The sequence below is a fragment of the Roseovarius sp. MBR-78 genome, assembly GCF_040547535.1.
Classification (GTDB): domain Bacteria; phylum Pseudomonadota; class Alphaproteobacteria; order Rhodobacterales; family Rhodobacteraceae; genus Roseovarius.
In genome coordinates this window covers 1-54597 of record NZ_JBEPPX010000020.1, presented here as the reverse complement: position 1 = coordinate 54597, position 54597 = coordinate 1, and the positions used below count along the sequence as shown (strand labels likewise).

The following is a 54597-nucleotide window of genomic DNA, read 5'->3' as shown; positions in this document are numbered from 1 at the left end:
CGTGCTGGCCAACTTTCTGGGTCTCACCACCTCGATCTTCATCATGGTGGTCTATGACCGCGTGCTGCCCAACGAGGCGACCGAATCGCTTATCGCGCTGACCATCGGCGTGGGCATCGCGCTGCTCTTTGATTTCCTGATCAAGAACCTGCGCGCCGGTTTCATCGACCGCGCCGGGCAGCGCGCCGACATGGTGATGGGGCGGCGCATTTTCGACCAGCTCCTTGATATGCAGATGCGCGCGCAAGGGGTCAACCGGCGCGCTGGCCAGCACCCTGCGCGAGTTTGAAACATTGCGCGATTTCTTCACCTCGGCGACGCTGGTGGCGTTGGTCGATCTGCCCTTCATCGTGCTGTTCATCGGGGTGATCTGGCTGATCGGCGGCCCGCTTGCGCTTGTGCCCGCCATCGCCGTGCCGCTGGTCCTGATCGTGGGCATTGCGGTGCAGCCGGTGCTGGCAAAGCTGGCCGAGCAGAGCTTCAAGGATGGGCAATCCAAACAGGGCGTGCTGGTGGAAACGGTCTCCGGGCTTGAGACCATCAAGGCCACCGGAGCCGCCCGCCGGATGCGCGCCCGCTGGGAAGACGCGATTTCGCGCCAATCCGAACATGGCACACGCGCGCGCGGTGTTACGCAACTGGCGATGAACGCCACCGCCTTTACCCAGCAGGTGGCACAGGTGATGATCGTGTTTTACGGCGTGTTCCTGATCACGGCGGGCGAGGCCAGCATGGGCGCGCTGATTGCCAGCGTGATCCTGACCGGTCGCGCGCTGGCCCCGCTGGCGCAACTGGCGCAGACGCTGACCCGGCTCAACCAGGCGCGCAGTTCCTACCGCAATCTGGATGCGCTGATGCGCGCCGACAGCGAACGCCCCGAGGGGCGGCACTGGATCAGCCGCCCGCGCCTTGACGGGCGCATCCGCTTTGACGATGTGCATTTCACCTATCCCGACCAGATGACCGCCGCCCTGAAAGGCGTGAGCTTCACCATCCAGCCCGGCGAAAAGGTGGCGATCCTTGGCCGGATCGGATCGGGCAAAAGCACGGTCGCGCGGCTTCTTCTGGGGCTTTATGCGCCCGACAAGGGCGCGGTTCTGGTCGATGATACGGATATCCGCCAGATTGATCCCGGCGATCTGCGGCGCAATATCGGGTCGGTCCTGCAGGATGTGTGGCTCTTTTCCGGCACGGTGCGCGAGAATATCGCCATCGGCGCGCGCCGCCCGCGCGATGCCGATATCCTCGAGGCCGCGCGTATCGCGGGGGTTGAGGAGTTCGTGGCCAAGCACCCATCGGGCTATGACCTGATGCTCGCGGAACGCGGCGATGGGCTTTCGGGCGGTCAGAAACAGGCGATCACGCTGGCCCGCGCGCTGGTGGGGCAACCGCCCGTTCTGTTGCTGGACGAGCCGACCAGCGCGATGGATGTGCAGAACGAGCGCGACGTGATCGCCCGCCTCAAGACCGAGGCGCAGGGGCGCACCCTCATCGTCATTACCCACCGCACCAGCCTGCTGGATCTGGTCGACCGGGTCATCGTGATCGAGGACGGGCGCGTTGGCATGGATGGCGACAAGTCGATCCTTGCGCGCGCGACAAGGCAGGCCGGAGGGGGCAAGGATGGCGCGTGACCACGATCTTGACCGGCTGGCACGCGAGATGCGCGGACGCTCGGCGCTGCGCGGCTCGATCCTGCTGTTCACCATTCTCGCCTTTATGCTCATCGCCGTGATCTGGGCCGCCAATACCGAGATCGATGACGTGACCCGCGCCGAGGGGCGCATCGTGCCCTCGGCCTCGGTACAGGTGATCGAGGCGGCGGAGCCCGGCGTGTTGCAATCGCTACATGTCAAGGAGGGGCAGGTTGTCGAGAAGGGCGATCTGCTGATGGAACTCGATGGCACCATGCTCGACAGCCAGCTCGATCAGGAACAGCAGCGCGCCTATGGCCTGATGGCCCGGATCGAGCGGTTGCAGGCGGAAATCGACGGCACCGATCTGGCGTTCAGCCCCGACCTGGTGGCGCGCGCCGCAGATGTGGTGAAATCCGAAACCGCGCTTTATCGCGGGCGGCAGGCGGAATTGCAGGCCGAGATCGACATTCTCGAACGCCAGCGCCTGCAACGGCGGCAGGAATACGAGGAGGGGCTGGTGGATCGCCAGACGGCGCAGGAAACCCTCGCCGTTCTGACCGAGGAACGCGACATGATGGAGCCGCTGGTCGAGCGCGGGATGGAGCCTGCGACCACGCTTCTGACGCTGCGCCGGTCCGAGGCCGAATGGCGCGGTCGCGAGGTGCGCGCGCGCGCCTCGCTCACCCGGCTGAAATCGGCGCTCGACGAGATCGACGACCGCATCGCCGCGCAACGCAGCCGCTTTCGCAGCGCCGCGCTGACCGATCTGGCCACCGCCACGGCGGAACTGGCCGCGCTGAAACCGGCCCTGCCCGCGCTTCAGAACCGCGCCGCGCGCTCGCGGCTTTACGCGCCGGTGCGCGGCATCGTCAACCGCATCCACAAGCCCACGCTGGGCGCGATGGCGCGCCCCGGCGAAGAGCTGATAGAGATCGTGCCGCTGGATGATACCCTGCTGGTCGAGGCTTATGTCCGCCCCGATGACATCGCCTTTCTCTATCCCGGCCAGCCCGCCAAGGTAACGATCACCGCCTATGATTCGTCGCGCTACGGCAACCTGTCGGGCGAGATCGTGCGCATCGGCGCAGACACGATCACCCGCACCGAGCGCAGCGAAGAGGAGGTCTTCGTCGTGGAAATCCGCACCACGGAAACCTTTCTCGATGCCGATGGCGTCAAGGTCGAGATCATGCCCGGCATGGTCGCGCAGGCCGATATCCTCGCCGGGCGCAAAACCGTGCTCGATTACATCCTGCGCCCCGTCATCCGCGTCAAGGACCGCGCCCTGCGCGACTGACCGGCGCGCGGCCTAGGCTCAGGCCAGCGATTCGGGGTCGGATGCCTGCGCGCTGGTCTTGCGCGGCAGCACCCAATCGGGCCGGGGAAAATGGCAGGTATAGCCACCGGGAAAGCGCGCGAGGTAGTCCTGATGCTCGGGTTCGGCCTCCCAGAAATCGCCCACAGGCTCGACCTCGGTCACCACGCGACCGGGCCAGAGGCCCGACGCCTCGACATCGGCAATGGTGTGCAGCGCCTCTTCGCGTTGCGCGTCAGAGCAATAAAAGATCGCCGAGCGATAGCTCAGGCCGACATCGTTGCCCTGCCGGTTGGGCGTCGTGGGATCGTGGATCTGAAAGAACAGCTCCAGTACTTCCCGAAAGCTGATGCGCGCGGGATCGAATATGATCTCGATCGCCTCGGCATGGGTGCCGTGGTTGCGATAGGTGGCATTGGGCACGTCACCGCCGCTATAGCCCACCCGCGTCGAGATCACCCCGGCGCGTTTGCGGATCAGATCCTGCATCCCCCAGAAACAGCCGCCTGCCAGAACCGCACGTTCGCTCATGTCACATCCTCCACCTGGTCGAGATAGTCGCCATAGCCCTCGGCCTCCATGTCATCGCGATGGATGAATCGCAGGCTGGCCGAGTTGATGCAATAGCGCAGGCCCCCCCGGTCGCGCGGCCCGTCGGGAAAGACGTGGCCAAGATGGCTGTCGCCGTGGGTGCTGCGCACCTCGGTGCGGATCATGCCAAGCGAGGCGTCGCGCAATTCGGTGACATGGGCGGGCACGATGGGCTTGGTAAAGCTGGGCCAGCCGCAGCCTGCATCGAACTTGTCGGCGCTGGCGAAAAGCGGCTCGCCCGAGACAATATCGACGTAGATCCCCGGCTCTGTATTGTGCAGATACGCGCCGGTGCCGGGCCGTTCGGTGCCGTTCTGCTGGGTGACGCGGTATTGCTCGGGATCGAGTGCTGCGATGCGGTCGGGGTCCTTGCGGTAGGGGGTCATGGCACGTTCCATCCTGTTTCGCGCCATTAAATGGGGCAGGCGCGGCGAAAAGCAAAGGGGGCGGTCACGCCACTTGCCGCAATGCACGGGCGGTCATATGATCTTACCACCTTATCAAAGGCCCCCGCCATGCCATTCGAGAAAGTGACCCCGGAAAAGCTGTCTTGCGCTGTGACTCGGCAGATAGAAAAGCTGATCCTGCGCGGCATCCTGCGCCCCGGAGAGCGCCTGCCCGCCGAGCGCGAGCTTGCCGACAAGCTTGGCGTGTCGCGCCCGTCGCTGCGCGAGGCGGTGGCGGACCTTCAGGACAAGGGGCTTTTGACCGCGCGGGCCGGGGCGGGCATTTATGTCGCCGATGTGCTGGGCAGCGCGTTCTCGCCCGGTCTGATCCGGCTTTTCGCGGAACATGACGAGGCGGTGTTCGACTATATCAGGTTCCGCCGCGATCTCGAGGGGCTGGCGGCGTGCCGGGCGGCGCGGCTGGCCTCGGATACCGATCTGCGCGTCATCCAGACGGTGATGGACAAGATGGAAGCCGCCCATAAAAAGACCAACCCGGCAGACGAGGCGCGCCTTGATGCCGAGTTTCACATGGCGATCATCGAGGCGAGCCATAATGTCATCATGCTGCACATGATGCGCTCGATGTTCCAGCTCTTGCGCGAGGGCGTGTTCTACAACCGTCAGGTCATGTTCAAGCAGCGCACCACGCGCGGCGCCCTGCTCGACCAGCACCGCCGAATCAACGCAGCCATCCAGGCCCGCGATGCGCAGGCCGCGCGCGCCGCCATTGAGGCGCATCTCGACTATGTTGGGAAATCGCTCTCGGACCAACAAAAGGCCGAGCGCAACGAGATGATCGCACGCCAGCGTTTCGAGCACGAGCAATCGCGGTAGAGCGCGCGCGCACGACATCGTGACAGGCGCGCCGTGATGCGGTTCGGCCCGCCTATCCCTTCATCTTGGGACGCGGGCAACGCCTGCCTACCACATGTTGCCGAAAAGCACCCTCAAAACCAAAATTCTCCAATTAAATTCGTGCTTTATGAGGTATAATTAATGTGGTATGATTTAATTAATATGAGCGGCACCAACCGTCGCCACGAGGCAGAAACAGACAAGAAAAAGAGCGGGACCATGAAAACATGGGGCAGGCAGCCCTTGCTATGGGGCCTCATTGCGCTGGCGACGGTGTGGATGCTGGTGATCGTGCCGCTGAGCGCGGCGGCGGCCCCCTATGCGGGCTATGTCATCGACGCGCGCAACGGCAAGGTGATCTATTCCGAGAATGCCAACACGCGGCTTCACCCGGCCTCGCTTACCAAGATGATGACGCTCTATATCGTCTTCGAGGCGGTGGAGAACGGCGAAATCGGGCTTGACGACATGGTGACGATCTCACGCCATGCCGCCGCCGAGCCGCCAAGCAAGCTTGGCCTGCGCCCCGGCCAGAAAATCCGCCTGCGCTATCTCATCCGCGCTGCGGCCGTGCGCTCTGCCAATGATGCGGCCACGGCCCTTGCCGAGGCGATCGAAGGGTCAGTGCCGCGCTTTGCCCGCCGCATGAACCGCACCGCCAAGGCGATGGGGATGACGCGCACCACCTTCAAAAACGCGCATGGCCTGACCGAGAGCGGGCACCTCTCGACCGCGCATGACATGACCATTCTCGGGCGGCACGTGTTCTACGACTATCCCGATTATTACAACCTCTTCTCGCGCATTTCCGCCGATGCAGGCATGAAGACGGTGTATCACACCAACCGCAAGATGCTGAGCCGCTATCGCGGGGCCGATGGGATCAAGACCGGCTATACCCGCGCGGCGGGCTTCAACCTCGTCGCCAGCGCCGAACGGGGCGGCGTGCGGATCATCGCCACGGTCTTTGGCGGCAAATCCACCGCCTCGCGAAATGCACAAGTGGCCAAGCTGCTCGATCTCGGCTTTCGCAAGGCAGATCGCCGGGTTGCCGTGGCCCGGCCGCAGCGCCCGCCCTATCTCGGCAAGCTCGATCATGCGCCGGTGGCCATCGCCGCAGGCGAGGCGCGCCCGACCTATGCCGCGAAAACCGTCCGGCTTGCCACCGCCGCCGCCGTGCGCAAGAGCCTGCGCCCCAAGCCCCGGCCCGGCACTGCCCTCGATCCGGCGGCCCCCTTGCGCCTCGCAGCCACGGATGATGCGCCAAAAACCGCGCCGGAGGAGGACATTGCCGCGCTCCGCCCCGAGGCCCGCCCCGAGGATGCCGCAGGCTCTGTTGCCGGGGTGCAAATGGCCGAGGCAGAGGAGGGGACACTGCCCGAGGTGGTCAGCCGCGTATCCACCTCGGACGGGCGTCACTGGGGGGTGAACGTGGGCCGATACCCCAGCCAATACAAGGCACGGCAAGTGCTGTTGCAGACCGCGCTCTCGGAAATGTCCACCCTCGACGGCAGCCTGCGCAAGGTGGTGCGCCGCCCCACCGGGTTTGACGCGAATTTCATGGGCATGACGCGCGAGACCGCCGATACCGCCTGCCGCCGCCTTCAGGCGCGCAAGATCACCTGTTTCATGATCGGGCCAAGCTGACGCGCGTCAATCGCCGCGCAAGCAGGCCCATGCATAGGGCGGCCACATCATCGCCCGCCGAAACCGTCCCAGCGGCCAGCGCCGGGGCGGCTTTTGCATGATCTGCGGATAGCGGGGGCGGGGCGTGCGATCCATCGCCAGATCGGCAAGGATCGCGCCTGAATGGCTCGCCATCGCCACGCCATTGCCGTGATAGCTCAGCGCCGCAAAGGCCCCCGGCATCTCGGGGATCGGACCGGCATATGGGGTGAGGTCGGGTGCGAGCGACAGAAGCCCATTCCAGCTATGCGGCGTCTCGACATCGGCCCATGCCGGGAACATCGCCGCGAAATGCCGCTTTATCGTGCGGTGCATCCGTGCATCGAACCGCGCCGAGGAAAACAGCCCCCCGCGCATCCCGAACAGCATCCGGTTATCGGGCATGAGCCGGAAATAATGCAGGAAAAACCGGTCGTCATAGCACATCTGCCGCGTGGTCCAGCCTTGGGAAGCCAATTCATCCCCGGTCATCGGGCGGGTGACGATGACGTTGGATTGCGTCGGCAGATAGCGCGCGCGCAGCCAGTCCGGCAGATCGTCCGAGGAATAGCCGTTGGTCGCCACGATCAGGCGGCGCGCGGTGATGTGGGCCTTGGGCGTGCTGAGGTGAAACGCCCCGCCCCGCCGGATCGCGGTCACGGGGGACTGCGCATAGAGCCGTGCGCCCGCCCGCCTTGCCGCACCGGCCAGCCCGAGCGCGTATTTCAACGGGTTGAGGGCAAAGCCGATGGGCGTGGTGAGCGCGGCATGGAACGGGCCGCGCATCCCCGCCTGCGCCAGCCCCTCGCGCGCGACAAGCGTCGGCGTGACGCCATAATCGGCCTCGATCCGGGCCGCCCGCGCGGCAAAACCGGCGGCGGCACGGGCGCTATGCGCGAGCAGGGTTTCGCCCTCCGAATGGGTATCGGCCTCGATACCGTGGCGCGCGATCAGATCGCGAACGGTCTCGACCGCCGCTTTTTCCGTGGCATGCCAGTCGCGACGCGCCGCCTCGCCATGAGACCGCCGCAGCATCGCATCCGAGGCCGCCGAGCCACCCAGACAGCAAAACCCGCCATTACGCCCCGACGCCCCCAGCCGGGGCTTTCCGCCTCGAACACGCACACATCCTGCCCCGCCTCCGCAAGATGCAGCGCCGCCGACAGCCCGGTAAATCCTGCCCCGATTACCGCCACATCGCAGGTGATCGCCCCTTGGGCCACCGGATCATCACCGGCGGCCACGGTCGCGGCCCAGAAACAGGCGGCGCGCGGCCCCGGCCCATAGGCATGGGCGGGAAAGACGCGGCTCATGTCTGTTGCGCCGCAGCCCGCTCATCGGCCTGTTGGCGCAGGCTGGCGCGCTTGGTGATCAGCGAGGCGGTGATGACCCCTGCCGCCACGATCCCGATCATGATGGTCGAGAGTGCGTTGATCTCGGGCGAGACGCCAAGCCGGATCGACGACCATATCTTGATCGGCAGCGTGGTGGCCGATGGCCCGGCGGTAAACGACGCAATCACCAGATCATCAAGCGACAGCGTGAACGCCAGAAGCCAGCCGGAAATCACCGCAGGCGCGATGATCGGCAGGGTGACAAGGCGGAACGCATCGAAAGCCGAACACCCCAGATCAAGCGCCGCCTCTTCCAGCGATTGATCGAATGTCATTAGCCGCGACGACACCACCACGGCGACAAAGGCCATCGAAAACGTAGTATGCGCGAGGATGATCGTGAGAATGCCCCGATCCAGCCCGATCCCGATGAAAAGCAACAGGAGCGACAGGCCGGTTATGACCTCGGGCATGACCAGCGGCGCGTAGATCATGCCGGAAAATAGCGTGCGCCCCGGAAACCGCCCCACCCGCACCAGAACCAGCGCCGCCATCGTGCCCAGCACCGTGGCGATGGTCGAGGACACTACCGCCACCTTGAGCGTGACCAGTGCCGCCCCCAGAAACGCCTCGTTCTGGAGGAGCGTGCCATACCATTTCGTCGAGAACCCGGCCCAGACCGTCACCAGCTTGGACTCGTTGAAGCTGTAGACGATGAGGATCAGCATCGGCAGGTAGAGAAAGGCAAAGCCAAGCGTGAGCGAGGTGGCGTTGAACCATGTCAGCCGTCTCATCCCTCGGTCTCCCGCTGCTTTTGCTGGTTCATCTGGAAAAGCACGATGGGCACGATCAAAATGAGCAGCAGCACCACCGCCACGGCGCTTGCCACCGGCCAGTCGCGGTTGTTGAAGAACTCCTCCCACAGCACCTTGCCGATCATCAGTGTTTGCGAGCCGCCCAGGAGCGAGGGGATGACGAATTCGCCGATCACCGGGATGAAGACCAGAAAACACCCCGCGATGATGCCGTTTTTCGACAAGGGCACCGTCACCAGCCAGAAGGCCGAGAGGCGCGAGCAACCCAGATCCTCGGCCGCCTCCAGTAGCGAGCCATCCATCCGCTCCAGCGCCGAATAGATCGGCAGGATCATGAAGGGCAGGTAGGTGTAGACGATGCCGATATAGACCGCCGTGGGCGTGTTCAGGATGTCGAGCGGCGTGGAAATCGCCCCTAACCAGAGCAGAAGCTGGTTGAGATAGCCCTCGGTGGAGAGGATGCCCATCCACGAATAGACCCGGATCAGGAACGAGGTCCAGAACGGCAGGATCACCAGCATCATCAGCGTGGGCCGCCAGTGATCGGGCGCGTTGGCCATGCCATAGGCGATGGGATAGCCCACCAGAAGCGTTATCACCGTCGAGATGAGCGCGATCTGAAGCGAGGAGAGATAGGCCTTCCAGTAAAGATCATCGGTGGTCAGAAAGGCGAAATTCTCGAAATCGAGCGCGGCGAAGAACGCCCTCAGCCCCGCCCAGCCGGCAGCGGGATCGAGCGTCGGGATATAGGGCGGGATCGCCATTGTCGGGTCCGACAGCGATATCTTGAGCACGATGCCGAAGGGGATGAGAAACAGCGCCAGAAGCCAAGCATAGGGCAGCGCGATAAGGGCGAAACGGCGCATCCCCCTACCCTTTCAGCATCACGGCGGCGGTGTCGGACCACGACAGCCACACGGTGTCTTCCCAGGTGAAATCGCGGCGCGACAGGCGGCGGGTATTGGCGGTCTGCGCCTTGACCATCCGACCGCCCGCGATCTCGACATGATAGGTCGAGAGATTGCCGAGATAGGCGATGTCGATGATCTTTCCCTGAACCGCGTTGCGCCTGTCCGAGGGCTTTTCGGCGCTGATCGCCACCTTTTCAGGGCGCAGCGCGATGTGGCAGGCCTCGCCATTGTCGAAATGCGTCTCTGATTCGGCATGGAGCGGGGCCACGCCTTCGGCATAGGCGATCTCATAGCCCGCGCCGGATTTGCGCGCCGTGCCGCTGATGATCGTCACCTCACCGATGAAATCGGCGACATAGACGGAATTCGGTTCCTCGTAGATGCGCGCGGGCGTGTCGGCCTGGATGATGCGGCCATTGTCCATCACCGCGACGCGGCTGGCCACGGTCATCGCCTCTTCCTGATCGTGGGTGACGATGACAAATGTGGTGCCGGTGGTTTCCTGAATATCCATAAGCTCGAACTGCGTGGCGGTGCGCAGCTTGGCATCAAGCGCGCCCAGCGGCTCATCCAGCAACAAGAGTTTCGGCGCCTTGGCAAGGCTGCGCGCAAGCGCCACGCGCTGCCGCTGGCCGCCGGAAATCTGGTGCGGCTTGCGGCGGGCGAATTGTGTGAGCCTTGTGAGCTTGAGCATCTCCTCGACGCGCGCGGCGATCTCGTCGCGGGATTTGCCGTCACGCCTGAGGCCAAAGGCGATATTGTCCCACACCGACAGATGCGGGAAGAGCGCGTAGGACTGGAACATCATGTTCACCGCGCGCTTGTTGGGCGGAATCGGCGCGATGTCCTGCCCGCCGAGCAGGATCGTGCCCTCGGTAGGGGCCTCGAACCCCGCAAGCATCCGCATCATCGTGGTCTTGCCGCAGCCCGACGGCCCGAGCAGGGCAAAGAATTCGCGCTCGTAGATGTCGAATGTCTGGTTGTCGATGGCGGTGAAATCACCGAACCGCTTGGTCACGCCCTTGAACTCGATGAGCGGCTTGGCCTCTGGATCGGTCCAAGGCTCGAAAACGGTCTGCCCCATTATGCCCCCGGCTTGCTGAAGGGAAAGGAGGCCCGCACCGGCAAGGGCGCGGGCCGGTCCGTGCTCAGATGCCGGATTTGACCTTGGTCCACAGGCGCGTGACCACCCGTTGTGTGCGCATGTCATAGGGCTTCTTGATATAGGTGTTGTCGAGCGCCTCCGCCGAAGGGTAGATCGCCGGATCGGTGATCACGTCTTCGTTGAGAAACTCCTGGCTCGCCTTGTTGCCATTGGCGTAATAGACGTAATTCGACGCCTTCGCCATGTTCTGCGCATCCATGATGAAGTTGAGGAAGGTATGCGCACCCTCGGGGTTCGGGGCATCGGTGGGAATGGCCATCATGTCAAACCACATCACGGCCCCCTCTTTCGGCGCATTATAGGCGATCTCGACGCCGTTATCCGCCTCGGCAGCGCGGTCGCGCGCCTGCAACACGTCGCCCGACCAGCCGATCGCCACGCAGATATCGCCATTGGCCAGCGCGTTGATATATTCGCTGCTGTGGAATTTCTGCACATAGGGGCGCACGGACATGAGCAACTCGCCCGCGGCCTCAAGCTCCCCCGCATCGGTGCTGTTGGGATCATGGCCGAGATAGGTCAGCGCGGCGGGGATCACCTCGTCCGGCGCGTCGAGGAAATGCACACCGCATTCGGCCAGCTTCTTCATGTTCTCCGGCTCGAAGATCAGCGCAAGGCTGTCGATGGGCGCATCCGGGCCGAGAGCCTCTTCGACCTTGCCGGTATTCACGCCAAGCCCGGTGGTGCCCCACATGTAATTGATGGCGTAATCACTGATCGGCACGTCAGAGCCATAGCCCTCGAGCCGGTCCTTGATCACGTCCCAGAGGTTATCGGCATTGGGCAGCTTGTCATAATCGAGCTTCTGGAATGCTCCGGCCTGGATTTGCCGCAGCAGGAAGCTGCCCGTGGGCACCACAACGTCATAGCCCGAGCCGCCCGCCAGCATCTTGGTCTCCAGCATCTCGTTGCTGTCGAACACGTCATAGGTGAGATCGAGGCCGGTCTCTTCCTCGAATTGGCCGATCAGGTCCTCGTCGATATAGTCGGACCAGTTATAGACGCGCACCTCCTGCGCCGAGGCGGCAAAGCCGGTGAGCGCGAGCGCGGCGGCGGTGGTCATCATGAGACGTTTCATAGGTCACTCCCGTTGGTTCGGCACGTTATCTGCCATTACGCAGATTTGATCAAAAAATCCCGCGCCTGGCAATATGGTAATGTTTTCACGCAGCCGCTAAACTCGCAAGGATGGAGTTGATCCGCGGATCGGAGAGGACACCGTGATGGAAAAAGCCGCACGGAAAACGGGCAACGACGCGGCCCCTGTCATGCGCCTTCCGGCGCATGAGACGATCTATCGCGAGTTGCGCGCGCTGGTGCTGTTCGGCGATCTGGCACCGGGTCAGGCGGTGACCATTCAGGGGTTGTGCGACCGGCTGGGCGCAGGCATGACGCCGGTGCGCGAGGCGCTGCGGCGGCTCATCGCCGAGGGGGCGCTGGAGTTTCAGGGCAACAGGCGGGTCTCTGTGCCGCTGCTCGATGCCGGGAATATCGGGGAATTGATCTATGCGCGTCAATGGCTTGATCCCTATCTGGCCGGTCGCGCGACAGCGCGCGCCACGGCCGAGGATTTGGCCCGCCTGACCGCGATCGATGACGATCTCGACGCCGCCATCTTGCGCGGCGACATGCGCGGCTATCTCGAACTCAACTACCGCTTTCACCGCACGCTCTATGAATTGGCGGCGGCCCCGATCCTTGCGGATGTGGCCGATGGGCTGTGGCTGCGCTTTGGCCCGTCGCTGCGTGTGGTCTGCGGGCGGGTCGGCACCGAGGGGCTGCCCGACCGGCACAAGGACCTGCTCGACGCGATGCGCGCGGGTGATGCCGGGGCCGCCGCCACGGCGATCCGCGCCGATGTGGTGCAGGGAATGGAGCAGGTGCGCCAATCGCTGTCACGACAGCCGCGCGGCGACTGATTCGATTGACAGCGAACAATTTGATCATATTCTGAACATGACGCGCCCCGAGGGGCCGCGCCCTGATTCCCCCGTGCCGAGAAGGGACCGCCATGACCGCGATCACAAACCACCTGCCCACCGCCGAGCTTCAGGCGCTCGACGCCGCCCATCACATGCACCCGTTCACCCACGGCGATGCGATAAACGAAAAGGGCGCGCGCATCATCACCCGCGCGCGCGGCGTGACGCTCACCGACAGCGACGGCAACGAGATCCTCGACGCGATGGCGGGGCTATGGTGCGTCAACCTCGGCTATGGGCGCGACGAACTGGCCGAGGCGGCGGCGCGGCAAATGCGCGAATTGCCGTTCTACAACACGTTCTTCCAGACCAGCCATGTGCCCGCTATCGCGCTGGCAAGCCGTCTGGCGGAACTGGCCCCCGGCGATCTCAACCATGTCTTCTATGCCGGGTCGGGATCAGAGGCGAACGACACCAATATCCGCATGGTGCGCACCTATTGGGCCGAGATGGGAGAGCCGGAACGCAAGATCATCATCGCGCGCAAGAACGGCTATCACGGCTCGTCGATGGGCAGCGCCTCGCTGGGCGGCATGTCGGGGATGCACGCGCAGGGCGGGATGCCGATCCCCGATATCCACCATATCGACCAGCCGCACTGGTATGCCGAGGGCGGCGATAGCGACCCCGAGGCCTTCGGCCTCGCCCGCGCGCGGCAACTGGAGGAAAAGATCGAGGAGCTTGGCCCCCACCGCATCGCCGCCTTTATCGGCGAGCCGGTGCAGGGCGCGGGCGGCGTGATCATCCCGCCCGACAGCTATTGGCCGGAAATCCAGCGGATTTGCGACAAATACGGCATCCTTTTGATCGCCGACGAGGTGATTTGTGGCTTCGGGCGCACCGGCAACTGGTTCGGCAGCCAGACCATGGGCATCCGCCCCGACATCATGACCATCGCCAAGGGCCTCTCATCGGGCTATGCGCCCATCGGCGGCTCGATCGTGAATGACCGCGTGGCCAAGGTCATCAACGGCTGCGAGTTCAACCACGGCTATACCTATTCGGGGCATCCGGTGTCTTGCGCCGTGGCGCTGGAGAACCTGCGCATCCTCGACGAGGAAGGGATCGTTGCCCGCGTGGCCGCGCAAACCGGGCCATATCTGAAAGAGAAATGGGAGGCCCTCGCCGCGCATCCGCTGGTGGGCGAGGCGCGGATCATCGGCATGATGGGCTCCATCGCGCTCACGCCCGACAAGGCCAGCCGCGCGAAATTCGCCTCGGACCCCGGCACCGTCGGCTATATCTGCCGCGAGCGGTGTTTCGCCAACAACCTGGTGATGCGCCATGTCGGGGATCGCATGATCATCTCGCCGCCGCTGGTGATTTCAGAGGGTGAGATCGACACCCTGATCGAACGGGCATGGCGCTCGCTCGACGAGGCCGAACGCCAGGTGCGCGCCGAGGGGCTGATGCAGGCGGCGGCGTAACGACGCGACCAGCAGCACCCGCACGAAACGCCTATTCCAGCACCCGGACGCTGTCGCGGGCGCGGGCGAGCGCGGATTGCCGGTCGCCGTGCAGGTGCGAGACGAGCACGCCGCGCGCGGCCTCTTCGCCGAGGCCCAGCGCATCGAGCGCCGCCTCGATATTGGCGGCGCTCTCGGCCAGGCGAGGGCGCTGGCCCGCGTTGTGATGGCTGCCGCCCTCCGGCTCGGGACGGCCAAGGCCGAAATGATCGGCCACCGCCGGAAGCGCGCCGGGGGCCTCGATATTCACCGCCATGAAATCGCGCCGTCCCTCGAAATGCGTCAGCACCCAGGCGAACCAGTCGGCGCGGCGATGCGCCTCGTTGATGAAGTTCTGCACGCTGAACACCTTCTGATGATGTGCGGCGATGCTGGTGAGGTATCCGCGCAGCGGCCGGAAATTGAGAATGAACCGGGCATTGGGATAGGTGCGGTCATAGGCCGCCACGGGCCGCACCTGCCCGAAATCGGAAAACGCGTCAAAGCGACCGGTCTGCCAGTCTTTTGAGTCGTGAAAGCTGCGCAGCCCGTTGGCCTCGAACAGCCGGTGCAACGAGGTGGTGCCACAGCGCGGGTGGCCGATCACGAAATACCGGGCCGCCTGCCGGTCGCCCTTCGGGGTGACCACGAAATGAAGCTGCATCCGCGCGCGGATCACGGCAAAGGCCAGATCGTTGAGATCGGTGGTGCGCCGCGCCGCAGCCATCAGATGATTTCATCCTCGTCAAAGAGCGCGCCCACATCGAGATGGGCGCTGATGCCTTCGGCCTCGGCTTCGGCGCGTGGGGTCTCGGCGATGTGAAAGAGCGCGTCGCCCTCGTAGACCACGGGCAGGTTGGTGCGCCCGATCACGATACCGGTATGCTCGGCGATGATCTCGCTCTCGATATCGCCAAAGGCATTGGCCACCGCGCCCAGCACGGTGCCCGGTGCCACCGCATCCCCAAGCCCGACAAAGCCGCGAAACAGCCCGCCGCGCGGCGCGCGATACCATGACGAGGCGCGCGCGCGCATCGGGCGCGCCCGGCTGCGCGGCACGCCCTTGGCCCCGATCATGCCAAGGCGGTGCATCACCCGTAACGTGCCCGCCACCCCGGCGCGCGCCGCCGCCTCGTCAAAGCGCAGCCCCTCGCCGCCCTCGTAGAGCAGCACATCGACGCCCGCCTCCTCGGCGGCCATGCGCAGCGAGCCGTCGCGCAGCTTGGAATCCATCATCACCGGCGCGCCGAACGCCGCCCCGAGATCGGCGAGCCGGTCATTGTCGGGGGTGAGGCGGATCTGCGGCAGGTTGCTGCGATGGATCGCCGCCGAATGCAGGTCGATGCCTACATCCGACCGGCGCACCACCTCCTCCATGAAGATATGCGCAAGCTGCGACGCCATCGACCCCGATGGCAAGCCGGGAAACACGCGGTTGAGATCGCGCCGGTCGGGCAAATAGCGCGAATGGTTGAGAAACCCGAAGGTGTTGACAATGGGCACCGCCAGCAGCGTGCCTGCCACCGACTGCAACGGCGTGGCCCGCAACACGCGGCGCACGATCTCGACGCCGATCACCTCGTCACCGTGGATCGCCGCCGAGAGAAACAGCACCGGCCCGTTGCGCCGCCCGTGGATCACCTCGACCGAGAGATGAACGGGGGTGTGATTGGAAAGCTGACTTACGGGTATATCGACGCGGGCACGGGTGCCGGGGACAACCCGCGTGCCGCCGATCTCGAATGGGGTGCGTTTCGCCATGTGCCGCCTTTCCCTGCCTGCCAGAGGATTAGGCAATCGCGGCGCGGCTGTCCATGCCGGGGGGCGGGGTGTGGCCTGTTGCCGCCGTCCGCCCCTGCCCCCGCGCGCGCAACAAGGCGCGCGCGGCTCAGCGATCCGCCGCCGCGCGCCGCAACCGGTCGTTGATCGCGCGGCCCAGCCCGCGCTCGGGCACCGGGGCCACGGCGATCGCCTCGGCCCCGCCCTCATCAAGCGCGTGCAGATGGTGAAAGAGGGTCGCCGCCGCCTCCACCAGGTCGCCCGTCTCCGACAGGTTGAGATCGCCCGCCACCGCACCAAAGCCCAGCATCGCCTCGCCCGGCCGCCGCTCGGTCGCCTCCAGCCGCACCCGCGCCCCCGGCGCGTAATGCGATGCCAACTGCCCCGGCGCGCTCACCGCCCCGCCGCCCTCATGCAGGGCCACCGGGCGGCCCAGCGCCGCCTCCAGCGCCTCCACCGGCACGCCACCGGGGCGCAGCAGCACCGGCGCGCCCTTGAGCCCCAGGATGGTGGATTCCACCCCCACCGGGCAGGCCCCGCCATCGACCACCGCCGCGATCCGACCCGAAAGCCCGGCCAGCACATGGCCCGCCTGCGTCGGGCTGATCCGCCCCGAGGGATTGGCCGAGGGCGCCGCCACCGGCCCGCCGAACGCCGCCAGAAGCGCGCGCGCCACCGGATGCGCGGGCACCCGCACCGCCAGGGTATCAAGCCCCGCCGTCACCAACGGCGAAATCCCCGCGCCCGCGCGCAGCGGCAGCACCAGCGTCAGCGGGCCGGGCCAGAAGGCGCTTGCCACGATCTCTGCCGCATCCGGCCACTCCACCAGCGCGCGCGCCTGCGCCGCGTCCGCCACGTGCACGATCAGCGGGTTGAACCGGGGCCGCCCCTTGGCCTCGAATATCGCGGCCACCGCGCGCCCGTCGCGCGCATCCGCGCCAAGGCCATAGACCGTCTCGGTCGGAAACGCGACAAGGCCCCCCGCCCGCCAGATCGCGGCCGCGCGCGCGATCCCGCCATCATCGGCTTGCAAAGTTTCGGTTGCATTTGGCATTTATGGTCCCTGACGCGGCGTTTGGCTTGCGGCTTCGGTGCCACCGGCTACCTTCGGCTTCAAGGGGGGCTGGTTACAGCCTTGCGCCCCGGTTGCCAAGCAGCGCCGGGAATGTGGAAAGGAACGACAAGATGCCCTATCGTGCCCCGGTCGAGGATTACCGCTTTCTCTTCGATCATGTCATCGGCCTGCCCGAGGTGGCCGCGACAGACCGTTTTGCCGAGGCGACGCCGGACATGGCAACGGCCATCCTGACCGAGGCCGGGCGGCTCTGCGAGGATGTGCTCGCCCCCCTGCAACGGCCCGGAGACCTGCACCCCGCGCGGCTGGAAAACGGCGTTTTGCGCACCTCGCCGGGCTATGCCGAGGGCTATCGCGCCATTGCCGAGGGTGGCTGGATCGCGATCGGCGCGAACCCCGATCACGGCGGCATGGGCCTGCCGATGCTGCTCACCACCGCCGTCAACGAGATGATGGCGGCGGCGTGTTTGTCGCTGCAACTCGCGCCGCTGATGACGCAAGGCCAGATCGAGGCGCTGGAGCATCACGCAAGCCCGGAGATGCAGGCGCTCTACCTGCCCAAACTGGTGAGCGGCGAGTGGTCCGGCACAATGAACCTGACCGAGCCGCAGGCCGGATCGGATGTCGGCGCGCTGCGCTCGCGCGCCGAGCCCAATGGCGATGGCACCTACGCGATCACCGGGCAAAAGGTCTATATCTCCTGGGGCGACAATGATTTCACCGAAAACGTCTGTCACCTGGTGCTCGCGCGCCTGCCCGATGGCGTGCCCGGCACCAAGGGGATCAGCCTCTTTCTGGTGCCGAAATTCATCCCCGACGAAAACGGCGATCCCGGCGCGCGCAACAGCCTCAAGGTCATCAGCCTCGAGCACAAGATGGGCCTGCATGGCAGCCCCACCTGCGTGATGCAATATGACGGGGCCACGGGCTGGCTTGTGGGCGAGGCGCATGACGGGATGCGCGCCATGTTCACCATGATGAACAACGCCCGCCTCGGCGTGGGCGGCCAAGGCATCGGCGTGGCCGAGGGCGCGTATCAGCACGCGCTGGCCTATGCGCAGGACCGCCGCCAGGGCCGCACCCCGACAGGGGACGGCACCGGCACGATCATCGAGCACGCCAATGTGCGCCGGATGCTGGCCTCGATGCGCGCCGAGACCTTCGCCGCGCGCGCCATCGCGCTCGCCTGCGCCAAGGCCATCGACATGCAGACCGCCACCGGTGCCGCGCAGTGGGGCGCGCGCGCCGCCCTGCTCACCCCCATCGCCAAGGTTTGCGGCACCGAGACCGGCATCGCGGTTGCCAATACCGGCATCCAGCTTCACGGCGGCATGGGCTATATCGAGGAGACGGGGGCCGCGCAATTCCTGCGCGATGTGCGCGTCACCGCGATCTACGAAGGCACCAACGGCATCCAGGCGATGGATCTGGTGGGCCGCAAGTTGATGGATGGCGGCGAGGCCGCGCTGACCCTCATCGAGGAGATCGAGACGGCGGCAGAGGCCGCGCGCGGCACGCTGCCCGACCTCGCCGGCCCGGTCTGGCAGGCCAGCGAGAGCCTGCGCGAGGCCACCGACTGGATGCTGGCGCAAACCGAGATGACCGAGCGATTCGCCGGGGCTATGCCCTATCTGCGCGGCTTTGCCCGTGTTCTGGGCGCGCGTTTCCACCTTGCGGCGGCGCTGGCCGAGGGCGGCGACGGCCCGCGCACGCGGCTGGCGCGGTTCTATATCACGCGGCTCTTGCCCGAGCACGCGGGCCATTTCGCCCATGCCACGCAAGGGGCCGCCGATCTCTACGCGCTCACCGCGTCGGATTTCGTCGCATGATGGATGGCGGCGAGATCATCCACCACCCCTGGCCCGAACCGCCCGCCGGGGACGGCGCGACCGAGGTGGCCCCCGGCATCCTCTGGCTGCGCCTGCCGCTGCCGATGGTGCTCGATCACGTCAATGTCTACGCGCTCGACGAGGGCGACAGCTGGACCGTGGTCGATACCGGCATCCACACGCCCAGCGCCGTGGCGCTGTGGGAGGGGCTCTTGGCCGGGCCTCTGCGCGGCAAGCCCGTCTCCCGCGTGATCGCCACCCACCACCACCCCGATCATATCGGCATGGCGGGCTGGCTGATGGATCGCTTCGGTGCCAGCCTCTGGGCCTCGCGGACAAGCTGGCTCATGGCGCGGATGCTGATCCTCGATGTCGAGGACCGGCCCACCCCGCAGGCGCTCGAATTTTCGCGCGCGGGCGGGATGGACCCGGATATCTACGCCAAACGCGCAGGCGAACGCCCGTTCAACTTCGCCGATAGCTGCGCGGCCCTGCCGGTGGGCTATCGCCGGATCGTGGAAGGCGAATTGATCCGCGCGGGCGGGCGTGACTGGGACGTGCGGATGGGCGGCGGCCACGCGCCCGAGCATGTCACGCTGTGGTCGCGCGATGACAATCTGGTGATCGCGGGCGATCAGATCCTGCCCGGCATCAGCCCCAATATCGGCGTCTACCCGACCGAGCCAGAGGCCGATCCGCTGGCAGACTGGCTCGCCGCCTGCGCCCGGCTCGCCCCCCATGCGCGCGCCGATCACCTCGTGTTGCCCGGCCACAAGCTGCCCTTTACCGGCCTGCCCGTCAGGATGCGGCAACTGGCCGAGAATCACCATTCCGCGCTCGACCGCCTGCGCGCCTTTCTCGCCGAGCCACACACCGCCGCCGAGTGCTTTCCGCTGCTCTTCCGGCGCAGGATCGACGCGGGCACCTACGGCCTTGCGCTGGTGGAATCGGTTGCGCATCTCAATCACCTGCTGCACGCTGGCGAGGTCAGGCGCTGGCGGCGCGCGGATGGCGCGTGGCTCTGGCAGGTGCGGTAACGATGGGAGGACAGGACCATGGGCGACGGGATCGAGACATCGGCGGAACTGGCCGAGAATGCCGCCATGCCGCGCTGTCACGAGGTTCACGCAACCCCCGGCCAGCCCTGCATCGAGACGGCGGCCAAATCCCTGCCCAAGACCCCGGTTAAGAAGAAAAGCCCCGCGCAATGGGCCTATGAGCGGCTGATCCTCTATATCGGCAATTTCGAGAAAACCCTCGACGAGGCGCATGAGGTGGCGATGGGCTTTGCCGGGTCGGACGCGGGCACCATCCGGATCGAGGGGATGGGCTATTTCGACCCCGATATCGTCACCTTCTACGGCCAGGACCAGATGGGAATGCGCACCCAGCTCGTGCAGCATGTGAGCCAGCTTTCGGTGATGCTGCGCGCGCTGCCCAAACAGGTCGAAGAGGCCCCGCCCACGCGCATCGGCTTTCGCCTCGCGCAGGATCTCGAAGAAAGCTGAGCCACGCCAGCTTGGCGCGTGACAGCGCGCCGGAAATGCAGTAATCCGCATCCGACCCGTTTTCGCACGTCACGAAGGAGCGCAACACATGGCCGAACACAAGCATGGCGACATGGATATCACCGTTCAGGAAAAAACCTTCGAGGGCTTTGTCAAGGCTGCGGCCTGGACGGTCGTCTGTATCGCCGCTTTCCTGATTTTCCTGGCGGCGGTCAACGGCTGATTTCCCGGCTCGGAGGCCATCATGCGTTTGCTCTTGCTGGCGTTCTGCGCCGTCCTCACTCTTGCGGGCTGCGCCGCTGAATCGGTCTGGTCGACCGATGCGGAGGTGAGCCGCGCGGCCTATGCCCATGATGGCCCGCCCCGGCTCACCGTTTACACGATGATCAACAACAAATCGGGCGCAGGCGCGCATACAGCGTTGATGATAAACGGCAACCAGCGGGTGATTTTTGACCCGGCTGGCTCTTTCAACAGCCTGCGCACCCTGCCCGAGCGCAACGATGTGCTCTACGGCATCACGCCCAATGTCGAGGATGTTTATACCCGCTACCACGCGCGCAAGACCTTTCATGTGCGTATCCAGCGGCTCGATGTGTCGCCGGAACTCGCGGCGCGCGCCATGCGCCTTGTCGAAGACGCGGGCCCCGTGCCCAATGCCGCCTGCTCTCTGGCAACCTCGCGCATCCTTGGAGAGTTGTTTCCCGGCCAGGTGGGCACTTCGTGGTTTCCCAAGAAAACCGCCGATGATTTCGCGCGCATCCCCGGCGTGACCGAAGAGACGCTCTACGAATACGATGACGACGACAATTCCAAGGTGCTGGCGGCCTGGGATCCGGCGCGCGCCCGCACACAGTGACCGGGAACGCGCGCCGATGACATGCCGCGCCGCGCAAGCGCCCAAGCGTGGGCGGGCGGTGCCACAGTGCATGAACAGGCCACGCCTCACTTGATCCCACCCCGCCACGCGGCTAAGCGGCACCATGCCCAAGCTCCTGCCCCCTCGATGCCCCGTTTGCCGCGCCGCGCCGGTGGCGGATTTCGGAAGCTTCGACGGCAAGGCCTATTGGTGCTGCGACGCCTGCGAGGCGCGGGGCATGGCCCCCGCGCATTACCCCGACGCCGCCACCGAGCGGGCTGAATATGACCGGCATGAAAACGAGGTGGCCGATCCCGGCTACCGGCGCTTCCTGAGCAAGCTCGCGGTGCCGCTTCTCGCGCGGCTTCGGCCCGGCGCGCGGGGGCTGGATTACGGCTGCGGCCCCGGCCCGGCACTGGCCGCGATGCTGCGCGAGGCGGGCCACGAGGTGGCGCTTTATGATCCCTTCTATGCCCCCGATCCCGCGCCGCTGGCCGAGAGCTATGATTTCATCACCTGCACCGAAGTGGCCGAGCATTTTCACGCCCCGGCCGAGGAATTCGACCGTCTCGGCGCGATGCTGCGGCCCGGCGGCTGGCTCGCGGTGATGACCTGTTTTCAGACCGATGATGCCCGTTTCGGTGGCTGGCATTACCGCAAGGATGCGACCCATGTGGTGTTCTACCGCGCCGCGACATTCACCACCATCGCCGCGCAACGCGGCTGGGTTGCGCACATCCCGAGCAAGGATGTGGCGCTCTTGCAGTGTCTCGGGCCATGACCACGACCCTGCACGAGGCGCGACTGGCGGCGGTGATTGCTGCGGTGCGCGAGAGCGGCGCGGCCACCGTGCTCGATCTGGGTTGCGGTGATGGCGATCTGGTGTTGCGGCTGCTGCACGAACCGGGCATCGCGCGCATCACCGGCATCGAGATTGACGCCGCGCGGCTGCGCGGGGCGCAGGCGCGGCTGGCAGACACCCCCACCGGGGGCGTGCCGGTGCAACTGGCCTGTGCCTCGGCGGTGCAGGCCCACCCCAAGCTGGCGGGCTACGATTGCGCCTGCCTGGTGGAGGTGATCGAGCACCTGCCGCCCGCCGATATCAACCGGTTGGAGCGCGCGGTCTTTGCCGGGATGCGGCCCGGCCATGTCATCGTGACCACGCCCAATGCCGAGTATAACCCGGTGCTTGGCGTGCCCGCTCACCGCTTTCGCCACCCCGATCACCACTTTGAGTGGGATCGCGCGCGCTTTGCCCGCTGGGGGCAGGGGGTGGCGGCGCGCAACGGCTACGCAGTGGCGTTCCGCGATATCTGCGGCGCGCATCCCGGCCTTGGCGGGGCAAGCCAGATGGCGATCTTCAGCCGCCGTAGCGGGTAATGAAATTGCGCAGGATACGCTCGGGCGCGGTCACATCCGCCGCGCGGCACATGGCGATGAGATCCTCCGCCGTCTCGGGCGCGAAATAACCCTTGTGACGATAGATGCGGATGCGGGTCTCAAAGCCCGCGGCATCGGCCTCGGGGTGGAACTGCGTGGCATAGACGCAGTCCCCGTGGCGCACCATCTGGAACGGGCAGGTGGGCGAGGCCACGAGATGGGTGCATCCCGGTGGCAACGCCTGCAACGCCTCCTTGTGGCCGACAAAGGCGGCAAAGCGCCGGGGCAGCCCGTCAAGCAGCGGATCGCGCGCGCCCTCGTCGGTCAGGTGGCAATCGGCGGTGCCCACCGGCTCGCCATAGGCGCGCTTGCTCACATCGCCGCCAAGGTGCCGGCCAAGGATGCCGATGCCATAGCAACAGCCAAGAAACGGCGTGCCGGTCGCGATAATCGCGGGCATGAGCGCCAGAACCTGCGCCTCGATCCGCGCCTCGATGGGCGATTTCGCCTCGGGCGGATCGCTGACGCAACCGGGGCCGCCGCCGACGATGACCCCGGCATGATCCTCGGGCCGAAGCCCCTCGGGCAGCGCCTCCTGGTCAAGCCGGATACGGCGCACGCGCTCAGGCGCCAGCCCGCCCTTGCGCAGGATCGCGGCGAACTCATCGTCAGCGGCCTCGGTCTCGGGGCGCAGTTGCAGGATGAGAAAGGGCTTGGCCATGGGTGCCTCCGGCTCTGTGCGACAGGCTTGCCCCGGCTGCGGCATGTCGTCAAGCGCCGGTGCCTGCCTTGATTCCCCGACCGAAAGGGATAGGGTGCGCGCAAGCCAGTAACAGCAAGGAAATGCCCATGCCACAACGTCTTCATCTTGTATTCGGCGGCGAGTTGGTCGATCCGTCGCGCAGCGAATTCCGCGACGTGAACGACATCCATATCGTCGGCATGTTCCCCGATTACGCAAGCGCCCACGACGCCTGGAAGGCCGAGGCGCAGCGCACGGTGGACAATGCCCATACGCGCTATTTCATCGCCCATCTGCACCGCCTGCGCGACGAAGAGCGCGAAACCTCGTCCACCGAAGAGCTGGGCTGAGCACGGATGAGCCGCTCGCTGGGTCTGGCGGCCTATCTCGCGCTGGCGCGCGGCGGTGGCCCGGCAGGCCCGCACCCTGACCAGCCCCGCCCCAAGGGCCGGGTGATCTGGGCACATGCGGTGGATGGCGGGCGCGCGCGCGCGCTGGCCGGGCTGGCGCGGCACCTTGCGCAGCATCGCGGCGATCTTTCGATGGTGATAACCGGGGGCAACGAGGCCGACGAGGCGCGCGCGCCGCGCGGCCCGGCGATACGGCAGCCGCTACCGCCCGACACGATCCCGGCGGCAGAGGCGTTCCTTGCGCATTGGCGGCCCGATCTGTGCCTCTGGACGGGCGGCGAGCTTGAACCGGCCTTGCTGATCTGCGCGGCGCGGGCGGGGGTGCCGCTCTGCCTCGTGGATGCCGAGGAAACGCTTCTGGAGCGGTCGCGCTGGCGCTGGTTTCGCGAACTGCCGCGCGCGGTTCTGGCCGAATTCACCGAGATTCACGCCCGCGACGAGGCAGCAGCGCGGCAGGCACGGCGGATGGGGGCCAGTCCCCGGCGCGTGCATGTCACCGGCACCTTGCAGGAAGAGGCGCTCACCCTGCCCTGCCGCGAGGCGGACCTTGAAGAGATGTCGCGGCTGATGCGCGCGCGGCCGGTCTGGCTGGCGGCGATGGTGCAGCCCGGTGAGATCGACACCGTGCTCGGCGCGCATCGCGAGGCAAGCCGCGCCGCGCATCGCTGCGTGCTGATCGTGGTGCCCGACGACCCTGCCGAAAGCGCCGGAATGGCGGCGCGGATCGCGGCGCAGGGCTGGCGCCATATCGCGTGGTCCGAAGGGGTGCTGCCCGACGAGGCAACGCAGGTGATTTTGGCCGATACCTATGGCGAGATGGGGCTCTGGTATCGGCTGGCACCGATCTGCTTCATGGGCTCGTCGCTGGTTTCGGGGCAATACGGGCGCGATCCAGACGAGCCTGCCGCGCATGGCTCGGCGATCCTTTACGGCCCCAACGTGGCGCGCCACCTGCACCGCTATTCACGCTATGCCGAGGCCGGGGCGGCCCGGATCGTGCGCGACACCGAGACGCTCGGGGCCGCGGTGCAGGCGCTCTTGCCTCCCGACAGTGCGGCGGCGATGGCGCATGCCGCTTGGGAGGTGGCCTCACGCGGGGCGGAGGTGACCGACCGGGTGGTGGAGATGGTGCTCGACCTACTCGACCGGCGCGCGGCGGCGGGCACATGAAGGCCCCCGGCTTCTGGGATGCGCCGCCCGACCGGCCCGGCCTGCGTGCGCGGCTTCTGACGCCGCTGGGCGCGCTTTATGCGCGGGCGACGGCGCGGCGGCTGGCGCGGGGGGCTGGCTGGCGCGCGCCGGTGCCGGTGATCTGCGTGGGCAATATCAACGCCGGGGGTACCGGCAAGACGCCCACGGTACAGGCGGTGGTGATGCGGCTACGCGCGCGCGGCCTGCGGCCCGCGATCCTGTCGCGCGGGCATGGCGGGCGGCTTGCAGGGCCGGTGGCGGTGGATGCCGCCCTGCATGATGCGGGCGATGTCGGCGACGAGCCGCTGCTGGCGGCGGCCTTTGCGCCCACATGGGTGGCGCGTGACCGTGCGGCGGGCGCGCGCGCGATCTGCGCCGGGGGGGCGGTGGATTGCATCGTGATGGATGACGGGTTCCAGGACCCGGCGCTGGTCAGGGATATATCAATCGTGGTGGTCGATGCCGCGCGCGGCTTTGGCAACGGGCGCTGCCTGCCCGCCGGGCCGCTGCGGGAACCGGTGGCGGCGGGGATGGCGCGGGCCGACCTGCTGCTGTCGGTCGGCGATGATGCAGCGCAGGCGGGGTTTGCCGCGCGATGGGCCGGGGCCGTCACCGTGCCGCAGTTGCGCGGGCGGCTTGCCCCGCTCGACACCGGGATGGATTGGAGGGGCGCGCGGGTGCTGGCCTTTGCCGGGATCGGCCACCCGGAAAAGATGTTTGCCACGCTGCGCGCGCTCGGGGCCGAGGTGCTGCGCGAGGTGGCGCTGTCGGATCATCAGCCGCTGACCCCCACCCTGATGGCGCGCATCCTGCGCGACGCGCGCCGACTCGGGGCGCAGCCCGTAACCACGGAAAAGGACGCAGTGCGCCTGCCCGCCGAGATCCGACGGCAGGTGCTGGTGGTGCCGGTGCGCCTTGAGGTGGCGGATTGGGGCCCGTTCGATGATGCGCTTGATCGCTGCGGTATGGGTGGCGGCGCGCGTTGACCCCGCGCCGCCTGCGCGCGCCTTATTCGGCGAGGGCCTTGTCGATGATGGCCTTGAGATCGGCATAGGCCATGTTGGAATATTTCGTCCCGTTGACGAAAAGCGTGGGGGTGGAATTCACCCCGTCGGCCTCGGCGTTCTGCTGATACCATGCCACCAGCGCCTGGGCCTTATCGCGGTCGTTGAGGCAGGCCTCGACCGTCTCGGCCTCGAGCCCGGCAAGCTTGCCGATGCGGCGCAGGTTGTCGGCGATGGCCGCCGGTTCGCCTTTGGTCCATTCACGCTGCTGCTCGTAAAGCATATCGCTGATGCCAAAGAACTTTTCCCCGCCATCACAGCGCGCGACCATCGCGCCCCACAGGCCAAAGCGATCAAAATACACGTCGCGATAGACAAAGCGCACCTTTCCGGTGTCGATATACTCGGCCTTCAGCTCCTGGAACGGTCCCTTGTGGAAATTGGCGCAATGCGGGCAGGTGAAGGAGGCGTATTCCATCACCGTGACGGGTGCATCCTCGGCCCCCAGCGTCATTTCGGCAACCTCTGCCTCCTGCGCGGTCGCGGGGGCGGTCATGGTGGCAAGCGCGAGCGCGGCTGCGGCGAGAAGATGTTTCATTTCCGTGGTCCTTTTGTCCGTGTCGTTCTGGTCAATACGTTGCGCCCGAGCCTTTCCAGCGCGGCGCGCAGATCGTCATCGGCCACCGGGGTGACCATGTCATGCGCCTTTGCCGCCACCTCGGGCGGCGGGGCGGCGGGGGCCTTGGGCGGTTTGCGATGCACGAAATCCGCCTGCCCCTCGGCAAAGCCCGAAGGCGCGGTCTGTGTCAGGCGGATACGCGAAATGGCATTGTAGCCATAGACCGCGTTGATCCGCTCGCGCAGCGCCTCTTTCTGCATCTCGAGTATCGGGGCCTGCGCGCCGGTGGTGAGAAGGGTGAGCGTCGCCCCCATCCCCTGCCGGGAATACGAGACCTCGACGGGCCGCGCAATGGCGGCGGTCGCCTCTCCGGCGATCTCGGGCCAATGGGTGAGCAGGCGCGACTGGGCAAAGCCGCGCGACTCGGACGCGCGCCGGATGCTTGACTGCAACAACGCCGAGGTGCGTTTGAACCCCCGCGATCCGCCCTGTGATCCGCGCGCGCGCGCTGTCATGCTTGGCACCCTCCCTGCTGGCGCTAACCTATGCGCTGTGGCAGGAGATACCAGTGCCGATTGCAGGCGAGGGAATAAACCATGCATGAAACCGCCGATCCGCAGGCCCTGCTGGCGTGGTATGACGGCCACGCCCGCGATCTGCCGTGGCGGGTGGGGCCGCAGGCGCGCGGCGCGGGCACGCGGCCCGATCCCTACCGGGTGTGGCTCTCGGAGGTGATGCTCCAACAAACGACCGTGGCCGCCGTGCGCGGCTATTTCGAGCGCTTCACGGCGCTTTGGCCCGGCGTGGCCGATCTGGCGGCGGCCGAGGATGCGCAGGTGATGGGCGAATGGGCGGGGCTTGGCTACTACGCCCGCGCGCGCAACCTGCTGAAATGCGCGCGGGCGGTGGTGGCGGATCACGGCGGGCGCTTTCCCGACACGCGCGAGGGGCTCTTGGCGCTGCCCGGCATCGGCCCCTACACGGCGGCGGCGATTGCCGCGATTGCCTTCGACCGATCAAGGGTCGTGGTGGATGGCAATGTCGAGCGAGTGATGGCGCGGCTATGGGATATCCGCACGCCGCTGCCCGCCGCCAAGCCGGAACTGATCGCCGCCGCCGCAAAGCTTACCCCCCGTGCGCGGCCCGGCGATTATGCGCAGGCGGTGATGGATCTCGGCGCGACGATCTGCACGCCGCGCGCACCCGCCTGCGGCATCTGCCCGTGGATGCACGCCTGCATGGGCCGCGCGGCGGGGGTGGCCGCCGACCTGCCCGCCAGAACCCCGAAGAAGGCCAAGCCGCTGCGCATGGGCCATGCCTATGTCGCGCGGCGCAGCGATGGGGCGTGGCTTCTGGAGCGGCGGGAGGCGCGTGGGCTTCTGGGCGGGATGCTGGGCTGGCCCGGCAGTGACTGGGGCGAGGCCCCTGCCCCGGCACCGCCAGTGCAGGCCAAATGGCGCGATACCGGCGCAGAGGCGCGCCATACCTTTACCCATTTCCACCTGCGGCTGCGGGTGCATGTGGCCGATCTTGGCCCCGAGGCCCTGCCCGAGCGCGGCGATTTCCTGCCTGCTGCGGCGTTTCGCCCCTCGGACCTGCCCACCGTGATGCGAAAGGTGTTTGACCTGGCACGAGCGCATATCGACACTGTGGATGGATGACACCGACAAGGAGAGCACGATGATTCCCGCCAAAGAAGTCGCGAGGCTGAGCCGCGCGCTGCCGTTCTGGATGTCGTTTCTGCTGGTGCCGGTGGCGGTGCTGGGCGCGGTTCATGGCGGGTGGACGGTGATCCTCTTGCCGGTCATCACATGGTATTTCTTTTCGCTGCTCGATGCGTTTCTCGGGCTTTATACCGAGAATGCCGACCCGGCGACCGGCGAGCGCGATCTATACTGGTATCGCGCGATCACGCTTGTCTGGGTGCCGGTGCAATTCGTGCTGCTGTTCTGGATGATCTGGTATGTCACCGGGCCGGGGGATGCGCATCTCTCGGCGCTGGAAACCGTAGTGCTGTTTTTCGGGATGGGCGTTGTTACCGGCACGATCGGGATCAACTATAGCCACGAATTGATGCATCAGAAGGATCGCGGCGAGCGGTTTCTAGGCGATGTTCTGCTGGCGATGGTGCTTTATTCGCATTTCCGATCCGAACATCTGCTGGTGCATCACCGCTATGTCGGCACCCCGCGCGACCCGGTAACCGCGCGCTATAACGAGGGGTTTCACCGGTTTTTTCCACGCGTGCTGCGGCAATGCTGGCAATCGGCGTTCCGGGCCGAGCGCGACATGCTGGCACGCAAGAGCCGGGCATGGACCGACGCGCGCAACCCGTTCTGGCGTTACTGGGCGTTGCAGGGGGGCATGATCGTGCTGGCGGTGCTGATCGGAGGCTGGGCGGGGCTTGGCCTGTTCCTGTGGCAGGCCTTCGTGGCGGTCTGGCAATTGGAGCTGGTGAATTACATCGAGCATTACGGGCTGACCCGCAAACATTTGGGCGAGGGCAAGTATGAGCATGTCCACCCGCGCCATAGCTGGAACGCGGCGCATCGGGCGTCGAACTGGCTGCTCATCAACCTGCAACGCCACTCGGATCATCATTACAAGCCCGACCGCCGCTTTGCACTGTTGCAGAATTATGGCGCGGAAGAGGCCCCGCAACTGCCCTTTGGCTATCCGGTGATGACGATGGCGGCGATGGTGCCGCGCCTCTGGCGGCGGGTGATGAACCCGCGCGTGCGGCGCTGGCGGCAGATGTATTATCCCGAGATCGCGGATTGGCGGCCCTATGACAAGGCCACGAACCCGGCACCGCGATAGAAAAAGCCCCCGCTGCCAAACAGCGGGGGCCCTCATGTCCGTGGGTCGTGGATCAGCTATCCTTGCGATGCTTGATCGGTGCCCAGATGCGCTTGTTGGTGAGGTAGAGCAGCACCGACAGGACGGTGAGGAAGATCACCCCGGTCAGGCCTGCGTTCTGGCGCGCCATCATCTTGGGCTCGGCCGCCCACATCAGGAAGGCGGCGACATCCTCGGCCTCTTGCTCCAGCGTCGCGGCGGTGCCGTCGTCGAATTCGACATCGTCCCCCCAAAGCGGCTGGCCCATCGCGATCCAGCTTCCGGGCACGGTGTGGCCGCCATGCTCGTCCTTGCATTCCTCGGGATAGCCGCCGGCGGTGAAGGCGACATTGTAGGTGCCGGGGAAATCCTCGGGCGCGCATTCGGGCACCTCGTGATAGCCGGTCATCAGCGAGTAGATATATTCCGGCCCGCCCATACCATTCACGAATTGCGAAATGCCGGTGCCGTAGGGGCCGTGAAAGCCCGCGCGCTTCTTGGCCATGAGCGACAGATCCGGCGCGCCGGCCGAGGTCACCTTGGGGAAGTGATCGGTGGGCTTGGCCGGGCGGTAATCGTCAAGTTCGGGGTCGAACACCTCGAACTGCTCGGCATAGGCGCGCATCTGGTCGGCGGGCAGGTTGGGCCCGCCCTCGTCGGCGAGCGTGCGCAGCGGAACATATTGCATCCCGTGGCAGGCCGAACAGACCTGGGTATAGACCTTGAGGCCGCGCTGAAGCTGCACCTCGTCAAAGGTTCCGAACGGCCCCTCGAAGGAGAAGGCGATATCCTCGATATGCCCCTCGGCCCCGGCGGCGAAGGCACCGCCGGTTGAAAGCGACAGCGCCGCGAGGGCCGCAATGCCTGTTTTCCTCAACATTGTCATCCGTCCTTTCTTATTCGGCGGGCGTCTGGGCCGGGCCATAATGCGCATCGAAATCGTCCTCGATGGTCGCGGGCTGCGGCTCTGGTTTCTCGATCACGCCCAGAAGCGGCAGGATCACCAGGAAATAGGCGAACCAATAGGCCGACCCGATGAGCGAGATGGTCGAGTAGGGCGGCTCTGCGGGCATGGCACCGGCCCACATCAGGACCACGAAATCAACACACAGAAGCGCAAACCACCATTTGAACATCGGGCGATAGCGGCCTGAGCGCACCGAGGAGGTATCAAGCCACGGTGCCAGCGCCATCACCGCGATGGCACCGAACATCGCCAGCACGCCAAAGAACTTGGCGTCGATGATCCCGCCGGTGATCCAGTTTGCGAACATCACCACCCAGACATCGGCGGTAAAGGCGCGCAGGATCGCGTAGAAGGGCAGGAAATACCATTCCGGCACGATATGCGCGGGCGTGACCAGAGGGTTGGCCTCGATATAGTTGTCGGGGTGGCCGAGATAGTTGGGCATGAAGCCGACGATCGCGAAGAACACCACCATGATGACCGCGAGGGCAAACAGGTCCTTGATGACGAAATAGGGCCAGAACGGCACGGTGTCCTTTTCCGCCTCGGCCTTGGAGGTGCGGCGCACGTCAACCCCGGTGGGGTTGTTGTTGCCGGTGGTGTGGAAGGCCCAGATATGCAGCGCAACAAGCGCCGCAATCACGAAGGGCAGCAGGTAGTGCAGCGAGAAAAAGCGGTTGAGCGTGGCATTGCCCACCGCAGGCCCACCCAGAAGCCAGGTCTGGATCGGCTCGCCGATGAAGGGGATCGCGCCAAAAAGGCCGGTAATCACCGTGGCCCCCCAGAACGACATCTGACCCCAGGGCAGCACATAGCCCATGAAGGCGGTGCCCATCATCGCCAGATAGATCAACATGCCGATGATCCAGGTGATCTCGCGCGGGGCCTTGTAGGAGCCGTAGTAGAGGCCGCGGAAGATATGCAGGTAGACCGCGGCAAAGAATAGCGACGCCCCGTTCATGTGCAGGTAGCGGATGAAATGCCCGCCATTCACGTTGCGCATGATATGCTCGATCGAGGCAAAGGCCATATCGACATGGGGCGTGTAATGCATCGCGAGGATGATGCCGGTGACGATCTGCAACACGAGGCAGAAGGTCAGGACAATGCCCCAGATCCACATCCAGTTGAGGTTCTTGGGCGTGGGGATCATGATGGTGTCATAGAGCAGCCCGACGATGGGCAGGCGCGAATGAAGCCATTTCTCGCCGCCCGTCTTGGGCTCGTAGTGATCGTGCGGAATACCGGACATATGCGCGTTTCCTTATCCCAGTTTGATCGTCGTATCGTCGACGAATTCGGCCAGCGGAACCGGCAGGTTTTCCGGCGCAGGGCCTTTGCGGATGCGGCCTGCACTGTCGTAATGCGAGCCGTGGCAGGGGCAGAACCAGCCGCCGAAATCACCCGCACCATCGCCGATGGGCACGCATCCCAGATGAGTGCAGACGCCCATTTCCACCAGCCATTCGCCGGTTTCGTCAAGGGCGCGGTTCTCGTCGGTGGCCGGCGCATCGGGGGCGATATTGGCGTTGCGCGCCAGCGGATCGGGCAGTGACGCCACATCAACGCTGCGGGCCAGTTCGATATCCTTCTCGGTGCGGCGCCGGATAAAGACCGGCTTGCCCAGCCATTTGACCGTCAATTGCGTCCCCGGCGAAATGCCCGAGACATCGACCCGGATCGACGCCAGCGCCTGCACATCGGCCGATGGGTTCATCTGGTTGACCAGCGGCCAGATAGCCGCGCCTGCGGTCACGGCACCCGCCCCGGCGGTGGCGTAGTAGAGGAAATCCCTCCGGGTGCCTTCGTGATCTTCTGCGTGGGACACGAGGTTGCTCCATTCTGTCAGTGCCGATAACGGCGTCTTGCGCGCCGGGGTCTTTTCCCGGTCTTGATGCGCGATTATCTAGCGGGGCTTTGCCGAGCCGTCCAGCCTGCAATCCCGCCAATGCGCCTCAAAGCGCGCTTCTGTCGCGCCTTTTCACCGGGATATTAGCCGACAGGCGCGGTTTCAACCATGGCGGGACGGGCGGCAAAACCCTCATACCACGCCGCCAGCGCCGGGTGCCCCTCGCGCCAGCCGCGCGCGTCGTGGCGGAAATCGAGATAGCCCAGCGCGCAGGCCACGGCGATCTGCGCCATGTCGAGCGGCCCGGCGAGGTGGCTCATCCAGCGGTCTTCCAACGCGTCGAGCACGCGGGCGATCTTGGCCCATTGCGCCTCGACCCACTCGGCCGAGCGCGCGCCCTCGGGGCGCAGCCGCATCTCGTAGACCATGAGCACGCCCGATTCCATGATCCCGTCGGCGGTGGCCTCGAGCGTCAGCACCTCCCAGAGCCGCGCCTCGGGGTAAAGCCCGGCCCCCGCCCGCGCATCGAGATAGCGGCAGATCACCCGGCTGTCATAGATCGCCGGGCCATCCTCGCGCAAAAGCGCGGGGATCTTGCCCAAAGGGTTGGCCGCCATCGCTTCGGGAGCGGTGGCAAGGGCGGTGGTGGCGACGGGCAGTTCTTCCACCTGATCGACAAGCCCCGCCTCGTGCAAAAGCACGCGCACCTTGCGCACGAAAGGCGAGGCGGGAGAGGATATGAGTTGCATCGGCGTGCTCCTGTCTGGGGTTGGAGCGACGCTAGGCGCGCGCGGGGGTGGTGTAAAGCGTGGCTTGGGGGTGGTTTGGCAAGAGATCCTCGGATCAAGTCCGAGGATGACGGCGAGGACTCAGGCCGGTGGCGCGCGCATGAGCTGCGCGAGCGTCGCCACCTCCTGCCCTTGCCCCGCCGCCTCCAGCGGATCAGCCGCGCGCAGGCGCACGTCCTCGGGCTTGTTCTGGCCCAGCTTCCAGGTGCCCGCGATCTCCGCCACCCGCATCGCGCAAGGCACGATCTGGCGCATCATCCGCTCCAGCACCTCGGGCGTCATCTTGTCGGCCCGCCATTCCGGCTTGGGCAAGAGCCGCGCCTCGAACGCCGCCGATTGCCGGTCGAGAAAATCGCGCATGGTCGCTTGCGGTTGCAACGTCACCTCGCCCACCAGATGCACGGCGACATAGTTCCATGTGGGCACCTGATCCTCGACCCCATACCAGTCGGGCGAGACATAGGAATGCGGCCCCTGCACCGCGAGCCGCGCGCGCAGCCGGCCATCGAGCAGCCGCACGATGGGGTTGGAGCGCACGAGGTGAAATTCGGCGCATGTGCCGTCCTCGGACAACAGGAACGGGATGTGGCTGATGAGCGGGACGTCATCGGTGGTCACGGCAAGGATGCCGAAACCCGCCTCGCGCGCGAAGGCGATGTTGCGGGCGGTGTCGGCCTTGCGAAAGGCGGGGTTGGGGTGCATCGCTCAGCGCGCCAGAAGCTGTGCGGCGCTGTGGCCGATCACGGTGGCACTGACGATCTGGCCCTCGGGGCGGTCGCTGTCAAAGCTCACTTCGGTGAATTGCTCGGTTCGGCCCATGCGGGGGTTTTCCATCAACACCTTGTGTTTCCTGCCCTGCTGTTCGGCCAGATGCGTGGCCACCCGCGCCTCACCCGCCGCGCGTAGCCGCGCCGCGCGGGCCTTGATCGCGGTGCCATGCACCTGCGGCATCCTTGCGGCGGGGGTGCCGGGGCGCGGCGAATACGGGAAGACATGCAGCCATGTCAGGTGGCATTCCTCGACCAGCCTCAGCGAGTTTTCAAACGCCGCTTCGGTCTCGGTCGGAAATCCGGCAATGATATCGGCACCAAAGGTCATGTCGGGGCGCAGGCGGCGCGCCTCCTCGGCAAAGCGAATGGCATCATCGCGCAGGTGCCGCCGCTTCATCCGTTTCAGGATCAGGTCATCGCCATGTTGCAGGCTTAGGTGCAGATGCGGCATCAGGCGCGGTTCGGTGGCGATGGCCTGCATCAGGTTTTCATCCACCTCGATCGAATCGATCGACGAGATTCGCAGGCGCGGCAGGTCGGGCACCAGCCGCAGGATGCGCATGACCAGATCGCCAAGTTTGGGCTGCGACGGCAGATCGGCACCCCAGCTTGTCAGATCCACCCCGGTCAGAACCACCTCGTTATAGCCGCTGCCCACCAGCCGCTTGATCTGGTCCACCACCACGCCTGCGGGGACAGAGCGCGAATTGCCGCGACCAAAGGGGATAATGCAAAAGGTGCAGCGATGATCGCAACCGTTTTGCACCTGCACATAGGCGCGGCTGCGGGTGCCAAAGCCGTCAATCAGGTGGCCCGCCGTCTCGGTCACCGACATGATGTCGTTGACCTGCACGCGCTCGGCGTCACCGATGAAATCGGCGGCAAGGCGGCCCCATGTGCCGGGCTGCATCTTCTCGGTATTGCCGATGACGGCATCGACCTCGGGCATGGCGGCGAAGGTCTCGGGCTCGGTCTGCGCGGCGCAGCCGGTGACGATCAGGCGCGCGTGCGGGTTCTCGCGGCGCAACCGGCGGATTTCCTGGCGGGCCTTGCGCACCGCCTCAGAGGTCACGGCGCAGGTGTTGATGACCACGGCGTTATCAAGTCCCGCCTGCCCGGCAAGATCCTTCATCGCCTCGGTCTCATAGGCGTTCAGGCGACAGCCCAGCGTGGCGAAGACAGGGGCATTCATCCGTTGGCCCTCAGGAACGCAGGCGTCAGCACGCCACTGGCGACATGGCATGTCTCGCCGGTCATCCAGACGCCATCCTCGCGCCAATCCACCGCCAGCGTGCCACCATCCAGCGTGATCTGCACCCGCCGCCCGGTCAGCCCCCGCCGCGCGGCGGCCACCGCCACGGCACAGGAGGAGGAGCCAGAGGCCAGCGTCACCCCCACGCCCCGCTCCCACACCCGCATCCGCAGATGATCGGGGGCGATAAGGCTTGCCACCTGCACATTGGTGCGCTCGGGGAAAAGCGGGTGATGCTCGATGCGGGGGCCGATCTCTTCCAGCGCCACCGCCTCCGCATCCGCCACGAAAAAGCTGCAATGCGGGTTGCCCATGCCGGTCGCGGTCGGCCCGCCCTCGATGGGCAACTCAAGCGTGTCCATGGCGCGGGCCAGCGGGATGTCGCGCCAGTCAAGCTGCGGCGCGCCCATGTTGATCGAGGTGAGCCCGCCCCCCGCATCAACCGCCTGCAACACCCCGCGCGCGGTGGTAAGCCGAAGCGCGTCCCTGCCGCTCTCGTCCATCAGGTAGCGCGCGATGCAGCGCGTCGCATTGCCGCAGGCCGCCGATGCCGAACCGTCGGCATTCCAGAAATTGAGATGCGCATCGGCCCCCTCGCCCGCACCGATCACCGCAAGCTGATCGAACCCGACCCCACGATGGCGGTCTGCGATGGCGCGGATCAGGGCAGGCGTAAGGCACGGCGCGCGCGCACGCTCATCAAGCACGACAAAGTCGTTTCCCAGCCCGTGCATCTTCATGAAGGGCAAACCGGTCTCATCGCGCATGTTCATGGCCGCGCATATACGCGCAGTCCGACACGAATTCCAGCATCGTCATCGCGGCCGCGTTTTCGGGGTTGACCCCCCGCGCCCCACTTTCTAGATACCGCCCCTAGTGGGCCGTTAGCTCAGTTGGTAGAGCAACTGACTTTTAATCAGTGGGTCGCAGGTTCGAATCCTGCACGGCTCACCACTGAAATCAATGACTTAGACGATTTGTGCGCACAGCCGCGTTTTGCGTGGCTACCACTGGGCTACCACCGATTGAGATTTCGCACCGTTTAGCGTTCGGGCAGGCGCTGGGCATGTGGCGCTATAGAATCAATCTCCCCCGCGCCCGGTAGGGCGCAGGCGGGGAACCCGTCGCGCAAAATTTCAAACTGTGGCCATACCATGAAAAACAGGGGCGGCGGGTGGCTCGATCCGGACCGAAGGCGAAAAACAAAACCGGGAAACCCTCAAAATGCCTGTTACACTTGTTACTTTGTTACTTACCTACTTAACATATTGATATGCTTTACTTTTTGTTAAGCCCATTGGTTACAAAACTGGTAACAGAAATATTTGGCCTGTTACGCTTAAGTCATTGTTTTAAAAAGAAACGTAAGATTTTAAGGCTTGAGCCTGCCCCGAATGAGCGGCCCAAATTGGCACGATTTCCCCTAACCTCACTGCGAAACAGACCTAAGCCACCCAGCTTAACGCCTCATGTTAAGGCTAGGTGTTAAGCGTCTGACTACCGAACCCCCGGGCGCTTTCCGCACCGCGCGGCGGTCGCGCGGCCTACGGTCCCTACTTTTTTCCGGCAGGGTAAAGGCTTGTGGCCGAGACATTCGCCTTTGCCTTTGCAGGGGGGGGCACCACCCGCCCGCCCTGTCATTCTTTCACGGCAAGGCGGCATCGCTGGGCGTGACGCTGGACGCATATGTAATTCGTGCGCGACTGTATCCCTACCCCTGCCGGGGCGCGGGGAACGAAAAAACCCGGCTGCGCTGGGCAACCGGGTTCACCAATGGCTAGGACAAGCGATTGTCAGAAGTCAGCCACCGACCAGCACCCCTTGCGGATAGCAGGCTGGGGCGCTGTGGCCGTGATTGCCTCAAGGGAAAGAATGAGCCGTTGCAACAGGCGGTGTTCCTTCGTCCCGTAATCCTCGCGTCCCACCGAAATCAAGCCAACTGGGCCCTCCTCCTCCCATAGTGCCAGCGCCTGACACAGCGCCCCATGCGGGGTTGTTGCGTTGGTGGCAATCAATGCGTCCAGATAGGTTTCGCGCTCATTCCACAACGCATCATCGGTTGCCGGGTCGATAGCTTCGATAGGCTGGCGCGTGTAGGCTTCCCATGTGCGCACCGCATCGGCCCAGCACTGGAACAGAGGCACCACCGGGTCAACCTGTGGCGCGGCCAAGGCGGGGGCGGCGGGCAATGCCGCCGCAGTCGATAGAATGAAATCGCGCCGCTTCATGCCGCCACCTCATAGGCACGGGCCAGACCGCCCAGCCGGATTTCCGTGACAGTTGCAAGGTTGATCGAACGGGGTGCGGCCTTGTCCGCATCCCACACCGCCATAAGGTGCGGGTGGCGGGCTTTGCGTGTTTCAACCGCTTGGCGGGCGCTGGGCGCGGCGGCATCGCCTTTCACAGGGTATTTCAGCTTGGAGAGCTGAACGCGCATCACGCGGGTGCTGCCATCCTTCTTGATGAAGGTCACAGCGGCAAAGCGGCCCTTGGCCGATTGGATCAGATCACGCTTTTCCTCAATATCGGCTTGGGTCTGCGCTTCGGCTTCGGCATCCTCACGTGCCTTGGCCGCATGGTAAGCACGGCGCAATTGGCTCAGGCGTTCGATACCCTGAACGCCAAGGCGATCCCTGTTTTCCATGTCCTGCACTTCGGCCCAGAGGCTTGCGGCGGAACGTGCCAGCAGCGCGGCGGCGGCTTTGGCCGCAGCCCATGCGCGGCGCAGGCAGTAGGTGAACACCTCGCGCAATTGGTGCGCGGCATAGCCCATGCGCATCATCTCGCGGGTTCCCTTCCAAGCGGCGGTCATGATTTCTGTGCGGTTCAATGTCATTGGGTTGCCCCTCTGGGTTTCTTTGTGATACCTCAGGTATATAAAGTAACGCATGGGGCGTTGCAATACCTGAGGTATAAAAAAGTATCCCATGGGACTAAAAACTGTTGAGCAACTGAGACAAGCGAGAGCCGCACTAGGCTGGACGCAAGCCAAAGTGGCCGAAACCGCTGGCGTTTCCCTCCCCACTGTCAAGCGACTTGAGAACGGTAGCGGCAATCTGGCAATCCGTTTGGAAACCCTTTCCAGCCTTGAAGCCGCCTTGAAAGCGCAGGGCGTTCAGTTCCTTGAAAGCGGTGACGTGGCCACCGGGCCGGGGGTGGCGCTCAAACCCACAGAAGCGGACACCTGAGTTGCCTATCAAGTATGACGTAAATCAACGCACTGTTTTGCTGTGCGATTACAGCAAGGGCGGTTTCAAGCCGCCTGAAATGGTGAAGCGCCGCCCGGTTATCGCGGTCTCGCCCCGTTTGCGTCACCGCCGGGGCTTGCTGACGGTTGTTCCTCTCAGCACCACGCCGCCCGACCACATCGCACCGCACCATTGCCAGATCGAATTGCCCTACAGCTTGCCGCATTTCCCGGAAACCAAGTGCTGGGTGAAGGCTGACATGCTTGCAACAGTCGGGTTTGAGCGGCTTGACCTGTTCAGGACCGACCGGGACCAAACGGGCAAGCGTAAGTATCTGACACCACGCATTTCCGAGGAGGAATTTGAGAAGGTCCGGGCCTGTCTCAAAGTGGCGCTGGGCATTTAAAGGGGTGTTTAAGGGGGTATTTAACGCCCCTTCAATTGACGTTTAAGGATTTCTGGCCTATATAACCGCTGTCCGCTCGCGCTTTGCGTTGAGCCTCAAAACCACTAACGTGGTAGCCCCGCACAGACGATTACAAGTCCTGCGGGGCTTCGTTTTTCCAGCATCTGGGTTGTCTCCATGACACTTTTCGCCATCGCCTTTTCGCTTGCCATGCTGGCCCTCTGGGGCGCGGCTGTGGCGGGCCTGTGGGTGGCAACCGGGGCGCTGGGCGGGCTGGCTTTCGCGGGCCTCACCGTGGCGCTGGCATGGGCGTTCTGGCCTTCTGGCAAGGGGCGCATGGCACCCAACACCCTGAATGCATTTCAGCGCCCGCTTTCCGAGCCTGAACAGAACGCCAGCCCAAAGCGGTAGCTGCAAAATGCGCCGCCGGTGCATTCCAGTTTCCAGATTTTAGACACGACCACGCTGCAAGCCTTGAAGGGTCAGGGCTTCGGCTTCCTCGCGCGTCAGGCCGCCGCAGTATTCACGGATAGCGGCGCGTTCCTGCATCAGGTCGCGCACCAGCCATTTGGGCAAACGCTCCCCATTGTAAAGCGGCGTGCCATCCTCAGGGGCGCTGGGCGGGGCTGTGGTAGGCGCTGGGGGCGTTTGATCGAACAGTGCGCCCAAAGCCTGCCAATCAGGTTTCCGGGCCATCTGCGCCCTCGTCCAGCCTGTCCCGGTCAATCTGGTAAAGGCGGTGCTTTCCGCCACCGCTGGACACGTGGAACACCTTATTCGGCTTGCCGCCCTGACTGACGATCACCCCCGCCGCCATGAGTTCAGCCACCACCGCGCGAAAATCCAACCCTGCCAAGATTTCCTTGAGCGGTTCAGCCATGAAAAAGAACGTGGATTCGACTTCCTCAACATCCGGGTCGCCTTCGATTTTCACGAATCCGAGGCGGTTGGTAATCACCATGCGGTCAGAGCTTGACCGCGCCCAGCGCTGAAAGCGGCTTGAGCCGTGAAGCTGAAGGGCCTCGGCAATCCGCCGCTTGGCTTCGGCCACCTCACTTGAACCAACCCCGCCGCGTTCGGCAAGCCAATCCGTAAAACACCGCTGTGCTGCGCCCAGCGCCGCCCCGGCGGGCCATCCGGTTACGTCCAGCGCCGTGGCAATTTCACCCGCCGCCGCCACCAGTGCGAACCGATCCGCCACGCGCCGCACCTGCCCGTCAGCACCGGGCGGCAAAGCGGCCTCAGTGAACCGCTTTCGCAGGTCTGCCACCTGTTCCCGGTATTCCGCCAAGTCATCCACCAGCGCCGCCACAAAGGCGCGGCCTGCCGTGCCGTAGTGCGTGTTGGCCAATTTCTTCAGGCGCTGGGCCAAGGTGGCAGGGTCAGCCGCGCCATGGGTTTTTTCAAAAATCCCCATGCCCGCGCCTGCATCGGCCCGCAGGTCAATCACGCGCACTTCCATGCCCGCCGCGATCCGGCCCCCGCCTTCTTTGATTTTGTCCGCCAATGCGATTTCGCCATTCGACAGAAACAGCACCCGCCATTCCAGCACCTTGCGGGCCTGCCCTTCGCGCCCAGCGCGGGCCTTGCCCTTGCCGTTGGCCAGCATATACGCCGCTGCGCCCGCCGATTTGGCATCAACCTGTGACAATTCATCGAGGCAAAGAAGGCTATCGCATGACATTGCGGCAACGCTTTCAAGCGCGTTATCCGTAGCTCGCCACTGGCGCACAAAACCCCGCGTTCCGCCGCCGCCCCAGACCGATCCCGCCACCGTTAGGGCGGTTGATTTCCCCGACGATGAAGCCCCGCGAAAGTGAAAGCCGCCACCTTCATCCCCTGCCAGTGCGAGCAGGGGCGCGGCAAAGGCCGCAGAAATCGAGAGCACAAGCCGGGAATTGCCCAGCGCAGGGGCTGCAACTTCAGCCTTCCAATCGTCCAACGTCCCCGCGACGTGGAAGGCGTGGTCAGGCTTTTCAGCGGTTTGCAACAGCACCTGTTCGCCGCCCTCAGCCGTGCCAATCGGCCCGTCAGGTAGGACATAGGTTTCGCTATGCCAGCCCACCCGACCCACACACCGCGCCCGCGTTTCAGGCTCTGCCGTGATAAGGTATTCCAGCAGCCACGCCTTGGCATCGCGGCGCGGCTCAAGTTCAAAACCCAACCGCAGCAGTTCCGCCCGCAGCGGATCACCGGCACCCGCCAAGAGGGCGGCGGGCATCGCCCAGGTATGCGCCAGCCCGTCACGGTCGATGACGCGCAGAAGCCGCCCCCAATCCTCGCCTTCGTCATTCCGTGTCAGGGCCAGAACGTGCAGTTCTGATCCGAACCGCACCCAGCTTTTCCGCGCTGTGCCGTCATCGCCCTCGCGTTCGATCTGACGATATACGCCATCTCTGTCCACCTTGAACGGAAACCGACGCTTTGCCTGTCCGCGCTGGGCGTTTCCGCTCAACCCAGCGCTAGGCTTTTTCTTCGCCTGTGCGGCCTCAACAGCCCCACTCACCGCTTCGCTAATTTCCTTGTCACCCATGCGCGGTACCCCGCAGAACGTCATTAAAATCCGCGCCCTTGGCTTGGGGTGCGATCACCGACACGGCGCGGCCTTCAGCTTCGAACCGAGCCGCTGCCTCTTCCGCCGCCGCGAGTCCCGCCGGGTCGTGGTCCGCCGCAATGACGATAACTTCTGCCACGGGTGGCGGTGGAAGGATCACCCCTTTGAGGCCCGAGGTGCTCAGTGTAGCCCAAACAGTCAGGCGCGAAGCCACGCCGATGGACAACGCAGTTTCAATGCCCTCTGCCAACGCGATCACCGGGCGATCCGGGCCGAAGCGCACCGCGCCGCCGCTGCATGGCCCCAGCATCATCTTAGCCCCACCGGGCAAAGAAGCTTTGCCGGACCCGTCCGGGCGCAAAAAGGTGCGATGCAGCCCCAACGGTTCACCCTTCGGCCCCCGCAAGCGGGCCACCATCGCCGGAAGATATTCGCCCGTGCCGGAGTGCTTCAGGCGTGGGTGAAACCGCAGCGTCTTGCGCATCTTTTGCCCCTGAACGGCAATGCCTCGCCCCGCCAAGTAGGCTTCGGCAGGTGTCCCGGTTATCGGCACCGCTTGGCTGAAAATATCATCGCAAAACTTCAGCGTTTTAAGGCGCTGAGCGCGGCGTTCTTTGCGTTCGCGTTCGATTTCCGCCGCTGGGCGCTGGGCGGCTTCACCGTGGCCAGACACAAGGCCCCGGCCTTTCAGTTCGTTGAAAATCTCAGGCGCGGCGCAGCTTGACTTATGACAAGTCAGCAGTGTCCGCCCGCCCGAATCCTTCACCGATAGCCCCCGCTGATCCCGCCGCCTCTCACGCTGGCAAATCGGGCATGGGGCAAGGCCATAAGCGCCGCGCCAATCGCCGCCCAGCGCGGCCACAATGGTTTGCGCCTCAGTCATCGCGCGGCCCTCCCAACAGCAGGGCGGCGCTATTCTCATAGCGCTGTATCAGCCCTTCGATTTGTTCGACCGATTGGACAAAGGCGGTCCAACGGTTGAGCGCATCAATGGCAAAGCCCAGTTTTGCGAGGTGGGTTTGGTCATGCCTTGAAAGGTCAAGGCGCTGCCGTGTCATGCCGTGGCTAGCCTGTTCGAAGGTCAGCATATCGTCCGGCGCGGTCAGGATTTTCGGCGGTTTCCGGTTATGGATCATTGGCCCACCTCCTGCGAGGTTGACGCCACGCGACGGGCTTCAATCCAGTCACGAATATCGCCACAGCGATAGCGAACGGCCCGCCCTAATTTTATAAAGGGCGGGCCATTGCCTTTGACTGCCGCGACCTCAAGAAAGCGCTGGGTCAGTCCAAAGTGCGTATGCACCTCAGGCCGCGTTAGCAGCCGATCATCTGTGAATTGTTCTTGCATTGGTGTTGCTCCTGTTTGTTGGTAGCAACACCACCGATAAGAGCGGCGGGCATGTTAAGCCGGGGATTAGAAATCCCCTCCTATTTCCGTCCGAGCCTGTTAAGCGCTGAATACTTTGCCATGTCGCGTTTCGCCAAGTGGCGCTCTATCAAACGCACCGCCTTGTCTCCTGCTACCAGACTACCCTTGTCGCGCTCCCCAACTTCACTGGACTGGATGCACTTAGCACGCTCCCACGGATCGTTCGGCAAGCGGGAAACTACACGAAAAACGGGATATGAGCCATCCAGCCCCAGAGCGTTACGAATAACCGCCCTCCTGTCCGCATCTGGATTGGAATCCATGAAGTCAGCAACAAACCGAACAGCGTCCGCCAGCCCATCTTGCCGGGGCCTTCCTGCTGGACGCCCCCGCGTTGGGGGACCACATAAATCGGCCACCCATTTTGCAAATTCCTGAAACTGTTCGGAGCGCTTTACTTTGCGGCGCAAGCCACCCGGAAACGGGGCAACTGCCCCGCCTTCCCAGCGCCGAAACCATCGCCAGAATATGGCCCCCAAATCCGCGCCTGCGTCTCCGAGGCCATTGGTGGCTATGGGCTTCGAAAGCCCCTCGCCTTTCCGCCAAAATGTGACCAGCTTGGGAAACACCCACAGATCATCCACGAAAAAGACAATCTGCCGGAAAGTAAGTTGCTCAGCCTTGGCTTCGTCCTGATCGGTTACGCCGAGACTACGGATAGCCCGTCCGAACGCTTCAAGTTTCATCTTGCTTTCCGGGTTTCGAGACGCGCAATGCGATTTGATGAAATTGAGATACAGCGCAAAGCAAAGCACCCTAAGGCCATCCAAATCAGCGGCCCTTCCCTGGCTGTCAGCGTAGGAAATCCACCAATCGCCTGAAAGGCTATCCCCCGCCTGCACCATATCACCGCCCTCGCAAGGCCCCGCACATTCGAAACGGGCGGCAAGCGGGGTGCGAAATCCCGCCGTTCAGCCGCCAAGCCTGAGCCGCCCAAGGGTAACATAAGCCCAGCGCTGGGCCGAAATCAACGAAACACAATATCTTGTGTCACCTATCCCGCAAAATCCCGGATTTTTGGGCCGATTTTGGTGGATTTTCGGGGTGTATCGGTAACAGGCGCGAACCGCAACGAATTGCACGGGACGTCACAGATTGGCAGAACAGGCCGGGAAAACGTAACAGAACGAAAAAGCTGTTACCTCACCCCTTCAAAACTGTTACCTGAATTACTATTTTAAATCATAGGCTTACGGAAATAATTAACAAAGCTACAAAGTAACACGAATTTTCGATATACACAAAACAAGCAAAGGGTATAAATTCACCCCTTACCAACACAAGATATAGTGGACAATTTACGGGGATTTCTGGCGCAGCGGCACCACCTCAGCACCGCTTTCCGGCCCAAGCATCGCGTCGGAAATCCGGCCTGCAATCAGGTCAGCCGCCGCCCGTTGCGGATCATCTGACAAGTGCGCGTAGCGCTGCGTGGTGCGGGTTTCCCTGTGGCCCAGAAGCGCCCCGATCATCGGCAGGGAAAGCCCGCCAGCAACCGCGATAGAAGCAAAGGCATGGCGCAGATCATGGGGCCGCACATCATCTAGCCCAGCCGCTTGCCGGATAGCACCCCACGGCCCCTTGATATTCACAAGCGGCACCTCTGGGTCAGAGCCATCCCCGCCACGGATCACATAGCCCTTGCCATCCTCTGGACGATCTGCCGCCGTCAGCACCTCAAGCGCGGGGGCGGGAAGCTGGATAGCTTTCTTGCCTGTCTTGGAATCGGGCAGGTTCGCACGGCCATTGCCAGTGTCGATATGCTCCCACCGAAGCCCAAGGATTTCACCGACACGCGCACCCGTGAAAATCAGAAGGCGGATAGCCCGGATTGCCTGAGGGTTCACCCTTGTGAGGCGTTCCCTGCCATCGGCACCGGCAATGCGCAGCGGTTCCCGCTCAGCCTGTGCCAACACCTCACCCAGCCGCTGAAACTCAGTGCCTGACAAAAAGCGTTCGCGTGACTGCTCCTTGAAGCGTTCAACTTTCTTGCATGGGTTCGAACCGTCCGGGCGCATTCCCCAAACCTCAGCAAGCGCGAAGGCTTTCGACAGGGCAGCAAGCGCCCGATTGGCCTGATAAGGCGTCGTGACGTTCGCGTTGTGGAATCGGGCCACATCACCAACGGTCACATCAGCCACCTTGAGCCGCCCTAACGCTGGGCGAATGACGTTATCCACTAGCAAGGCCGCATTCTTGGCGGTGCTGCCCTTGTTCTTCTTTCCCACGTGGTCAGACAGATACAGGTCAAGCAAATCGCTTACCGTAGGGGCGTTGCGCCATTCCGCTTTCGCGCCAGCGGGATCACCCCCGGCGGCTACATCAGACGCCCAGCGCCGCGCGGTTTCGCGGGCTTGATCGGGGGTCAGTGTTCCATGAGTGCCAATCACTGCCCAGCGCACCCGGCCCGAACGCCCGCCGCCAACGCGATATTTCAGGACGTAGGTTTTCCGACCGGAAGGGGCCACGCGAACGCCAAAGCCGGAAATCTCAGAATCCCATGCCACAAAACGCTTTTCGCTGGGCTTGAGCGCGTCCACCGCCCGCTTTGTCAGTTTCATCTTGTCAATCATGGCCTTCCCCTGTCTTGGCTACCACCGGGCTACCACGCGAACGGAAACGCCATGCAAGCCCATGCAATCAAATAGGCACTTCACTCTTTTAAAACAAGGCTATGTGATACTTCATGCAATTCAGTGAAATTCCAAGAAAACAATAAACCCTGAGACTTTTAATCAGTGGGTCGCAGGTTCGAATCCTGCACGGCTCACCACTGTTCTTGATAAGAGACCGAGTTGAGGAAGGCCGCCTCGCAGGGCGGCCATCGTCTTGCCTGGCCTTGCACGGAGACATCGCGTTAGTCGCCGCGCGGCGGCGACCATGCTCAAAAACGGGTCGACAACATGAAGGCCCGTTGATCGCGAGGCCCCGATATGCGGGACGCAACGCGCCCAGCCGTCGCTCAGACCGTTGCGCCCTTGTGGCGGATGGCACAGCCCATGAGACCGGCGAGAATGCCTATCACGATCCCGATCGCGTAATCGCTCACCGGCACCGCGACATGGGTCGCGTGCGACATGCCCAGCAACACCGGCGCAATCAGCCCGACGGCCCGCCCATCACGGCGGCGAGGATCCAGTTCCGGGTCATCAGGCCAAGCGACACGCCAAGGATGCCGGGCAGGCCAAGCACATTGGCGCCGATGGTTCCAATGAGGTCAAGCATACTGAACATCTCCGTCTCTCCGTAAAATCAGGTGCGGCATTCAGGCGCGATCACTCTGTATTGGCCCCGAGGTAGGTCTTGATCTGCGCCATATCGAGCGATGTGTCGCGCCCGGTCTGCGCCAGCGTTTCGACAACATGGTTGTATTCCTCGAGGTAGCCGGGGGCGAGATCATGCGCGATGCCCTGGTGGCAGTCGATGCAGGTCATGTTTTGATCAATGGCCTTCTGATGATTATCCGCCGCGCGGGTTTCCTGAATGGTGAAATCCATGTATTGAAACGCATGACAGTTGCGGCATTCGCGGCTGTCGCTGGCCTTCATCTTCTTCCAGACCGCAGAGGCCATCTCGAGGCGGCGCGCCTCGTATTTTTCCGGGGTCGAGATGGTACCCATGACCTCGTGATAGACATCCTTCACGGCCATGATCTTGGCCTTCATCTTGTATTGCCATTCATGGGGCACATGACAATCCGAGCAGATCGCCCGCACGCCGGAGTGATTGCTGTAATGCACCGTCTCGCGGTATTCGCCGAGATTGGTTTCCATCGTGTGACACGAGACGCAGAATTCCTCTGTATTGGTCAGTTCCAGCGACCAGTTGAAGCCGCCCCAGAACAGGATCCCGGCCAAAAAGCCCGAGATCAGCAGGAAGCCCATGCTCAGCACCCCGGTGGGGCTCCAGAAGGCGGTCCAGACACGGCGCAGCAGGCCGGGACGACGGGACGGATCTTGGTTTGGATCAGGCATCATGAAGTCTCCTTGTCCCACGTCATTTCAGGCTGTTGGACGGCGCGAAGGTATTGCCGACCAGTTCCGGGGCGTTAACCTGCGGCACATGGCACTGGTTGCAGAACCAGCGGGTGCCGGCGACCGTGTCCATCTGGGTGCCGTCGCGATCCAGATAATGGGTCATCGACAGGGTCGGTGCCCCGCGCTCGCCCGCCTTGGTCCAGTCGTGGCAGGCGAGGCACTGGTTGGTGCGCAGGTCGATCTGGTATTGATCCGTCGAATGCGGGATGATCGGGGGCTGCTGGCGATAGTTGCGCAGCTTGCGGCCCTCCATCGGGCGGTGGATATCGTCGGTGGGCAAGGTCACGTCGATATCGGCACCGCGCAGGGACTGCACCCCCGCCGCGTTCTGCGCGATGACGAACCCGCCGATAAACAGGGTTGTCGCGAGGGCGGAGAGACCCGCAATGACCGGAAGTTTCATCTGTTTTCTCCGTGTTTGGGTCAGGCGGCCTTGTCGGTCACCTGTTCATGGTCGTTGACGCGGTTGTCGAAACGGTTGGTGAAGGCGAAGACATCAACTGAGCAGACATCGATGCAGCGCCCGCAATTGGTGCAGTCGGGGGACAGGATCAGCGGCGTTTCGCCCGGTTTGCCGCGCAGCGCGGGCGCGATCACCTGATTTTCAGGGCAGACGGCAAAGCAGTCCATGCAGTCGTCGCAGGCGGCGCGGTTCACGGCGCTGACCCGCAGCAGGCTTTTGGCGCCGATGAGGCCGTAAAAGGCCCCGACCGGGCAGACATGCCCGCACCAGCCGCGCCGCGCCACGACAAGGTCAAAGACAAAGACCGCGATCACCAGCGCCCAGGCAAACCCCATGCCGAAGACCAGCCCGCGATGCAGCATGGTGATCGGGTTGATCACCTCCCAGGCGATGGTGCCGGTCAGGGCAGACACCGCAAGCACGGTGCCAAGCAGCCACAGCCGGGCGGATTTCTTCGGCTGCCAGCCCTTTTGCAGGCCAAGCCGATTATGCAACCAATGCGCCGCATCGGTGACCGGGTTGATCGGGCACACCCAGGAACAATAGACCCGCCCGCCAATCAGCGCATAGACCGCCAGCACGATCAGCGCGCCGATGAGCGCGGTCAGTTCCGGCCAATGGCCCGCGACGATGCCTTGCAGCAGGATGAGCGGATCGGTCAGCGGCAACACATCAAGGGTGCGCGATCCCGAGAGCGACCCCGCCACCCACCAGATCCCGAACCACGGCCCGATCAGGAACAGCAACAGGAAAAACCCTTGCGAAACGCGGCGCAGGATCAGGTAGCGATGCGCCCCCAGCCAGCCCTTCATGGCAATAGCCTCTTGTCCGGTGGGGTATCTGGTCTTGACGCTCATTGCCCGGCCCCCGGCAGTTTGAAGGCAGGCTCGAACGGCTCGTATCCGCCCGGCGCAGTCAGATTGTCGGTGCCCGGCCCCGGCAGGCGGTCGGGCAGGTCGATGATGCCTTCGACCACGGGCGCACCGCGCGCGTCCTGCTCCTCCCAGCCCCTGCGGTAATGCTCGGCAGAGGCACCGCGCGCCAGCCGGGTGGGCAGAACCTTGATCGCTGCCTCGGGCAGCACGCAGCTTTGCTCGCACTTGCCGCAGCCGGTGCATTTGTCGGCGTGAACCGTGGGGGCAAAGATGGCGTGATGGCCCGAGCGGGCGTTGTGCGACAGCTCCAGCGTGATGGCCTCGTCGATCACCGGGCAGACACGATAGCACACGTCGCAGCGCAGCCCGAGGAAATTCAGACAGTTTTCCTGATCGACCAGCACGGCGGTGCCCATGCGGGCGTCGTCGATATCGCGCAGCGCCGGATCGAGCGCGCCTGTCGGGCAGGCGGCGACGCAGGGAATATCGTCGCACATCTCGCAAGGAACCTTGCGGGCAGTGAAAAACGGCGTGCCCATGGCCGCGCCATCCATGCCCAATTCCGCCAGCACCAGCGTGTCATAGGGGCAATCGCGCACGCAGAGCCCGCAGCGGATGCAGGCCCCGAGGAAGTCCTCCTCGGCCAGGGCACCGGGCGGGCGCAGCGCCTCGGCTGGCAGCGCCCGAGCATCAAGGGCCAGATAGGCCAGCGCGCTGCCCGCCACCGCGCAGCCACCCGCCATCCGCGCGGTGTCCAGCAGGAACCGGCGGCGGTGCGGTGACAGGGGCGCGGCGGCGGGCATCTCTTCACTCTCTCAAAGGCTCAGGCGCGCTCGACCTTGCAGGCGCATTTCTTGAAATCGGTCTCTTTCGACAGCGGGCAGGTGGCATCAAGCGTCAGCTTGTTGATGAGCTGCCCCTCGTCGAACCACGGCACGAATACCAGACCCTTGGGCGGCTTGTTGCGGCCACGGGTCTCGACCCGGCTCAGCATTTCGCCCCGGCGGGTGGAGATCATGATCTCCTGCCCGCGCCGCAGCCCGCGCGCCTGTGCATCCTCGGGATGCATGAACACCATCGCCGACGGAAAGGCGCGGTGCAGTTCCGGCACCCGCCGCGTCATCGAGCCGGAATGCCAGTGTTCCAGCACGCGCCCGGTGCAGAGCCAGAGATCGAATTCATCATCGGGGGCCTCGGCGGCCGCCTCAAAAGGCGCAAAGATGATGTTGGCGCGGCCATCCGGCTTGCCGTAGAACTGCACGCCCTTGCCGGCCTCGACATAGGGGTCATAGCCCTCGCGGAAGCGGTAAAGCGTCTCCTTGCCGTCCACCACCGGCCAGCGCAGCCCGCGCGCCTGATGATAGACATCGAACTCCGCCAGATCGTGGCCGTGGCCACGGCCAAAATCGGCATATTCCTCGAACAGGCCCTTCTGGACGTAATAGCCGAAATGCTGGCTTTCCTGATTCTCAAAGCCCTCGGCGGTCTCTGACAGGGGGTATTTGTTCACCTTGCCGTTCTCGAACAGCACCTCATAGACGGTCTTGCCGCGCAATTCCGGTTTCTGGGCCAGCAATTCCTCGCCCCAGGCCTCTTCGACGGTGAAGCGCTTGGCGAATTCCATCACCTGCCACAGATCAGAGCGCGCGTCGCCGGGGGCATCGACCTGCTGACGCCAGAACTGGGTGCGCCGTTCGGCATTGCCATAGGCCCCTTCCTTTTCGACCCACATCGCGGTCGGCAGGATCAGGTCGGCGGCCATCGCGGTCACGGTCGGATAGGGATCGGATACGGTGATGAAATTCTCGGGGTTGCGGTAGCCTGGCAGACCCTCCTCGGTCATGTTGGCGGCGGCCTGCATGTTGTTGTTGCATTGCACCCAATAGGCATTGAGCACGCCATCCTTCAGCATCCGGTTCTGCAACACGGCGTGAAAGCCCGGCTTGGGCGGGATCGTGCCCGCCGGAATGTTCCACGCGGTTTCGCAAATCTCGCGGTGCTTGTCGTTCATCACCACCATATCGGCGGGCAGGCGGTGGGCGAATGTGCCAACCTCGCGCGCGGTGCCGCAGGCCGAGGGCTGCCCGGTCAGCGAGAAGGGCGAATTGCCCGGCTCCGATATCTTGCCCACCAGAAGGTGGACGTTATACATCAGCCCGTTGACCCAAGAGCCGCGCGTGTGCTGGTTGAACCCCATGGTCCAGAGGCTCATCACCTTGCGGTCGGGATCGGCATATTGCTGCGCGAGCCGTTCAAGCTGATGCACCGGCACGCCCGACAGCTCCGACGCGCGTTCAACCGTGTATTCGGCGACAGAGGCGGCGTACTCCTCGAATGTCATGTCCGACATGGCCCCGACATTGGGATTGGCGGCGGCCTCTTGCAGCGGATGTTCGGGGCGCAGCCCATAGCCGATATCGGTGGTGGCGCGCTTGAAATTCACGTGCTTGTCGACGAAATCCCAGTTCACCGCATCGTTCTGGATGATGTAATTGGCGATATAGTTGAGGATCGCCAGATCGGATTGCGGGTGAAAGATCATGCCGTTATCCGCGAGCTCGAACGAGCGGTGCTCGAAGGTCGAGAGCACATGCACCTCTGCCCTCGGCTTGGTCAGGCGCGTGTCGGTCAGGCGCGACCACAGGATCGGGTGCATTTCCGCCATGTTCGACCCCCAGAGCACGAAGGTATCGGCGTGCTCCAGATCGTCATAACAGCCCATAGGCTCGTCGATGCCAAAGGCGCGCATGAACCCCACCACCGCCGAGGCCATGCAATGGCGCGCGTTGGGGTCGATGTTGTTCGAGCGCAGCCCCGCCTTCATGAACTTGGCGGCGGCGTAGCCCTCCCACACCGTCCACTGGCCCGAGCCGAACATGCCCACGGAGGTCGGGCCTTTCTTGGCCAGCGCCTCTTTCCACTTCTGCGCCATGACATCAAAGGCCTCGTCCCACGAGACCGGCTCGAATTCGCCGTTCTTGTCGTAGACGCCATTGGTCTTGCGCAAGAGCGGGGTGGTCAGCCGGTCCGCGCCATACATGATCTTGGACAGGAAATAGCCCTTGATGCAGTTCAGCCCCCGGTTCACCGGCGCGTCCGGGTCGCCCTGCGTGGCGACGACGCGCCCCTCCTTGACCCCGACCAAAACCGAGCAGCCGGTGCCGCAGAACCGGCAAGGGGCCTTGTCCCATCGCAGATCGGCCCCTGCCCCCTGCGCCAGCGACGGCTCGACGGCAAGAGGAATGCCCACGGTTGCGGCGGTGCTGGCGGCGGCCGTGGCTTTGAGGAATGTCCGGCGGGATTCCGAGATGGTCATGTCAATTCTCCGGCTGGGTGGCGGCGAGCAGGGCCCGCGGCGAGAGGTCTTCGAAATGGTGATAGTTGATCGTCAGGGAGAGCACGCCCGGCACCTGGTGCAGGGCCATGATGGCGTCTGAGGCAAACCTTTCGTCGGTGTCCTCGACCACCACGACAAGCCGCCCGTCCTCGGTCTGGGCATGGATTTCGACCCCGTCCATCGCCTCGATTTGCGGGCGGGCTGCGGCTATCGCCTCGGGGGCGACATGAACAAGGCATCCGCAGATATTCATGCCGAAACCTCCATACTGACGGGTAAGGCGCGCTCGAAGGCGACCGCTTTGGCGGGGCAGGCAGAGGCGCATTCGCCACAGCCGGTGCAGAGATCCATATCGAGGACGGGCACGGCGCGCCCACCTGTCTGGAGGCGAAACCGGATGGCGCGCGGCTCGCAGGCATCTTCGCAGGCCCGGCAGGAAATGCCCTGGCGCGACAGGCACGACGGCAGGATCACCGCCCGCCAGGGCCAGGTATCTCGCGCCTCGACCACCAGCGCGCCGGTCGGGCAGGCGCGGGCACAGTCTCCGCAAAAGGTGCAGGCCCCCCGGCTGAAATCCAGCACCGGCCCACCCCCCTCGGCATGGCGGATGATCCGCTGCGGACAGGCCCGCGCGCAAGCCCCACAATCATCGCAAAGACGGTCGAACCCTGTCTGCGCGCCCGGCGGGCGCATGACCGGGCAGCGATCCTCCCCAAGGGTGCCGCGCAGGATGTCCCGTCTGCTGTGTCTGGGTGCCAAAGCGCGTCCTGACTGCATAACAACCACCGAGGTGCATTCTGCCGCTACCTTGCCGCGACGAGATCGCCTCCGGCGCCAAGGCACCGCTTAAAGGTAACTTCTTAACTCCGATAATAATCCGCGATCCGCACGATAGATTTGATCTAAGTCATGTCCGCTGAAAGAAATCCGAGTCGGCCATATCAAGGCGACGGTCGGGCTATGGTTATGATGCGGAAATCAGGCGAAAGTGCCTTGTCGTGAGCGCCTCGCGACCGCGGGATGCCACGGGAGCCCGGTATCCCCTGCGGACAAGACGCGGAACCGGACCGGCTTGAATGTAACGCGCGCGCGTCTTGGTCGGGACGCGTCGCGCATCGGCAGGCAGGGCGAGATCGCGCTTGACGTGCCATGCCGCGCAGCCTCGGCGCACGCATGACGTTATTATACACCCTCGGAAGGAATAGGCGAGCAGCGCACCGATTGTGTGCGTCTCGTCGCCCCCCCTCATCGCCATAACGATAGGCCAGCGCGGCGCTCAGGCCCTAGAGGTGGTCCTGCTTTTTCGACCAGAATGCAGCCCGGTCAAGGTGGATCAGGATTTCACTGAACCGCCTCGAGATTGTCGGAGACCATCAACTTAAGCAAGGATGATGGTTATGACAAAAAGCAAAATGGCAAATCGCACCTCGCCCGAGGTCCGCGCACGGGCGGTCCGAACGGTGTTCGAGCATCAGGGCTCATACGAGACGCAGGCGGGCGCGATTGCGGCCATTGCACCCAAGATCGGCTGTATTCCCCAGACCCTGCGCGAATGGGTCAAACAGGCCGAGAGGGACAGCGGCATGCGCGACGGCATCACAAGCGAGGAACGTGATCGCATCACGTTTCTGGAACGGGAAAACCGGGAGCTTCGCCAGGCGAATGAGATCCTGCGCAAGGCAAGCGCGTCTCACCTGTCCCTCGGACCAGTGGCGTGACAGGTTCGACTTTGCGCAGGCGGAACTCGACCGCCCACTAGGGTCCGTGGACAATAAGGATTCCCATCGAGTGTGATTTCTGATTCAAGCTTCCAAAAGGGAGGTTTGAATGAACGAGCAGCGCTTTGTGGTGACGGATCGAGTATGGCAACGGCTTGAGCCGCATTTGCCGGGAAAGGCCAGCGATGCGGGGGCCACGGCAAAGGATAATCGCCTGTTCCTGGAAGCCGTTTTCTGGCGGGTTCGGACCGGCTCACCCTGGCGCGATTTACCACCCGCTTTCGGGAACTGGAACAGCCAGTTCCGTCGCTTTCGTCGCTGGGCCAAGGCGGGTATATTCGAGCGGCATTTTCAATGCCATGAGCGGAGACCCCGATCTCGAATACGCGCTCATCGACGGCACCATCGTTCAGGTTCACCAGAAGGCATCGGGCGCAAAAGGGGGACTCAGGCTCAAGCCATCGCGCGTTCGCGCGGCGGCCTGACGACCAAGATCGTCGCGTTGGTGGACGCGCTCGGCAATCTGGTCCGCTTCCTGCTGCTGCACGGCCAGGCACATGACATGAAGGGCGTTGCCCCGCTCATCAGGGATGTGTCGTTCGGCGCGTTGCTGGCGGACAAGGCCTTCGATGCGAACTGGCTGCTTGAAGAGCTCGACGAACGCGGCGCGACCGCGTTCGTCGGGGATTTGATCCCCCGGATCAAATCCTGACCCTCCAAACTCCCGCCAAAGTCCAACCGGACGCATCGGCGCGACTATGCTGCCGACGCTTACAAATGGCGCCATCTGGTAGAAAATTACTTCGCAAAAATAAAGGAATTCACGGGTATAGCTACGCTCTACGACAAGACTGATTGCAGCTACGCCGCCAATTGGAACCTCGCCGCAGCCCTCATCGCATCACGGTGATTGTCCACAGGCCCTAAAGGGCACCTCGATTTTTGACTTTTCCCGCTCGTGCTGAGTGGGTTTGACGGTTTGAGGCGGGGATGATGCCATCAGAGGGGGAGCGCGCGCTGCAGGGCATCCGGTTCTGGGCCTTTAGCGCGTTATGTTTCATGCCTCACGGCGGCGTGATTTATGCGTGTCAACGCCGAGTTAAAGCATCCCGCCGAAAACCTGAATCGGTGAGATTCCCTTGAGTGATGATCTGTGATTCATCCTGTTTGGGAGGATGGATTATGTCAGCACCTTTGCCGGATGCGCTTCGGGCGCGGTTTCAGAAGTTGATCGAGGAAGGATTTAGCGGGCGCGCGGCGGCGTTGCGGCTGAAGGTATCGCCTGCGACCGGGGCACGTTGGGGTCTTGCGGTCCGCCGCACCGGTCAAGCCCGCGCCGCTCCCCAAGGTCGCCCCAGAGGCAAGGGTAAGCTCGATCCGCATCGCGACTTCTTCGCGGAAGGTATCGCGCAGGATGGGGACATCACAATGCCTGAACTGGCATCTGCCTCACATGACGCGACCGGCGAGGTGAACCAGACCGGGTTTACCGGAGAGCAAAAAGCTCGGAAGGTAAGCTATGACCAAGGGAAACCCAGGGACCCGTTTTTCGACCGAGTTACGTGC

The 54597-nt window shown here is 64.4% G+C and carries 59 protein-coding genes, 1 tRNA gene and 3 pseudogenes (1 of these 63 only partly in view); 26 read left to right on the top strand and 37 right to left on the bottom strand.

The window, feature by feature from the left end; genetic code table 11:
- The 3 genes in view from ABIE58_RS15110 to ABIE58_RS15100 are tightly spaced (each overlapping or abutting the next) and all read left to right on the top strand, a layout consistent with a single transcriptional unit that may run on beyond the window.
- Positions 1–289: the 3' portion of an ABC transporter transmembrane domain-containing protein gene (locus tag ABIE58_RS15110; RefSeq protein ID WP_354545538.1), read on the top strand. Its footprint begins 542 nt before the window's first position; only the last 289 of its 831 coding nucleotides appear in the window; the start codon falls outside the window, past its left edge; it ends in the stop codon at positions 287–289.
- Positions 225–1634: an ATP-binding cassette domain-containing protein gene (locus ABIE58_RS15105; RefSeq protein ID WP_354545537.1), complete on the top strand. Its 1410-nt coding sequence runs from the start codon at positions 225–227 to the stop codon at positions 1632–1634. The genes ABIE58_RS15110 and ABIE58_RS15105 overlap by 65 nt, the downstream gene beginning before the upstream one ends.
- Entirely contained in the window at positions 1624–2934 is a 1311-nt protein-coding gene (locus ABIE58_RS15100) for an HlyD family type I secretion periplasmic adaptor subunit (protein WP_354545536.1), read from the top strand. Before ABIE58_RS15105 ends, ABIE58_RS15100 begins: the two co-directional genes overlap by 11 nt.
- An 18-nt stretch (positions 2935–2952) precedes the next feature.
- Here the strand turns inward: ABIE58_RS15100 and msrA are convergent, their stop codons facing one another.
- Both msrA and msrB read right to left on the bottom strand, forming a co-directional pair.
- Positions 2953–3483, bottom strand: coding sequence for a peptide-methionine (S)-S-oxide reductase MsrA (msrA, locus tag ABIE58_RS15095; RefSeq protein ID WP_354545535.1), 531 nt, complete (start codon positions 3481–3483; stop codon positions 2953–2955).
- Entirely contained in the window at positions 3480–3929 is a 450-nt protein-coding gene (gene msrB / locus ABIE58_RS15090) for a peptide-methionine (R)-S-oxide reductase MsrB (protein ID WP_354545534.1), read from the bottom strand. The genes msrA and msrB overlap by 4 nt, the downstream gene beginning before the upstream one ends.
- 129 nt (positions 3930–4058) lie before the next feature.
- Here msrB and ABIE58_RS15085 point away from each other — a divergent pair, with 129 nt between their 5' ends.
- Together ABIE58_RS15085 and ABIE58_RS15080 are read left to right on the top strand one after the other, a co-directional pair.
- The gene (locus ABIE58_RS15085) at positions 4059–4826 is read left to right on the top strand and encodes an FCD domain-containing protein (RefSeq protein WP_354545533.1); all 768 of its coding nucleotides are present in this window, start codon (positions 4059–4061) and stop codon (positions 4824–4826) included.
- A 240-nt stretch (positions 4827–5066) separates the two neighbouring features.
- Positions 5067–6494: a D-alanyl-D-alanine carboxypeptidase family protein gene (locus ABIE58_RS15080; RefSeq protein WP_354545532.1), complete on the top strand. Its 1428-nt coding sequence runs from the start codon at positions 5067–5069 to the stop codon at positions 6492–6494.
- A gap of 6 nt (positions 6495–6500) precedes the next feature.
- On the opposite strand, the pseudogene ABIE58_RS15075 reads toward ABIE58_RS15080, so the two are convergent.
- The 5 genes and pseudogenes from ABIE58_RS15075 to ABIE58_RS15055 all read right to left on the bottom strand — a co-directional run bounded on the left by ABIE58_RS15075 (position 6501) and on the right by ABIE58_RS15055 (position 11815).
- Positions 6501–7825, bottom strand: a pseudogene (locus ABIE58_RS15075) (NAD(P)/FAD-dependent oxidoreductase).
- On the bottom strand, positions 7822–8640 hold the full coding sequence (locus ABIE58_RS15070) for an ABC transporter permease (protein ID WP_354545531.1): 819 nt from the start codon (positions 8638–8640) through the stop codon (positions 7822–7824). The pseudogene ABIE58_RS15075 and the gene ABIE58_RS15070 overlap by 4 nt, the downstream one beginning before the upstream one ends.
- Entirely contained in the window at positions 8637–9527 is an 891-nt protein-coding gene (locus ABIE58_RS15065) for an ABC transporter permease subunit (RefSeq protein ID WP_354545530.1), read from the bottom strand. The genes ABIE58_RS15070 and ABIE58_RS15065 overlap by 4 nt, the downstream gene beginning before the upstream one ends.
- 4 nt (positions 9528–9531) lie before the next feature.
- Positions 9532–10656 carry an ABC transporter ATP-binding protein gene (locus tag ABIE58_RS15060; RefSeq protein WP_354545529.1) on the bottom strand — a complete coding sequence of 375 codons (1125 nt, stop codon included), beginning with the start codon at positions 10654–10656 and terminating at the stop codon, positions 9532–9534.
- A gap of 64 nt (positions 10657–10720) precedes the next feature.
- On the bottom strand, positions 10721–11815 hold the full coding sequence (locus ABIE58_RS15055) for a polyamine ABC transporter substrate-binding protein (RefSeq protein ID WP_354545528.1): 1095 nt from the start codon (positions 11813–11815) through the stop codon (positions 10721–10723).
- A gap of 145 nt (positions 11816–11960) precedes the next feature.
- Here ABIE58_RS15055 and ABIE58_RS15050 point away from each other — a divergent pair, with 145 nt between their 5' ends.
- Both ABIE58_RS15050 and ABIE58_RS15045 read left to right on the top strand, forming a co-directional pair.
- Complete coding sequence (locus ABIE58_RS15050) at positions 11961–12656, top strand: GntR family transcriptional regulator (protein ID WP_354545527.1); 696 nt, start codon at positions 11961–11963, stop codon at positions 12654–12656.
- Positions 12657–12748: 92 nt separating this feature from the next.
- On the top strand, positions 12749–14146 hold the full coding sequence (locus ABIE58_RS15045; protein WP_354545526.1) for an aspartate aminotransferase family protein: 1398 nt from the start codon (positions 12749–12751) through the stop codon (positions 14144–14146).
- Between the two features lie 31 nt (positions 14147–14177).
- Here the strand turns inward: ABIE58_RS15045 and ABIE58_RS15040 are convergent, their stop codons facing one another.
- From ABIE58_RS15040 to ABIE58_RS15030, 3 genes are all read right to left on the bottom strand, one after another.
- Entirely contained in the window at positions 14178–14891 is a 714-nt protein-coding gene (locus ABIE58_RS15040) for a sulfotransferase family protein (protein WP_354545525.1), read from the bottom strand.
- Positions 14891–15925 carry a succinylglutamate desuccinylase/aspartoacylase family protein gene (locus ABIE58_RS15035; protein WP_354545524.1) on the bottom strand — a complete coding sequence of 345 codons (1035 nt, stop codon included), beginning with the start codon at positions 15923–15925 and terminating at the stop codon, positions 14891–14893. Before ABIE58_RS15035 ends, ABIE58_RS15040 begins: the two co-directional genes overlap by 1 nt.
- A gap of 127 nt (positions 15926–16052) precedes the next feature.
- Positions 16053–16997: an L-threonylcarbamoyladenylate synthase gene (locus tag ABIE58_RS15030; RefSeq protein WP_354545523.1), complete on the bottom strand. Its 945-nt coding sequence runs from the start codon at positions 16995–16997 to the stop codon at positions 16053–16055.
- A 131-nt stretch (positions 16998–17128) separates the two neighbouring features.
- Between ABIE58_RS15030 and ABIE58_RS15025 the strand changes: the two genes are divergently transcribed.
- The 7 genes from ABIE58_RS15025 to ABIE58_RS14995 all read left to right on the top strand — a co-directional run bounded on the left by ABIE58_RS15025 (position 17129) and on the right by ABIE58_RS14995 (position 22594).
- On the top strand, positions 17129–18847 hold the full coding sequence (locus tag ABIE58_RS15025; RefSeq protein ID WP_354545522.1) for an acyl-CoA dehydrogenase: 1719 nt from the start codon (positions 17129–17131) through the stop codon (positions 18845–18847).
- Positions 18847–19884: an MBL fold metallo-hydrolase gene (locus ABIE58_RS15020; protein WP_354545546.1), complete on the top strand. Its 1038-nt coding sequence runs from the start codon at positions 18847–18849 to the stop codon at positions 19882–19884. Before ABIE58_RS15025 ends, ABIE58_RS15020 begins: the two co-directional genes overlap by 1 nt.
- Positions 19885–19902: 18 nt before the next feature.
- On the top strand, positions 19903–20355 hold the full coding sequence (locus ABIE58_RS15015; protein WP_354545521.1) for a DUF6173 family protein: 453 nt from the start codon (positions 19903–19905) through the stop codon (positions 20353–20355).
- An 88-nt stretch (positions 20356–20443) separates the two neighbouring features.
- A complete protein-coding gene (locus ABIE58_RS15010; protein WP_354545520.1) occupies positions 20444–20578 on the top strand; it encodes an aa3-type cytochrome c oxidase subunit IV in 135 nt (44 codons plus the stop codon).
- Positions 20579–20599: 21 nt separating this feature from the next.
- Positions 20600–21214, top strand: a complete 615-nt coding sequence (locus ABIE58_RS15005; protein WP_354545519.1) for a hypothetical protein — start codon at positions 20600–20602, stop codon at positions 21212–21214.
- 124 nt (positions 21215–21338) lie between these two features.
- A complete protein-coding gene (locus ABIE58_RS15000) occupies positions 21339–21995 on the top strand; it encodes a class I SAM-dependent methyltransferase (protein WP_354545518.1) in 657 nt (218 codons plus the stop codon).
- Positions 21992–22594 (top strand): methyltransferase domain-containing protein, encoded by a 603-nt coding sequence (locus ABIE58_RS14995; protein ID WP_354545517.1) that lies wholly within the window; start codon positions 21992–21994, stop codon positions 22592–22594. The genes ABIE58_RS15000 and ABIE58_RS14995 overlap by 4 nt, the downstream gene beginning before the upstream one ends.
- Here ABIE58_RS14995 and ABIE58_RS14990 read toward each other — a convergent pair.
- Entirely contained in the window at positions 22575–23315 is a 741-nt protein-coding gene (locus tag ABIE58_RS14990) for a glutamine amidotransferase (RefSeq protein ID WP_354545516.1), read from the bottom strand. The genes ABIE58_RS14995 and ABIE58_RS14990 overlap by 20 nt on opposite strands.
- Before the next feature lie 128 nt (positions 23316–23443).
- Here ABIE58_RS14990 and ABIE58_RS14985 point away from each other — a divergent pair, with 128 nt between their 5' ends.
- The 3 genes from ABIE58_RS14985 to lpxK are packed head-to-tail and all read left to right on the top strand — an operon-like array spanning position 23444 to position 25923.
- The gene (locus ABIE58_RS14985) at positions 23444–23686 is read left to right on the top strand and encodes a DUF4170 domain-containing protein (protein WP_354545515.1); all 243 of its coding nucleotides are present in this window, start codon (positions 23444–23446) and stop codon (positions 23684–23686) included.
- Between the two features lie 6 nt (positions 23687–23692).
- A complete protein-coding gene (locus ABIE58_RS14980) occupies positions 23693–24916 on the top strand; it encodes a 3-deoxy-D-manno-octulosonic acid transferase (RefSeq protein WP_354545514.1) in 1224 nt (407 codons plus the stop codon).
- Positions 24913–25923 carry a tetraacyldisaccharide 4'-kinase gene (gene lpxK / locus ABIE58_RS14975; protein WP_354545513.1) on the top strand — a complete coding sequence of 337 codons (1011 nt, stop codon included), beginning with the start codon at positions 24913–24915 and terminating at the stop codon, positions 25921–25923. Before ABIE58_RS14980 ends, lpxK begins: the two co-directional genes overlap by 4 nt.
- A 22-nt stretch (positions 25924–25945) precedes the next feature.
- Here lpxK and ABIE58_RS14970 read toward each other — a convergent pair whose 3' ends face one another.
- Entirely contained in the window at positions 25946–26539 is a 594-nt protein-coding gene (locus ABIE58_RS14970; protein WP_354545512.1) for a DsbA family protein, read from the bottom strand.
- Positions 26536–27075 (bottom strand): DUF721 domain-containing protein, encoded by a 540-nt coding sequence (locus ABIE58_RS14965; RefSeq protein ID WP_354545511.1) that lies wholly within the window; start codon positions 27073–27075, stop codon positions 26536–26538. The genes ABIE58_RS14970 and ABIE58_RS14965 overlap by 4 nt, the downstream gene beginning before the upstream one ends.
- 81 nt (positions 27076–27156) lie before the next feature.
- Between ABIE58_RS14965 and ABIE58_RS14960 the strand changes: the two genes are divergently transcribed.
- Positions 27157–28221 (top strand): A/G-specific adenine glycosylase, encoded by a 1065-nt coding sequence (locus ABIE58_RS14960; RefSeq protein ID WP_354545510.1) that lies wholly within the window; start codon positions 27157–27159, stop codon positions 28219–28221.
- 19 nt (positions 28222–28240) lie between these two features.
- Positions 28241–29380 carry an alkane 1-monooxygenase gene (locus tag ABIE58_RS14955; RefSeq protein WP_354545509.1) on the top strand — a complete coding sequence of 380 codons (1140 nt, stop codon included), beginning with the start codon at positions 28241–28243 and terminating at the stop codon, positions 29378–29380.
- Positions 29381–29432: 52 nt separating this feature from the next.
- Here the strand turns inward: ABIE58_RS14955 and ABIE58_RS14950 are convergent, their stop codons facing one another.
- From ABIE58_RS14950 to dapF, 7 genes are all read right to left on the bottom strand, one after another.
- Entirely contained in the window at positions 29433–30284 is an 852-nt protein-coding gene (locus ABIE58_RS14950; protein ID WP_354545508.1) for a cytochrome c1, read from the bottom strand.
- A gap of 10 nt (positions 30285–30294) precedes the next feature.
- A complete protein-coding gene (gene petB / locus ABIE58_RS14945) occupies positions 30295–31617 on the bottom strand; it encodes a cytochrome b (protein ID WP_354545507.1) in 1323 nt (440 codons plus the stop codon).
- A gap of 12 nt (positions 31618–31629) precedes the next feature.
- Complete coding sequence (gene petA / locus ABIE58_RS14940; protein WP_354545506.1) at positions 31630–32193, bottom strand: ubiquinol-cytochrome c reductase iron-sulfur subunit; 564 nt, start codon at positions 32191–32193, stop codon at positions 31630–31632.
- Positions 32194–32357: 164 nt separating this feature from the next.
- A complete protein-coding gene (locus ABIE58_RS14935) occupies positions 32358–32963 on the bottom strand; it encodes a glutathione S-transferase (RefSeq protein ID WP_354545505.1) in 606 nt (201 codons plus the stop codon).
- Positions 32964–33083: 120 nt separating this feature from the next.
- A complete protein-coding gene (locus tag ABIE58_RS14930) occupies positions 33084–33704 on the bottom strand; it encodes an FMN-binding negative transcriptional regulator (RefSeq protein WP_354545504.1) in 621 nt (206 codons plus the stop codon).
- A gap of 3 nt (positions 33705–33707) precedes the next feature.
- A complete protein-coding gene (gene mtaB / locus ABIE58_RS14925) occupies positions 33708–34964 on the bottom strand; it encodes a tRNA (N(6)-L-threonylcarbamoyladenosine(37)-C(2))-methylthiotransferase MtaB (RefSeq protein ID WP_354545503.1) in 1257 nt (418 codons plus the stop codon).
- On the bottom strand, positions 34961–35797 hold the full coding sequence (gene dapF / locus ABIE58_RS14920; protein ID WP_354545502.1) for a diaminopimelate epimerase: 837 nt from the start codon (positions 35795–35797) through the stop codon (positions 34961–34963). The genes mtaB and dapF overlap by 4 nt, the downstream gene beginning before the upstream one ends.
- Positions 35798–35902: 105 nt before the next feature.
- Between dapF and ABIE58_RS14915 the strand changes: the two genes are divergently transcribed.
- Positions 35903–35978: transfer RNA gene (locus ABIE58_RS14915), tRNA-Lys, on the top strand.
- Between the two features lie 839 nt (positions 35979–36817).
- Here ABIE58_RS14915 and ABIE58_RS14910 read toward each other — a convergent pair.
- Both ABIE58_RS14910 and ABIE58_RS14905 read right to left on the bottom strand, forming a co-directional pair.
- Complete coding sequence (locus ABIE58_RS14910) at positions 36818–37252, bottom strand: hypothetical protein (RefSeq protein WP_354545501.1); 435 nt, start codon at positions 37250–37252, stop codon at positions 36818–36820.
- Positions 37249–37953: a hypothetical protein gene (locus tag ABIE58_RS14905; RefSeq protein ID WP_354545500.1), complete on the bottom strand. Its 705-nt coding sequence runs from the start codon at positions 37951–37953 to the stop codon at positions 37249–37251. The genes ABIE58_RS14910 and ABIE58_RS14905 overlap by 4 nt, the downstream gene beginning before the upstream one ends.
- Between ABIE58_RS14905 and ABIE58_RS14900 the strand changes: the two genes are divergently transcribed.
- From ABIE58_RS14900 to ABIE58_RS14890, 3 genes are all read left to right on the top strand, one after another.
- Positions 37952–38212 (top strand): helix-turn-helix transcriptional regulator, encoded by a 261-nt coding sequence (locus ABIE58_RS14900; protein WP_354545499.1) that lies wholly within the window; start codon positions 37952–37954, stop codon positions 38210–38212. The genes ABIE58_RS14905 and ABIE58_RS14900 overlap by 2 nt on opposite strands.
- Before the next feature lies 1 nt (position 38213).
- Positions 38214–38618 (top strand): type II toxin-antitoxin system PemK/MazF family toxin, encoded by a 405-nt coding sequence (locus ABIE58_RS14895; protein WP_354545498.1) that lies wholly within the window; start codon positions 38214–38216, stop codon positions 38616–38618.
- A gap of 177 nt (positions 38619–38795) precedes the next feature.
- Positions 38796–39029 (top strand): hypothetical protein, encoded by a 234-nt coding sequence (locus tag ABIE58_RS14890; protein ID WP_354545497.1) that lies wholly within the window; start codon positions 38796–38798, stop codon positions 39027–39029.
- A 39-nt stretch (positions 39030–39068) separates the two neighbouring features.
- Here the strand turns inward: ABIE58_RS14890 and ABIE58_RS14885 are convergent, their stop codons facing one another.
- The 15 genes from ABIE58_RS14885 to ABIE58_RS14815 all read right to left on the bottom strand — a co-directional run bounded on the left by ABIE58_RS14885 (position 39069) and on the right by ABIE58_RS14815 (position 52072).
- Positions 39069–39194, bottom strand: a complete 126-nt coding sequence (locus ABIE58_RS14885) for a hypothetical protein (RefSeq protein WP_354545496.1) — start codon at positions 39192–39194, stop codon at positions 39069–39071.
- Between the two features lie 103 nt (positions 39195–39297).
- Positions 39298–41022, bottom strand: a complete 1725-nt coding sequence (locus ABIE58_RS14880) for a DUF927 domain-containing protein (RefSeq protein WP_354545495.1) — start codon at positions 41020–41022, stop codon at positions 39298–39300.
- 121 nt (positions 41023–41143) lie between these two features.
- Positions 41144–42055 carry a DUF7146 domain-containing protein gene (locus ABIE58_RS14875; protein ID WP_354545494.1) on the bottom strand — a complete coding sequence of 304 codons (912 nt, stop codon included), beginning with the start codon at positions 42053–42055 and terminating at the stop codon, positions 41144–41146.
- On the bottom strand, positions 42048–42308 hold the full coding sequence (locus ABIE58_RS14870) for a hypothetical protein (RefSeq protein ID WP_354545493.1): 261 nt from the start codon (positions 42306–42308) through the stop codon (positions 42048–42050). Before ABIE58_RS14870 ends, ABIE58_RS14875 begins: the two co-directional genes overlap by 8 nt.
- Positions 42305–42520 carry a helix-turn-helix transcriptional regulator gene (locus ABIE58_RS14865; protein ID WP_354545492.1) on the bottom strand — a complete coding sequence of 72 codons (216 nt, stop codon included), beginning with the start codon at positions 42518–42520 and terminating at the stop codon, positions 42305–42307. Before ABIE58_RS14865 ends, ABIE58_RS14870 begins: the two co-directional genes overlap by 4 nt.
- A gap of 80 nt (positions 42521–42600) precedes the next feature.
- Positions 42601–43446, bottom strand: coding sequence for a hypothetical protein (locus ABIE58_RS14860; protein WP_354545491.1), 846 nt, complete (start codon positions 43444–43446; stop codon positions 42601–42603).
- A gap of 453 nt (positions 43447–43899) precedes the next feature.
- Positions 43900–45174, bottom strand: coding sequence for a site-specific integrase (locus ABIE58_RS14855; protein WP_354545490.1), 1275 nt, complete (start codon positions 45172–45174; stop codon positions 43900–43902).
- Between the two features lie 526 nt (positions 45175–45700).
- A complete protein-coding gene (locus ABIE58_RS14850; protein ID WP_354545489.1) occupies positions 45701–45835 on the bottom strand; it encodes a hypothetical protein in 135 nt (44 codons plus the stop codon).
- A 41-nt stretch (positions 45836–45876) separates the two neighbouring features.
- Positions 45877–46575, bottom strand: a complete 699-nt coding sequence (locus tag ABIE58_RS14845) for a NapC/NirT family cytochrome c (protein WP_354545488.1) — start codon at positions 46573–46575, stop codon at positions 45877–45879.
- A 22-nt stretch (positions 46576–46597) separates the two neighbouring features.
- Complete coding sequence (locus ABIE58_RS14840; RefSeq protein WP_354545487.1) at positions 46598–47041, bottom strand: nitrate reductase cytochrome c-type subunit; 444 nt, start codon at positions 47039–47041, stop codon at positions 46598–46600.
- 20 nt (positions 47042–47061) lie between these two features.
- Positions 47062–47958: a quinol dehydrogenase ferredoxin subunit NapH gene (gene napH / locus ABIE58_RS14835; RefSeq protein WP_354545486.1), complete on the bottom strand. Its 897-nt coding sequence runs from the start codon at positions 47956–47958 to the stop codon at positions 47062–47064.
- Entirely contained in the window at positions 47955–48779 is an 825-nt protein-coding gene (gene napG / locus ABIE58_RS14830) for a ferredoxin-type protein NapG (protein ID WP_354545485.1), read from the bottom strand. Before napG ends, napH begins: the two co-directional genes overlap by 4 nt.
- A gap of 20 nt (positions 48780–48799) precedes the next feature.
- Positions 48800–51292: a nitrate reductase catalytic subunit NapA gene (gene napA, locus ABIE58_RS14825; protein WP_354545484.1), complete on the bottom strand. Its 2493-nt coding sequence runs from the start codon at positions 51290–51292 to the stop codon at positions 48800–48802.
- Position 51293: 1 nt separating this feature from the next.
- A complete protein-coding gene (locus ABIE58_RS14820; RefSeq protein WP_354545483.1) occupies positions 51294–51566 on the bottom strand; it encodes a chaperone NapD in 273 nt (90 codons plus the stop codon).
- The gene (locus ABIE58_RS14815) at positions 51563–52072 is read right to left on the bottom strand and encodes a ferredoxin-type protein NapF (RefSeq protein WP_354545482.1); all 510 of its coding nucleotides are present in this window, start codon (positions 52070–52072) and stop codon (positions 51563–51565) included. Before ABIE58_RS14815 ends, ABIE58_RS14820 begins: the two co-directional genes overlap by 4 nt.
- A 638-nt stretch (positions 52073–52710) precedes the next feature.
- Between ABIE58_RS14815 and ABIE58_RS14810 the strand changes: the two are divergent.
- The 3 genes and pseudogenes from ABIE58_RS14810 to ABIE58_RS14800 all read left to right on the top strand — a co-directional run.
- Positions 52711–53001: pseudogene (locus ABIE58_RS14810) on the top strand (transposase); the annotation flags it as partial.
- 139 nt (positions 53002–53140) lie between these two features.
- Positions 53141–53743: an IS5 family transposase gene (locus ABIE58_RS14805; protein WP_354545481.1), complete on the top strand. Its 603-nt coding sequence runs from the start codon at positions 53141–53143 to the stop codon at positions 53741–53743.
- A 434-nt stretch (positions 53744–54177) separates the two neighbouring features.
- Positions 54178–54597 (top strand): annotated as a pseudogene (locus tag ABIE58_RS14800) (hypothetical protein); the annotation flags it as partial.

Excerpts from the sequence above, each read along its gene's own strand:
- ABIE58_RS15000 (WP_354545518.1), top strand. The coding sequence starts at position 21,339 with ATGCCCAAGCTCCTGCCCCCTCGATGCCCCGTTTGCCGCGCCGCGCCG.
- ABIE58_RS14855 (WP_354545490.1), bottom strand. The coding sequence starts at position 45,174 with ATGATTGACAAGATGAAACTGACAAAGCGGGCGGTGGACGCGCTCAAG.
- ABIE58_RS15080 (WP_354545532.1), top strand. The coding sequence starts at position 5,067 with ATGAAAACATGGGGCAGGCAGCCCTTGCTATGGGGCCTCATTGCGCTG.
- napG (WP_354545485.1), bottom strand. The coding sequence starts at position 48,779 with ATGCCCGCCGCCGCGCCCCTGTCACCGCACCGCCGCCGGTTCCTGCTG.
- ABIE58_RS15020 (WP_354545546.1), top strand. The coding sequence starts at position 18,847 with ATGGATGGCGGCGAGATCATCCACCACCCCTGGCCCGAACCGCCCGCC.
- napA (WP_354545484.1), bottom strand. The coding sequence starts at position 51,292 with ATGACCATCTCGGAATCCCGCCGGACATTCCTCAAAGCCACGGCCGCC.
- lpxK (WP_354545513.1), top strand. The coding sequence starts at position 24,913 with ATGAAGGCCCCCGGCTTCTGGGATGCGCCGCCCGACCGGCCCGGCCTG.
- ABIE58_RS15100 (WP_354545536.1), top strand. The coding sequence starts at position 1,624 with ATGGCGCGTGACCACGATCTTGACCGGCTGGCACGCGAGATGCGCGGA.
- ABIE58_RS14910 (WP_354545501.1), bottom strand. The coding sequence starts at position 37,252 with ATGAAGCGGCGCGATTTCATTCTATCGACTGCGGCGGCATTGCCCGCC.
- ABIE58_RS14950 (WP_354545508.1), bottom strand. The coding sequence starts at position 30,284 with ATGACAATGTTGAGGAAAACAGGCATTGCGGCCCTCGCGGCGCTGTCG.
- ABIE58_RS14805 (WP_354545481.1), top strand. The coding sequence starts at position 53,141 with ATGAACGAGCAGCGCTTTGTGGTGACGGATCGAGTATGGCAACGGCTT.
- petB (WP_354545507.1), bottom strand. The coding sequence starts at position 31,617 with ATGTCCGGTATTCCGCACGATCACTACGAGCCCAAGACGGGCGGCGAG.
- ABIE58_RS15015 (WP_354545521.1), top strand. The coding sequence starts at position 19,903 with ATGGGCGACGGGATCGAGACATCGGCGGAACTGGCCGAGAATGCCGCC.
- ABIE58_RS15040 (WP_354545525.1), bottom strand. The coding sequence starts at position 14,891 with ATGGCTGCGGCGCGGCGCACCACCGATCTCAACGATCTGGCCTTTGCC.
- ABIE58_RS14985 (WP_354545515.1), top strand. The coding sequence starts at position 23,444 with ATGCCACAACGTCTTCATCTTGTATTCGGCGGCGAGTTGGTCGATCCG.
- ABIE58_RS14890 (WP_354545497.1), top strand. The coding sequence starts at position 38,796 with ATGACACTTTTCGCCATCGCCTTTTCGCTTGCCATGCTGGCCCTCTGG.
- napH (WP_354545486.1), bottom strand. The coding sequence starts at position 47,958 with ATGAGCGTCAAGACCAGATACCCCACCGGACAAGAGGCTATTGCCATG.
- ABIE58_RS15025 (WP_354545522.1), top strand. The coding sequence starts at position 17,129 with ATGCCCTATCGTGCCCCGGTCGAGGATTACCGCTTTCTCTTCGATCAT.
- ABIE58_RS14970 (WP_354545512.1), bottom strand. The coding sequence starts at position 26,539 with ATGAAACATCTTCTCGCCGCAGCCGCGCTCGCGCTTGCCACCATGACC.
- ABIE58_RS14990 (WP_354545516.1), bottom strand. The coding sequence starts at position 23,315 with ATGGCCAAGCCCTTTCTCATCCTGCAACTGCGCCCCGAGACCGAGGCC.
- ABIE58_RS15085 (WP_354545533.1), top strand. The coding sequence starts at position 4,059 with ATGCCATTCGAGAAAGTGACCCCGGAAAAGCTGTCTTGCGCTGTGACT.
- ABIE58_RS14840 (WP_354545487.1), bottom strand. The coding sequence starts at position 47,041 with ATGAAACTTCCGGTCATTGCGGGTCTCTCCGCCCTCGCGACAACCCTG.
- ABIE58_RS15060 (WP_354545529.1), bottom strand. The coding sequence starts at position 10,656 with ATGGGGCAGACCGTTTTCGAGCCTTGGACCGATCCAGAGGCCAAGCCG.
- ABIE58_RS14860 (WP_354545491.1), bottom strand. The coding sequence starts at position 43,446 with ATGGTGCAGGCGGGGGATAGCCTTTCAGGCGATTGGTGGATTTCCTAC.
- ABIE58_RS14930 (WP_354545504.1), bottom strand. The coding sequence starts at position 33,704 with ATGCACCCCAACCCCGCCTTTCGCAAGGCCGACACCGCCCGCAACATC.
- msrB (WP_354545534.1), bottom strand. The coding sequence starts at position 3,929 with ATGACCCCCTACCGCAAGGACCCCGACCGCATCGCAGCACTCGATCCC.
- ABIE58_RS14905 (WP_354545500.1), bottom strand. The coding sequence starts at position 37,953 with ATGGGATACTTTTTTATACCTCAGGTATTGCAACGCCCCATGCGTTAC.
- ABIE58_RS15045 (WP_354545526.1), top strand. The coding sequence starts at position 12,749 with ATGACCGCGATCACAAACCACCTGCCCACCGCCGAGCTTCAGGCGCTC.
- ABIE58_RS14995 (WP_354545517.1), top strand. The coding sequence starts at position 21,992 with ATGACCACGACCCTGCACGAGGCGCGACTGGCGGCGGTGATTGCTGCG.
- ABIE58_RS14850 (WP_354545489.1), bottom strand. The coding sequence starts at position 45,835 with ATGTTCAGTATGCTTGACCTCATTGGAACCATCGGCGCCAATGTGCTT.
- ABIE58_RS14965 (WP_354545511.1), bottom strand. The coding sequence starts at position 27,075 with ATGACAGCGCGCGCGCGCGGATCACAGGGCGGATCGCGGGGGTTCAAA.
- ABIE58_RS15010 (WP_354545520.1), top strand. The coding sequence starts at position 20,444 with ATGGCCGAACACAAGCATGGCGACATGGATATCACCGTTCAGGAAAAA.
- ABIE58_RS14935 (WP_354545505.1), bottom strand. The coding sequence starts at position 32,963 with ATGCAACTCATATCCTCTCCCGCCTCGCCTTTCGTGCGCAAGGTGCGC.
- ABIE58_RS14865 (WP_354545492.1), bottom strand. The coding sequence starts at position 42,520 with ATGCAAGAACAATTCACAGATGATCGGCTGCTAACGCGGCCTGAGGTG.
- mtaB (WP_354545503.1), bottom strand. The coding sequence starts at position 34,964 with ATGAATGCCCCTGTCTTCGCCACGCTGGGCTGTCGCCTGAACGCCTAT.
- ABIE58_RS14845 (WP_354545488.1), bottom strand. The coding sequence starts at position 46,575 with ATGCCTGATCCAAACCAAGATCCGTCCCGTCGTCCCGGCCTGCTGCGC.
- ABIE58_RS14870 (WP_354545493.1), bottom strand. The coding sequence starts at position 42,308 with ATGATCCATAACCGGAAACCGCCGAAAATCCTGACCGCGCCGGACGAT.
- ABIE58_RS14955 (WP_354545509.1), top strand. The coding sequence starts at position 28,241 with ATGATTCCCGCCAAAGAAGTCGCGAGGCTGAGCCGCGCGCTGCCGTTC.
- dapF (WP_354545502.1), bottom strand. The coding sequence starts at position 35,797 with ATGAACATGCGCGATGAGACCGGTTTGCCCTTCATGAAGATGCACGGG.
- ABIE58_RS15050 (WP_354545527.1), top strand. The coding sequence starts at position 11,961 with ATGGAAAAAGCCGCACGGAAAACGGGCAACGACGCGGCCCCTGTCATG.
- ABIE58_RS15030 (WP_354545523.1), bottom strand. The coding sequence starts at position 16,997 with ATGCCAAATGCAACCGAAACTTTGCAAGCCGATGATGGCGGGATCGCG.
- msrA (WP_354545535.1), bottom strand. The coding sequence starts at position 3,483 with ATGAGCGAACGTGCGGTTCTGGCAGGCGGCTGTTTCTGGGGGATGCAG.
- ABIE58_RS15005 (WP_354545519.1), top strand. The coding sequence starts at position 20,600 with ATGCGTTTGCTCTTGCTGGCGTTCTGCGCCGTCCTCACTCTTGCGGGC.
- ABIE58_RS15065 (WP_354545530.1), bottom strand. The coding sequence starts at position 9,527 with ATGCGCCGTTTCGCCCTTATCGCGCTGCCCTATGCTTGGCTTCTGGCG.
- ABIE58_RS15035 (WP_354545524.1), bottom strand. The coding sequence starts at position 15,925 with ATGGCGAAACGCACCCCATTCGAGATCGGCGGCACGCGGGTTGTCCCC.
- ABIE58_RS14875 (WP_354545494.1), bottom strand. The coding sequence starts at position 42,055 with ATGACTGAGGCGCAAACCATTGTGGCCGCGCTGGGCGGCGATTGGCGC.
- ABIE58_RS15070 (WP_354545531.1), bottom strand. The coding sequence starts at position 8,640 with ATGAGACGGCTGACATGGTTCAACGCCACCTCGCTCACGCTTGGCTTT.
- ABIE58_RS14960 (WP_354545510.1), top strand. The coding sequence starts at position 27,157 with ATGCATGAAACCGCCGATCCGCAGGCCCTGCTGGCGTGGTATGACGGC.
- ABIE58_RS14980 (WP_354545514.1), top strand. The coding sequence starts at position 23,693 with ATGAGCCGCTCGCTGGGTCTGGCGGCCTATCTCGCGCTGGCGCGCGGC.
- ABIE58_RS14900 (WP_354545499.1), top strand. The coding sequence starts at position 37,952 with ATGGGACTAAAAACTGTTGAGCAACTGAGACAAGCGAGAGCCGCACTA.
- ABIE58_RS14820 (WP_354545483.1), bottom strand. The coding sequence starts at position 51,566 with ATGAATATCTGCGGATGCCTTGTTCATGTCGCCCCCGAGGCGATAGCC.
- ABIE58_RS15055 (WP_354545528.1), bottom strand. The coding sequence starts at position 11,815 with ATGAAACGTCTCATGATGACCACCGCCGCCGCGCTCGCGCTCACCGGC.